Here is a 57,671-nt window from a genome sequence, read left to right as displayed (position 1 = left end):
AGCCGGCCGGCCGTGTCGTAAAGATAGACCGTGGTACGAGAGTGACCCGCGGTATCGACAGGACCGGTCATGCGCACGATACGGCCCTGTGCGTCGCGAACCATGGTGATGCGCGCCGAGGCATCGCCTCCCACGAGCGCAATGCCCGCATCCGATACCAGCCATTGCGTGCCGTCGGTGAAGGCGATCGCCGTAATTTTCCCGGTGGTATCGAGGCTGTAGCGGGTGCCGTCCGGTGCGGTGAGTACATAGCCGGCCGGTTGCCACGGAAGACCGGTGATCTGGTCGTACAGATGCGTGCCCTGACGCTGCAATGTGTCGCCGCCCAGCGCATCGAGCGACCAGCCCTGATCCTGACCGAAGGATGCGCGATACGTGATGGGTGCATTCGCGCTTCCGACCATCGGCGTACCGATGGTGGCGAGGTCGAAGCTGAGGTAACGCATCGGAGCATTGCCGTCACTGAGATTCGCCGGCATCTGCAACCACACACGCGCACCTTCCACCCACGATGCCATGCTACCGGTCGCCGTCATGGCGAGCTGGTCGGTGGACAGGCCCGTGTCGAAGCCGGCCATCGACCAGTTGCCGAAGTCGGCGCCGGTGCCATTGGCTGGAGTACGGGTCACGGTAAACGCATGACCGCCGAGCTGGTACGTCGTGTCGCCCATCGCGGCGACCGTCGGATTTTTCTGTGTCGTATCGACGATAAGACGCGTTTCGATCTGGCTGGTGCGGCCTGCCAGATCCCAGGCGGTAAGGCGCAGGCGATACACGCCGTTGCCGAAAGCGGCCGGGTCCAGCGTACCCAGGGTCAACGACTGGTCGACCGTGGACGCAGCGAGATCGGCACGGGTAAGTACCCGCCACTGGTCACTGTCGGCCGAAGCGATTTCAAGGCGGTAGCCCATGAGCTGCAGTTCGCTCAGCGAGGCGGCCAGGGCGAGCGGCGATGTGACCTCGACCGGTTTACCCGTGGCGGTGCCACCGGAAAGAGTGCCGCTCCATGCGAGCACAGGTGCCGCGATATCGTTCGCGTCCCTGATCCGCAACTGGCTATCGCGCGTTCCGACGAATCCGTCCGCGTCCGTGGCGATTACGCGTACGTCGATCAGGCCGGCCTGTGTGGCGGTCAGGCGCATACGCCCGCTGGAATCGAGTGCAACGGTTTGCCACGTGTCGCTGGCAAGCCCCGTTCCGCGTACCTGGACGACCATGCTGGTGATGGCGCTGAAGCTGCTTGCGCGCACCGTCACCAGAATGGATTGACCGGGAAGCGCGGGTGTTCCCGGCACGCTGTCGACAAGAATGGACGGTGCGTTGGCCGACGCATCGGCGACGACACGCACGGTGAAGGTCTTGCGAACCGTGGCCAGCCCATCGGAAACGATCGTCGTGATGACGAAATCGCCGACCTGGCCGGGGCCGGGCGTCCAGCGAAGATTCTTCGTCTGCGCATCGTAGACGGCGCCATCGGGAAGACCCGAGAAGGCAACGACCAGTCCTTGCGTCTGCGTGACGCCGTCCGCATCGGAAGCGTGAATGCCGCGCAGGGTATCCGTGCCGCCGAGTTCGACCGGAATACTCCAGTCCTGGCCTACCGTAATGGCGTGGCTCGATACCGACAGGGCAGGCGCGCGATTGGTGTCGAAGACACGGACATGCACGGTTTGCGTGGTTGTGAGGCTGCCGTCCGTCGCGGTGAAATTGAAAGCGAAGTCGCGGCTTCCTCCCAATGCGTTGTTGACGGTGTCATACCCCGGCGTCCATTCGAACTCGCCGGTTGCCGCGTTGAAAATGATGCCCGCCGGCGTGTTTTCGTCGTAGATCAGGCTGATATGCAGCGGGTCGCCGTCGACGTCGATCGTACGCAGCGTGAACGATGTCGTGGCACCTTCGTTAACCAGCTGAAGCGGCATCGGAAGGATGACCGGTGCCTGGTTCACGTTGGCGACGTGCAGTTCGAAGGTGCGGGTAAACACGGCGGCGCCATCGCTTCCCGACACGGTGAAGCGATAGATGCCGGGGCTCTTGCCACCGGTGTTGTCGCTTTGCGCGGCAAAGAATCCCGGTGTCCAGTTCAGCGTCGCGTGGCCGCCGCCCGCGGGAACGGACATCTGCATGCCCGAAGGCAGGCCCGTCGCGGTCCAGCTGATGAGGTCGCTGTCCGCATCGCGTGCGAACAGGTCGAGCGACATCGCCGCGCCTTCGTTGGCCGAAAGCACGACGGGGACCGAGGGCGCGACGGAATCGGCGACCACGTTACCGTTCAACTGCACCGCAAGGAGCTGCGGTGCGGTGTTTGTCGCGCGAACGATGATGCGCACGGTATGCCGGGTGACATTGGGTACCGGCGATGCCGGATTCGTGGTGCCCTGATCCTGTGGCGGCAGGCCGCTGTCGGTCACGGTGAACACGATATCGTGCGCGCCAAGATCGTCGGCCGTCGGCGTCCAGGTGAAGATCGCCTGTCCGTATACGCCCGTCGGAACAAGCGTCGCGCCGACCGGCAGACCTGCCGTGCCGAACGTCAACGCGTCCTGGTCGCGATCGCCGACGACGACCGGCAAGCTGATCGGCTGGCCGGCGACGGCGACGATCTGGTCGGGCAACGCGAATGTCGGCGGTTCGGTCAGGCTGCGCGCGGTGACGACGAAACTGACGGACTGAGCCAGTACGCGCGATGGATCCCCATTGCCGTTGTCCTGCGCGGTGAGCGTGATGGTGTAATCGCCCCGGTCGTTGTCGCCGGGCGCGAAATGAATCGTCCCGGTGATGTGTCCGTCCGCGCCAGGCGGATTTTGGGTGTAGGTGGCAAAACGCGGCAGGCCGGAAATGGTCAGCTGAATCGGGTTGCCGTCGATGTCCGTGATATTCACCGGAATGTCGAGCGTGGCACCTTTGTCGACGAATGCGTTGGTGATCGGAGCGATGTAAGGCGCCCGATTCGTATCGGCGACGACGATAGGAATCGTTACCTGGCTGATCGCCGGCGTTCCCGTGCCATCGCCATCGTCCGTGGCGATAACCGTCACATGATAGGTACCGGCCTGGGCATAGCCGGGCGTCCACACGATCTCCAGTGTGTCGCTATCGAAGGTTGCGCCCTCGGGCAGGCCAAGTACCTGATAGGTGACCGTCGGACCGACAGCGTCGCCCTGATCCGTCGCGGGAGCACCGGTGCCCAGTCGCACCTTGGGTGCGAAACCGGGATTGTCCGGATCGAAGGCAAAGACGCTGATGCGAAGATCCTGGCCTTCGAGAACATTCCATGGGCTGCCCACGTTGCTGTCGAATACCGGTGCGCCGTTCGCGTTCAGGACGCTGAAGTTCACCACCCGCGACGCCGTACGCGTCACAGCGGTGCCGTCGAGCGCGGTGAACGTGGCCGTGAGCAGGACATTGACGCTGTACGAACCGTGCTGGTCGAAGCCAGGCGTCCAGCTGAGCCAGCCGGTATCGCTGTTCAGCGTCATGCCACCGGGAATCGATGCCGCGCTGTAGCTCAGCGTGACGGTCGATCCATCGGCGCGCGCCGTGCCGCCCGGTAACGAGCCGGCCAGCTGAAGAGCGTACGCGTCGCCTTCGCGAAGTACCTGCGGCGCAACGGCTCCCAGTACGGGGTTGGGTTGAGCCTGGGTCACGGTGATCGTGAAGGTCTCGCTGACCGTCGACTTTCCATCGCTGACACGTATCGTCACGTTCGAGTAGATGCCTGCCTGCGAGTACGTCGGATTCCACGTAAGCAAGCCGGTCTGCGCGTCGAACTGAGCGCCGGGGGGCAGGTTCGCGACGCTCATCGTCAGGACGTCGCCGTCCGCATCGGCGGCGCGCAGCGGAAGCGAGAGCGTCGTACCTTCGGCAAGTACGATGTCGCTCTGCTGACCCAGTACCGGCGCGCGGTTACCTTGCTGGACGACGACATGAAGCACACGGAGTGCCACGCCGCCACGCCCATCCTGTACACGCACGACCACGACAGTGTCCGCATCGGCGTTCGCGCCGGGAGTCCAGCTGAGCGTCGCGACGGAATGGTAGTGACCGTCGGCATCTACCGTGTAGGCGCCCGTGGCGCTGATGGAAAGACCGGCAGGTGCCTGCACGACTTCCCAATGGAAGGCCGTTCCGTCGTTATCGACGGCTTCGAGCGTGGCACTCCAGGGCTGACCGATCGTCGCCGGCTGGTTGAACGTATCGGGTTTGCTCGTGCTGCCTACCGCCGGAATAGTCGGTGGCAGATTGGCTTGCGGAACCGCGTAAATACCATGGCCGAGATTGAACTTCGCCAGGTCGGCGAGCACGCCGGCGTTACCGAAGAAATTCGCCGGAACCACCGTCACGGTCTGATTGGCAAGGGTGGCACCTACCGCCAGCTTGCCTCCCATCGCCTGCAACGCGCTGGTCAGATCGAGGATCCAGAAACCTGCCTGTGCGCCGGTGCCCTGAACCGCACCATCGATACCGGAGGCGAAATAGGCGCCCGGATCCAGCAAAAGCATCAACGGCCCATGCAGGTCGTCGGTGCCGATGTTGGTGATGCTGACGTCGTAACTGACGGCACCCGTTGTGTGGTCGGCGCGCGTATTGGTAAACGCCAGTTGCACGGTGCTGCTCATATCCAGCAGCGCGGTGAAACCGCTGACCGTGTTCTGCCCGATGGCCAGGTGGCTGGCACTGCGCAGGTTGCCGTTGATGGTCAGCTGGTAGTGGCCCGCCGCGATCCCGCTGACATCGAGATACGCTGTATGCGTGACGGCATCCCAACGAATAGTCTTCGGGGTTATCGCCGTCGCACCCGTCTCGCTGGACAGCAGGGTGAAGTTCGTGGCGTAGAACACGCTGGTCGGGTCCGCGAGCGCCGAAGCCGGATCGCTACCCAGCCACATATCCTGATCGAACCGCACCGCGATCTCGCCAACGGGCAACGGCACCAACGCCCCATCGGGTACGCTCGTCGCCAGTACCTTCGGCGCATGCGCCGGGGCGATTTCGTCGACGTGGTTGGTCTGCGCAACGAGAATACGTCCGTCGCTGGTCGCGACGATCGCTTCGCCCTGCGTACCGCCGCCGGCGACCTGCAGGACGCGGCGGGAGTTCAGTTCGATCATCCACACCGTCGAACCATGCGTGGTGTCGGCGACGCCGGCGACCTGCACGTGCTGCGGCAGGGCGCCGGAAGCGAGCAACAATCCGTCGAGCGGCGTGCCCGCCGCGCCGAAGGCGATGGAACTGACCACACCGGTCAGGCGGTACTCGAGTTCCGCACGGCCAAGCGTGGCGCCGGACATCGGGAAACTGACGATATCCGTGCTGCCCTTGGGATCGGCGGCCGCGATGTCGCTACCGGTCCAGCGGATGCCCCACAGACGTCCATCCGGCCCGAAGGCCAGATCGCCTACGCGCGTATTGCTGAAGTGCTGCCACGCGCGGTTCGGATTGGTTTCGTTCGGATGGAAGACTTCGATGCCGCTGCCGGAGGAGACAAAGATGTCGCCGGTGGACGGCTGGATGGCGAGGGCATGCGTCAACGGCTGGCCGGTCGGGCCCTGCATGCGCCGCACGATGGCGCCGCTGCCGGCATCGACCTGCAGCAGCTCGTTGCCGGTCATGACCCATAGCTGGCCAAGCGCGTCGACGGCCATGTCGAGTACGGGCGAGTCGAGGACGAAGAGCGGCGTCACCGAGTGACCGCCGTCCTTGCCGTAACGGTAAACCTCGTTGCGCTGGGCGCCCGCACTGACGAGGACGCTGTGGTCGGGCAGTTCGACCATCGCCATGGCTCCGATATCGGCGGCGCCGGTAGCGAAGCCGTCGGCGAAGCCGCGCGAAACGAACGGGGCAAGCACGTTGCCCAGATCGCCAGCATTGCTCGTCGATACCTGACCCGGCAGGAGCTGGGCCGCATCGGTGAACAGCGGATTGGCCGGGTAGTTGCGATCCGGTGCCGCCTGCGGAACGGTCGGGCTCTGCTCGACGCCCGGCGTCACGCCAAGGCCATCCAGCACCTGCTGGCGACCGCCATCGTCGGGCAGGACCGCGTTCGTGACATTGGCCGCTTCGCGATTGCCCGCGTTGTCGGTGGCGACGGCGAGGAACTCGTAATGGTGGCCCGCTTCGCCGGTGAAGACGGCTTCGGTCTTGTCCGGGCCGACCTGGCGCTGCCAGATGCGGAAGTCGCCGCCATCGGTCGCGACATACACGGTAACGAAACGGATGCCGCTCGCATCGTCGCTTGCATTCCACTTCACCGAATAGGTCGGTGCGCCGTTGACGTCGTTGCCGAGGCTCGTCGCCGTGACGACGGTATGCGGCACGCTGGCGTCCAGCGTCGTGTTCACGGTCACGCTGTCGATCGGCGGCGCGCCGTCGAAAAAGATGCGTGCGGTCGTCGCGATACGCGAACCGGATACGGCGGTCGCCGATGCGGCAACCGTGAAGCTGACGAAACCACCGGTTTGTGCGCTGCTGCCCGAGAGCAGCGCACGCGTCAGATCCTGCATCACTTCGCCGGTGGCCGGATCGATGGCCTGGATAAGCCATGTCGCGATACGGGATTCGACATCGATGCCCGCACTGACGCGAAGCACGTAGCCCTTGCTGCCGCTGAAGTCGAAATCGGCCTGGAAGTTCGCGCGATCCGCCGGAACGTGGATGCTGATGTCGCCGAGCTTCAGATCGCCGAGGCGTAGCGAACGCGGGTCCAGCGACGGATCGAGCTGCGTCACGATGCGGATCTGGCCCACGCCTTGCTGGGTCGGATTCGCGAACGCGAACGTATACGGCAGCGGGGTCCCGGCCGGTACATAGACACTGCCGTCGCTTGCCGTGCTGCGTCCCTGCGGACCCTGCACGCTGATGGCGGCGTCGGCCGCGCCGCGTTGCTGCGCGATGATCTGCAGATACTGGGCGAGATTGAGGGCCTTGCCCGGCAACGGATTGAACTTTTCGTCGAGCAAGCCCTGTGAACGCAGGTACTCGAGTTCGGAGCGGCCGCCCACAAAAATCTGGAAGTTCTCGAACTGCAGCGTGCGCCCCACGTGCTGGTCGTAATCGGCCGGATTGGCCAGCGCCGGTACCGGCACTTCGACGTAGTCGCCTTCGTCGTCCTCGCGGATTTCGATATGGTCGATCGGTCCCTTCGCGGCTTTCGGATCGCCGCTATAGGCGGCCGTATCGCCATACCACTGCTGCACCTTGGCAAAGAATCCGAGCAGGTCGGCCTGCGTGCGATAGCTGTCGCCGGCGCGCGAAAGCAGGATGCCGGCGGCCAGGGTCGCATTCAGGCTGACGACCTGCGGGTTGGTCGTGATCGGCGGCGCCTGGTTCTCGGGTGTCAGCATGCCCGCGGTTTCCAGCGCGGCCAGCCAGCCGTTGACCCAGGTCGACGCGTCGGCGGCGAGCACGGACAGGTTCACCGGTGCGCTGGCATCGGCGAGGATGGCGGTACGCAAACGCAACGCATACGCCGTCTGTTCGGCGACGAATTGCGCACGCGTCAGCGCGGTCGCGGACGCCACCACGTTCATCTGGAACGATTCGGAAAGAATCTCGAGCTTGCTGATGCGATCTTGCGGATCGGCAGCGAGGAAGCGGGCCGTGAGGCCGGCGGAAATCTTGTCCAGTCCGCTGACGCCGGCATCGAGGATGCCTTGCTTCTTCCAGTCCGGATGCGTCGCATACAAGGCGTCGCGCAAGCCGTCGAAATCGCGGTTGAGCCACGCCGTCAGACCCGGATAGGTCTGCAGGCGGAAGGTCATGCCGACGAAACCATGCGCAGCTACGTCGAAGGCATAACCCGGTGCGAGGTTGTAGCCGTTGGTGTTCAGGGTGCCGTCGAGCGAGGCCCACGGAATATCCGTGCGCGACTGCGTCGAAGGTGTCTGCCCGTAACCCATGGTGTTCGCCGGCGCACCGGCGATGTTGCCGTAAGGCGAACCGCCGACGTTGGCGCCGAACAGTGCATAGGGCAGGTTGAGGCCGTCGAGCAGGTACTGGTTGTAACCCATCTCCACCGCGCCGAAATCGAAACGGACGTAAGGCGTGTTGACGTTGGTAAGACTCTGCAACGACACCGTATAGGTCGCGCTGTCACCCGGTTCGAGATTGCGTGGACCACCGACACCGATGGTCACGTCGTCCTCGATACCGCGCTCCACGAGATAACGATTCGCTTCGGTGATGCTCTGACCGTTCGGATTGATGACCGTGACGTCGTACAGACCGAGCGGGAAGGCGCGGGTGTCGAAGATGGCACGGATATGCGTCGCGTCCAGCACCTGCCAGCGATCGGGTTCGGCTTCGTAGACGCCGGGGCGGGTGAGCTTGACGAGCGCTCCGGGCTGGAAGCTGGAGCCGTAAATGTCCAGCGTGACCCAGCGATGCGCATCGTCGCTGACGCCGCCCGAATCCGGCGTGATCTTCGTGATCGACAACGGCAACAGGTCGGCGCGCAGCGTCGCCGGCACGGCGTGGCCGCCACGGCTGCGTACGAGGATGTAGTAGTCGCCCGCCAGGGTGCTGGCGATTATCGCTTGCTGATCGGCGGATGAGGCATTGCTGTACGAGGCGTCGTACGCATAGGTGGTCGGGATGTCGCCGTAACGGATATACAGCTCGTTGTCGCCGGCTTGCGCGGTGGAATCGAGCAATACGCGCAGCGTCTGGCCCGCCGCGACGCTCACCTTGTAGAGCTGGGTCTGCCCATCCGACAACGTGATCGCCGCGGGACTCGCTACGTCGATGCGCGGTACCTGGGTCTGGATCACGGCAGCCGACGCGGTGAGGTTGTTTGCCTCGCCCGGTGCCATGACCAGGCCGTTCGGGCCGTAGTAAATGGCACCTTCGAAGACTTCGTTGTAGAGATCGGGGCGGACGATGATGCGCCAGGTGCCGTCCTTCAGCGGAGGCAGGTTGGCTGTGAGCGTGCCGGTATAGCTGCCCTGGCCGATAAGATCGCCGACATGCAGCACCTTGCCGAGCAGGATGTCGTCCAGTCCCCAGGTGTTGTCCGCCGAGAGATAGATCGCATCCGTCCACTGACCGTGCGCGGTATTGGCCGAGTCGTTGCTCACCGTATAGGTGATCGTGACCGGCTGGCCAACCTGGGCCAGCGGGGGCACCGCGACCTGGCCAACCTTGAGGTCGGCCGGTGGCGGCGTCTCGACGATGATCGGCTGGACAGCGGCGGTGGCATTGTTCTGGTCGTTGCCGAATTCCAGCACTTTGCCGCTCGGACCCGAGCCGAAGGCACGCGCGGGATCGGTGATGACGAAGACGTAGTACGGACCGTCGAGGTCGCCCGGCGCGGTGACGGTAAAGCGGCCGTCGTAGCTGCCGGAGGCGCTCAGACCGCCGGAATGACTCAGGTAACCGAGGTAACGATCCTGGTTGACGTCGAGGAAGCGGTCGCGCGACAGGTAGATCAGGTCGTTCCATGCGCTCTGGTCGCTGGGCGTCGCACCGCCCGCGTTGTACACGGTGTAGTCGACGACAAAGGACTGTCCGGCCACGACATGATCGGGTGCGGTGACCTTCGATACCGTGAGATCGGGTGGTGTAGCCAGTGTAATCGGCAGGGCGATCGAGGAGACGTTATTGCCTTCGTCGCGGAACTCCAGCACCGAGCCGGGGCCGTCGCCGGCGACGACGTCCAGACCGGCACGGATCGAACTCGGCTCGCTGTAGAGCCAGTCTTTCAGCGTGGAGGTGTCGGCTTTTACGATGACGTGGAAGTTGCCGCTGATCGACTGCGGCAAATGGAACGTTACCGACTGCGTATACGACTCGCCCGGCAGCAGGAAGCGCGGTTTGCCATTGGCATCGGTGAGCGAGATGCCCACGACACGTCCCGGATTGTCGTAAAGCGAGCCTTCCGGCAAGGGTGTATCGGACGCGTCGAGCGACGCATCGTTGGACAGATAGACGCCATCGGACCAGCCCGACACGCGCGTGGCGCGGTCGCCACGGTTGGTGACGACCCAGGTCACGGTGACCAGCTCGCCGGATTGCGGCGCCGGATTGGAAATCGTGATGCCGTCGATCTGCAGATCGGCTTCGCGATAGGTGATGGCGAGGCTGCCGCTACCGATGTTGTTGTTGCCCAGCGTGCCTTCGTAAACCGACTTGCCGTAGTAGAGAACGTCGTTCGCGTTGATCGTGCCGGTAAGCTGTTCGGTCGCGGCGTTCGGTTGTGGCACGGGCGAGCTGAGCGTATCGCCCGGCATGCTGTCCGTAATGACATAGATGTAGTACTTGCCGTCCGTACCCGGCGGCAGTTGCACGTTCGCGGTGACGCTATAGCTCGCGCCGGCGGCAAGGCCCGCGAGGTTGTAATGCGTGAATGCACCGAGCGCCGTCGCTCGCTTGGGTATGAACGTCGGATCGGTACTGATGTAGACCGAGTCCACCCAGCCGACGGTCGAAGGCCATACCGCCTCGCCCTTGTTGGTCACCGTCCAGGTGACGGGGGTGAGCTCTCCCGACCAGTTCTGCGGCTGGGTGACGATCGAGGTCACCTGCAGATCGGCGGGATGGGCCACGACATTCGACGCGATCGCGGTGACGTTGTTGCTTTCGTTGACTTCGCGGACGTTGTTGTACGCATCCGTGCGGACGACGATGTAACCGCCGTTCACCGATGGGGCGAGCTGGAGTGTCTGCGAAACCGTGTACTTCTCGCCGTTGTTCAGCGTACGGCTTTGCGTATAGCTGCCGATCAGCCAGAACTTCGTGGCCTTGGACAGATCGGGGTTGTCCGCGACGTAGACCGAGTCGGTCCAGCCGCCAGTGAACAGATCGCCCTGGTTCTGCACCGTATAGCCGAACGTGATTGTCCCGCCGGCATCGACCGTCGCGGGTGCGGTGACCTGGGTCACGACCAGATCCGGCGGCGTAATGCCGAGGACGCTGATCGCGCGGGCCTTGTAGTTATTGTTGTCGACCTGGTTCGGGTCGTCCGGATTGATATTGGAGGCGAGCGTGTCCTCGAGAATGCTGTCGTACGCATCGCTCCAGACGGTGATGTAGTACTTGCCGCTGAAGGTATCGTCCGGAATCGTGACGCGCAGGGTGCCCAGATAGTCGGCGCCGATGGCCAGATTGCCGGTGTGCACGACCGAGCCGAGCAGCACGTCGCCCTTGTTCGCGCCGGGGCGACGCGGGTCCTTGGCCAGCCATACCGTATCGGTCCAGCTGTTGATATCGGCCGATACGCCGCGGGTCGTCGCGCTGCCGGAGTTGGTGACCTTGTAATCGACCTGGATCGTCGCGCCATGCACCGCCTGATCGGGTGCGGTGACGTTGCTGGTGACCAGATCGGCGAACGGTACCGGGTCCACGTAGAAGTGAGCGGCGCGAACGTTGTTCTGTTCGTTCGGGTATTCGTCGACGACGTTGTCCGCATCGGTGACGACAATCAGGTAGGCGTTGCCGCGGTACTGGATCGGGATATCGATCGTGCCGCTTGCGTTCGTGTAACTGCCGGTCGGAGCCAACGCGCTGCCATTGTCGAAAACGCCGACGAGCACGTCGTCGCCGCTGAGCAGGCCGTCGCGCGACAGATAAACCTTGTCGCGCCAGTGACCGTTGGCGGGCATCGGGCCCTGGTTGACGACGGTGTACTGGATGCCGACCGTGGTGCCGGCGGTGACGTGGTCGGGTACGACGACGTTACCGACCTGCAGATCCGGACGGCTCTGCAAGCTGATCTGCGATGCGTCGCTGGCGATCAGCAGATTGTTCAGGCGCGCGGTGCCGTACTCGTAAACCTGCGCACCGTCGCCGCCGAGATTGGCGTTGGTGATGACTTCGATCCGGTACAGACCTTCGATCTTCGACGGCAGGCGCAGCTGTTCGGTACGCGTATAGCTGATACCCGCGCCGAGCGGACGATCGTAGGTAAAGCTGCCGAGCGTGATCGTCGCACCATCGCCGCTGACGGGCACGAGCTTGACGGTATCGACCCACGGACCGGTAGCCGTGGCCGTGCCGTTATTGATAACGGTCCATGCCACGTCGACGACGGAACCTTCGACCGCCGCGGCCGGCATGCTGACCGTCTGCACCACGAGATCGGGCGAAGGTGCCAGCTGCACGGGCAGGGCGATGCTGTGGCCGGTGTCGTTGTTGTTGTAGACGAACTCGAACGGGCCGCCGGTCTTGACGTTGAGGTAGTAATTGCCCGAGATGCCGTTAGGCATCGTCACGACGATGCTGCGGGTATAGCTGTCGCCGATGGCGAGCTGGCCGATATGGTCCGCGTTGCCGAGCTGGAAAATGGTGCCGGTGCCATCGGGCAGCGAGCTCAGCCAGACCTGGTCGCGCCATTCCGACGTGTCGGTAATGCCGATACCCTGATTGACGACGTTCCACGTCACCGTGAGGGACTGGCCGCTGATCGCGGCGCCTTGCGCGCCCACCGATTGCACGACGAGGTCGGCATACGGTTTCGGCATGATGTCGACGGTGTGGTCGAGCAACGCGGCGTCGTTGGCGGTCGCGCCATTCTGGAACACGGTATGCGCCGCGTCGGTCACGACGAAGAGCTTGTAGCGACCGGTGGTGCCCGGCGGCAGCATCGTGCTGAATTGACCGTTGTAGCTTGCACCCACGGCAAGCGCGCCGTCGTGGCGCACTTCGCCGACGACGATATCGTCGCCATTGCCGAGGATGTCGTCGGTGGAGAGTACGATGCGATCCGTCCAGCCCGTGCTGTCGCCCGCACCCGTACCCTGGTTGGTCACCGTCCAGGTCACCGCCAGGGTGGCCGGGTCGGCGATCAGCGTGGCGGGCGCCTGCACGGCGCTCACCGCAAGGTCGGCATGGGCCGCCATCTGGACCGTCAGCCCGTTGCGGTACGTGTTGTTGTCGCGAGAGCGGTCGTCGATCGCGCGTGCGGCATCGGTCACCACGACGATGTCGTAGTCGCCGCTCGCTTCGAGCGGCAACGCGAACGATGCGGATGCATTGTAGGTCGCACCGGTGGCCAGTCCACCGGCGTGCGCGATCTCGCCGACCTTGACCAGCGTACCGTTATGCGAAAGGAAGACCTGGTCGATCCAGCCGCCGAGGGCGGCGCCGCCGTTGTTGGAGACTGTCCAGCCGACGGTCACCGTCGTGCCGGATAGCACCAGCGTCGGACCCGAAACAGCCGACACCGTCAGGTCGGGGCGTGCGACGACCACCGGAACGGTAGCGGCCGTGTCGTTATCCGATTCGCCGTTGCGTTCGTAGATCGTGTCGTCGGCATCCGTGCGGACGAGCCACGTATACGTGCCTTCCGCGAACCATGCGGGAACCGCGACGTCGATGCTGCGCGCCGCGCTTGCACCGACATCGAGGCCATCGGTGTAGAAACGGCTGCCGACTTCGGTCAGCGTGCCGTCCGCGGCTTTCAGGTACACGCGATCGCGCCATGCGCCGGTCGTCGCGACATTGCCGGTGTTGTGCGCGGTATACGCGACCGAAACGCTGTCGCCGGGACGCAGTGCGGTCGGTCCCGTGACGTCGGTCACGGTGAGGTTCGCCGCCGGAGCAAGCGAAATATGCAGCACCGAAGCGGACGCCTTCGTGTTGTTGCCGACGTGACCGTTCTCCACGACGACGCCGTTGAGATTCGTCAGGACCAGGATGTAGTAATCGCCGACGAGGTCGCGCGGCAGGCTGAGCGTCGCCGTCGCGGTATAGCTGTCGCCTACGGCAAGCACACCGGCATGCACGACCGAACCGGCCAGCACGATGTCGTCGGCCGAGGGAACGCCCGTGCGCGAAAGATATACGCGGTCGTTCCACAGCGAGAGATTGGTTGGCGCATTGCCGCTGTTGGTCACCTGCCAGCTGATCAGGACGTTCTCGCCGCTCTGTGCGACGGTGGGTGCCGTGACCTGGGTGACGCCGAGATCGGCATAGGCCGCCGCGACATCGATGGCATTCGCGCCACTGACGGTATGCGCGCGCGTATCCGGCTGCAGTACTTCGCCGCGTGCATCGCTGCGTACGGCGAGGAAATAGCGTCCGTCGGCCAGCAGCGGAAGCGTGAGTGCCAGCGTCTGGGCGTAGCTCTGTCCTGCCGTGAGTGCGCCGTTGTGGCGGATGCTGCCGATGACGATGTCGTCGCCATTGCCGATGATGCCATCGGTGCTGAGCACGATTTCATCGGTCCACGAATCGCCGGTGGCGGCCTGTCCGCGATTGGTGACTGTCCAGCTGACGTTGACCGTCTGTCCGCCGGTTGCTTTCACGGGCGCCGACACGTCGGCGACGGTGAGGTCCGCATAGGCGGTCGTCGCGGAAACCATGCTGCCGCTTGCCGAATTGTTCGTTTCGGCATCGTTGGTGAGGTTGGCCTCGTACAGCACGCCGACGCCGGCCGTGTTCTGATCGGCCGTGACGGTGACGGCGAGATTGCCGGCACCGCGCAGACCGTCGGGCAGACGGAAGGTGTAGCTGCGCAGACGGTGGCCGCCCGGGCCGATCGGTCCGTTCGGCTGACCGTCCACGAGGGTGGCCGGGTCGTAAGGCAGCGTCGCGTCGACGAGTACCAGACCCGAGTCCGCGCGGGCGACGGTAATGCGATCGTTGAACGCCGCGGCGGTCGGGCTGCTGCCGTCGTTCCAGTCTTCCCAGGTAATGGTGACGATACCGCCGGCCTGCACGGTCGTGCTGACGATCTGCAGGTTGCGCACGGTAAGGTCGGGACCGACGACCGTCGCGAACGAGGCGACGTTATTGGTTTCTGCGGTACCCGCTGCATTCGCTTCGGCGATCTCGTTGAGCGAGTCGGCGATAACCCGGATCGAGAAATTGCCCGCAGCGTCGATCCCGTCGGGCCAGTTGAACGTGGCGTGTCGCGCGCGGTTGCTGCCGGCGGCGAACGCGCCGTCGCCAAGCAGCTCGCGCAGGGTGACCGTGGCCACGACACGGCCGGTCGACGTATTGCGCACTTCGAGCGTTTCGCTGAACGGGGCAACCACGGCGGTACTGCCGCTGTTGGAGGTGACCCAGTCCACCGCGACCTGCTGGCCGGGTACGAAACCGCCCGCAGGCGTCAGGACGAGCTGGCCGACGGTGAGGTCGGCATACGGGGCGAGCGTGACCTGGATATCCAGGTGCGCCGTATTGTTGCTTTCGCCCGTGCCGCTGGGATTGCTTTCTTTCAGCAGGTTGTCGGAGTCGGCGATGATCGTGATCGACAACGTGCCCGTCGCGTCGCTGCCGTCGGGAAGATGGAGTAGCGCATGGCGCACGATGGCGCCGCCGACACCGATGCCGGTGTTGGACGGATCTGTACTGTCGTAGGGCACGACGATGTCGAGGACGATGGCGCCCGTCGCGGTATTGCGCACGATGACGCGATCGTTCCAGCTACCGCCGGTGGCGAGCGTGCCGCGGTTTTCCTCGGTCCACGAAAGATCGACGGTCTGGCCGCTGTGGATGTCGCTCGCGGGGGCGACAGCCACGGTGTTGATCGTCAGATCCGGCGCGGGGTTGGTAATCAGCGTGTCGAGGATGACCGTGGGCGGATCGACGACGTGCACCATGCGGAACGCGACGGGGGTCGACGTAACGCCGTACCCGTCGATGCGTTCGAGCGACAGCGTATACGTGCCGCCCAGGGTGATCTTGCCCAGATCGAAGCCGGCGCCGTCGATGAAATAGTGGTAGACGCCAGCTGCCTGGTCATACACGGAACGCCACGATCCCATGGCTGCGGGCGAGACGACCGTCCTGCCCAACGGATCGCGTAGCGACAGGTATACCTGTGTCGCCTGCGTATCGTTGGCAAGCTGGCCGGGAAGAATGTCGAGGTAGTAGTGCTGGCCCGCTTCCAGCGCATAGGTATACGTCGCGACGGCGTTGGATGTCGCTACCTGCGTCTGGATCGTCGTATCGACGGCGACTGGCGTGGCACTGGCGGCGTCCATGACACGGAAGTTGTAGTTTCCGGACGCGGTCGTGTTGCTGTCCAGAAGCAGCGTGTAATCGCCGGCGGGAACGAACAGCGACGGATTCAGGGAGTAGGAGTAGTAATTGTTGTAATAGCCCAGCGTGTTACCCGATATCAGTACGCTGCCGTTGGGGCCCAGCAGACGCCAGTACACGTTCTTGTCCGCGCTCAGCGTGTCGAACGTCAGCAGCTTTCCTTCGTCCAGGTGCAGCGCGTAGCTGACGCTGCCGCCGTTGGCGGGCAACGTACCGGACACGGATGTATTCAGGGGCAGCGGCGATGTCGTGGTATCGAGGGAGAAGCGGACACTGGCGGTTCCGGATATCCGTCCCTCGCCATCGATGACGAGAACATAGTCGCCCGGCGGCACGGCAAGAGAGCCGCTCATGTTGTACATGTTGCCCGACGCCACGATCTGTCCGTAACGCGAGATCAGCTTCCAGGCAGGCGATCCGTTGGTGTTGCCCGTGCCCGGATCGAATACGATCCGGCCGCTGGCATCCACCGTGACGCGATAGGCGAGCACGCCGGTATTGGTATCGAGCTGTCCCGAAGCGATGACCCCGGAGGCGAGGGCTTGCGCACCCGCCAGGTCGGTGAGCACGAAGCGCAAAGGGTTCGAGGAATAGGTGTTGCTCAGACGCAGCACGTAGCGGCCGTCGGCGTTCAGCCGGATGGCCTGTTTCGTGGCTCCGTTTATATCCTGCGAATAGACCAGCACACCGTGGCTGTCGTAGACGTCCGCGTGGCCGTAGAGCTGACTGTTCAGCGTGGTAAGCCACAACAGCTGACCCGCCTGACCGTCGAAGGCGAAGTTCAGACCGCCGTTCGAGGGAAGCTGGGCGCTGACTGGCGTGCCGATCGCGATGTCGCGACTGACGGAACCGAGGGCGATGGTGTTGTTGAACGACACGTTGCCCGCATTGCCGTATGCGTCGCGTACAAGGAAATAGGTACCCGTACGCGACAACGGCGCGGAGACCTGACCGGGCTGGATGTCCGTCACGCGCGCACCGAATGCGTCGTAAATCGTCCAGGTGGAACCGTCGTATCCCCCCGACAGGGCGAGCGTGCCGCCGGCCAGGCCCTGGACGGTATATGCGGACGCATAACCGTTCGATACGTAGCCGCTGACCGTTCCGCCATCGCCCACGACCTGCGCGGCGCCGAGGTCGAGCAGGCGTAGACCGAGGTAGTTGCCATAGCCGGTCGATACGCGAAGCTCGTAATGGCCCGCGTTTACTTCGAACAGCGCGCCGCCACCCGCATTGGAACTGCTGAACGTGCCACTGGCGACGACCTGGCCATCGCGCAGCAGCGTCCACTGACGCGCCTGTCCGTACATCTGGGTGATGTCGGCGAGTACATGCGTGGATGCATTGACCGAGAAGTACACCGAATCTTCGTAGTACATCCCCGTGTTCGTCCCGAACGGCGTCGGCTCGTGGGCAACGGAGAACGAGACCGTCGCGGGCGTTCCGCTTGACTCGTGAGCTTCGGCACTGAGCAGGTAACGGCCCGGTCCGACGACAAAGCTGTTGTTGTCGGCCATGTCGGAGGAACGGACGAGATGGCCGAAGGTGTCGTAAAGCACCCAGGTTCCGTCGAATCCTTCCTTGCTGCCAAAGTTGCCTGCGTCGAAGTGGAGGGTCGTCTGCCGGTCGGTGGAGAACGTATACAGGCCGGGTTGCGTATCGCCTGCTTCAAGGGTTACCGGTTCGTCCAGCGCGATGGGACGGGCCGCGGCGGCGTCCACGACCCGGATATCGAAGGGCGTCGCATCGCCGTCCGCGAGGAACGACAGCACATATCGGCCAGCCGCGAGGTTGAGCAGCGAGATGTCGTGGCTGCCGGCGGGCCACGTTCCGTAAGTTTGCGTGCCGTCCTCGGAGGACAGCGTCCAGTCCACCTGCCAATTGCTGGCCGGCGCCGTCAGGATGAACTGCGTCGCCTGCGACAGATCGATCCGGTACACGCCCTGCACGCGATCCAGATGCGCGGGATCGGGAACGATGTGTAACGTGCCGCCCACGGTCGCGACGGGCAGCGCGTCGGAGCCGTTGCTTACAAGAGTGACATTGACACTGGCCGGATCGGTGGACCCGTCCGTGCGCGTCCAGACGAGGTAATACGTGCCGTCCGCAGGCAGGGCGGGGAACAATGCGGGGGCATCCGACGCACCATTGGCGATGGCGTTGCCTGCGGCATCGAGCAGCGACCAGCTCGCGGTGACCGCACCCGCGGGCCATGCGGGCAGATACATCCGCTGCCCTTGCAGGCCGTCGATGCGGGCGAACGTCGGCATGACATTCGAGAACGCGAGCGTGCTGGCGACATCGGGTGCGAGCGATGTGGCGCTGGCCATGTCGAAGGCCAGGAACCCGTAGTCGAGACCCCAGTTGTAAATGCCCCTGCCACTGGCGATTTCGATGTCGTAATCGCCGGCACCGAGGGTGAACAGCGCGTACATGATGCTGTCCTGCCCGAAGGTCCAGTGACCGCTGACATCCGCACCATCGATCGACAGAGTCACGTTGTCGCTGATGTGCGTGAAACCGATATAGTACGTACCCGGCCGGTCGACATGCAGCGTGCGCGACAGGACGTCGCCCATCGGTGCGACCGAGCCTTCTTCCACTGTTCCGACCGTCACCGGAGTGGGCTGCACCAGGAAAACGGAGACGTCGTTATAGCCGTGGTTGGTCAGGTCGATATACCAGGTGCCATCGGCGGTGGCCGTAAACCACTTCAATCCGTCGTTCTCGTTCTGGTAGCCGGTCAGATCCGCAAGCATCCCGAAATCGGATCCGTACAGGACATAACGGGCGTTTTCGGCGCGCACGAAGCCGTACCGGTGTCCCGCCTGCACGGTGAGGCTGTACAGCCCGACAGGGCCGGACACCGTTCCGTTGGCCGTCGCCGGCGTCGCACTGCCCTGCGTGGCCAGCGTGAAATCGAACGTGTTGACGGTAGCGAGCGAGTTGGCGAAGACCAGACGGTAGTCGCCGGCGGGCAGACGCATATAGAACGACGACTGGGTCAGCGACGTGTCGCCATCCAGCACGATGCCGTTCGCATCCTGTAGCGACCAGGACACCTGGTACAGGTAGGCGGTCGTCTGCATCGATACGAACGACGCACCGTCGAGATGGAACGTATAGGTCTGCGCGGCATCGGCGGGAAGGGATACCGATGTCGCGGTATCGACCGGAAGAACGATCGCCGCGGGTACTGTGGTGCCGCGGGGGACGTTCGTCTGCGAGAACGACAGGGTCACCGGACTATTGGTGCCCGGGACGCGCAGGAAATACGTGCCCGGATAGTCGAGCGTGAAGCTGACGGTCGAATTGTTGTTGCCGTACGCAACGCTCGATCCGAACGCGTTGTAGATTTCCCAGTTGGCGTAACCCGTTCCGGTCAGCGCGCCGACGATCGTGACGGTATCGCCGATGTTTCCGTCGATGCGGATGTAGTGCGTATCGAGTGAACCATCGATCGATACGGAGGCATCGTGGCCGCTGGCCAGCAGCGGGGCGTTGTCGACGTCGACGATGCGAATAACCGATGTAACGGACTGCGGGGATGTCGAGGATTCCGTCGAGCGCACGGCGAAGAAGTTTTCGCCACCGCCGCCATGCGAGCTGCTGTCGAACTCGATCCGGTAGTCGCCCTTGTCCAGAAGCTGGGGAAGCGGCTGGTTGCCGCTACGCGTCCAGTCGAGCCAGGTCTGTCCGGAGGCATCGACAATGCGGTAGTAAGACTGGAGGTCGTAGCCCGAAGGCAGTACGACGGCAATGTGTCGCGAGGAGTCCAGCGAGAACGAGAACGACTGCAGGTGACCGTTGTCGTCGCTGAGTACGACCTGGCCGCTCGCGCCGAGGGCCAGCGGCTGCACGACGACCGGTACGGCGACCGCGCCGACCGAATAGGCGATGGCGTCGCTGCGATCGCCGATGCGGCGCACGATCAGCCGGTACCCATCGCCGTCCAGGCGACGTACGCCAGAGATCCCGCCGATACCGTTATCGACGATGGTGCTGCCGTGCACGATCAGCCAGCCGATATTGGCGGCATCCGCATCGTCGACAATCAGGGACACTGAGGACAGCGGCGCGCCCGCGGGCAATTCGTAAACGGCGGTGTCTTGTCCGGCGGCCAGCGACGTGGCGACAGGCTGCGGAGCGGGGACGATGCCGGCATCGAGGTTCGTCAGTTCGAAGCGATACGCTTCGCCCGGTTCGTTCGTCGTGATCCGCAGGGTGTAATCGCCTGCGGAGAGGACGGTGGGGGAGCCGCTGTGCGCGACTTCGTTGCCCCATGCGTCGATGACAGCGAACTGAGCGCTATCCGTGTCGTTCCACGCGAACAGGGTGCCGCCCGCGGGCAGACTGAGTGCATACGTGACAACACCCGGCACGTCGGGCGTGACGCCCTGGACGATATCGCCAAGGGCGACGGCCGCTGGCGCATACGCGCCCACAGTGAGGCTGTAACCGGCGTTGTCGTTGTCGGTGCCACCCAGCACGAGGACGGAATAACTGCCCGGTGCGATGGGGCCGAGATCGAAGGTGCCGCTTCCGAACCCCTGGGCAACGATGCTCGCATTGGCGTCGACCAGCATCCAGCGCATGTCCGCGCCGGTCGCGGTGAAGGCGATGCGGGTGTTCTGGCCCACCGGTACGTCCACGCGCCATAGCGCGGCGGCGGAAGGAACGGTCAGCGTGTCGGTGATGCCGCCGGCGTTCAGCGCCGGTGCCACGGTGTAGGAAAGTAGCTGGATGGCGGCGACGGTATCGTCGCTCGTCGCTTGCAGGGACAGCTCGTAGTCGCCTGCCGCCAGCCACCGCAGATCGCCCGTCACGGCATCGATCGTCGTCCAGCTGCCTGCCGCTCCGCGCAGGGTCAGCTTCGCGCGCAGGGCGCCCGACGTACCGATATCGCCGAGATGAATATACGAGCCGGTGGAAAGGCTGAAGGCATGGACGGCGATATCGCCCGCATGGGCGAGATGGTCGTTCAGCACGGCCGGCAACGGCAGCGGCAATGGCGCGGTCTGCCCGAATGTCAGCGTGCCCCGTACGGCGGCGGAAAGATCGCCGGTGCGCTCGACGAGCAACGTGTATGCGCCGTTGTCCAGCACCGCGGTATCGACAAGCGTACCGCTGACGCCGGATACGACAAGGCGCCCCTGTGCGTCGTACAGGCTCCAGCTTGCGTTATTGCCCAGCGACAGGCCGAGGTGAAGCGCGCGCGGCGAGGAAAGATCGAGGCGATAGATACCCGAATCGAGGCCAGCCGCCACTGTGACGGCGTTGTCGCCGTCGGCCGTCAAGGTCGCTGCCGCACTATCGAGCGTTTGCCATGCGAAGTGCGCGCCGTCCACGAGGGCTTCGACGGTGAAGTCATAGTCTCCCGCGGCAAGTACGAGACTCGCCGCGGTGGGGTCCGCGTCGTTCCAGCCATAGGCCGCGCCGCCCGCCGAGATGCGCCAGTGCACGCCCTGCGACCCGAGGTCGCGCAACAGTTTGCCCAGCGGAATGGTCTGTCCGTAACCGACGATGAGCCGGTACGTGGTTGCGTCGCCGGCATGCGCGAGATCGCCCGAGAATGCGTTGCCAAGCGATACGGCGGAAAGATCGACGCCGACCGGTATGGCCGTTTCGGTGGACGTCAGCGAATATGTGGCTCCCGCCGTGCCGTGCACCACGACGACCCGGTCGGTGCCCGTGCTTACGGCATGCGCGAGAACGGCGCGATCGAAGGGGCCGTGACCCGAGAACACCACGCGTCCCGCCCCGTCGTAGACAGTCACGTCGACATTGCCGGCCGTCGCGAGCACAAGGTCGGCGAGTGCGGCCGTCGCCGCTACGCGCCAGACCGCGGTGCCGCCGTCGGCAAGGACGCCATTCGTCGCACTGCCGGCGACGAGAAGGGGCAGGGTAGCGACATCGGTCAATGCAACACTGTAAGCACCGGGTGTGCCGGTGCCGTCGCCACCGATTTCCAGCGTGTATACGCCCGCGCCAAGAGATACGGGCAACGCCGTTGCGAGGTTACCCGTCGCGATGACAGTGCCGCTGTCCGAGCGCAGGGTCCATGACGCCGTCTGCCGGCTGTCGCCGCCGATCAGGATGCGCGTCGGCGTATCCAGCGCGAGTCGCCAGGTGTCGGGAATCGACGTGTCGACGGTCGTGCCGGAAAGCGTCGTACCGATCGTCGCGTCGCCGTGCAAGGCATGCACCTGTGTCAGCGCGATCGCCGATGCGATGGCGCTGCCGTTGTCGTCGATGCCGTTTACGAGGACATACCAGGTGCCGCTCGACGGTATCGCCAGAGCCAGGTGCGAGCCCGGCGACAACGATTGCCAGCCATTGATACCGTTGCCATTGGCATCGAGTAGCAGGACGTTGAAGCGTCCTGCGTTCGCCGCGTTGGCGAGCTGCACGTAATCGCGCGTGCCGGCATCGACGCGATAGACGCCGGCGGCGGTGGACGGTAGCGAAATGTTCAGAGGTGCTGCCGCGTCGAGTGCGGGAACGCTTCCCAGGAGCATCAGATTGAAGTCGACGTTGCCCGTGGTGAGTCCGTTGGGCAGGATCGTCAGCCGGTAGGTGCCCGCGACTGGCAGCGCCATGTAGCTGCCGAAATAGTCGTACAGGCTTCCGGAGGACTGCACGCGTCCCGTCGGACCGTCGAGGGTCCATGTGATGTCGTCGCGGGTGACGAGGGCGTCGAGCAACGCGTGATCGGGATGGTCGACTGTGAATTCGAAGACCAGGCTCTGGCCGACGACACCGATCGTGGCGTGTACCGGTGTGCCGGGTACCAGCGGTTGTACGGCCCCGGTGCTGAGCGCGTACAGGTTCAGGTCGGTCGTTACGGGAGCGGTGGCGCTGGCCGAAACGCGTACGACCAGTGCGTAGTGGCCCGCACGAAGATGCATCGTCTGCGCCGACGAATAGCCCGATCCGGACCACACGCGATTGCCGTAATCGTCGAAAAGATCCCACTGCGTGTCGGTGCGCGTGGTCGTCATCGCGCTGCGGTAGTCGGCTTCGCTCAGGTTCAGGCTATAGACCGTTCTCTGGCCGGCACTTGCCGTCGTTTCGACGGCGGTGCCGGGGGTCATGGGTAGCTGACTGGCCGGCGTACCGATGCCGAACGAGAATGCACCTGTCGTCAGATCGTTGCCTTCCACCGTGAGTACGTACGTACCGGCCGGCAAACGCAGGAGGATGGAAACGTCGTCGAAGTCGCGCGACGTGAATTCCGTACCGCGCGGTCCGGACAAGCTCCAGTGCAGCGACGTCGCATGGCTGCCCGGGTTGAACGTCAGCAGCGTGGTGGCGTCCAGCGTGAAGCCATAAGCGATCGTCTGCCCCGGCGTGGCGATGGACCCCACGATGGGCATGTCCAGCGTCGCAGGCGCCGTGACGACATCGCGACGACCGATCGTGAAGGGGAGTGCGACGGAAACATTCGGGTTGTTGTTGCGCGGAGTCAGCTGCAGGAGATAGTCGCCGCTCAGTGTCAGCGGGATATTCAGGCTGTCCGAGAAGTAATAACCGCTTGCGGCGATGCGTCCGTCGGGACCGAGCAGGTTCCAGGAGCCTATCGATGTGTCGGCTGCTCCTCCCTTGAAGTAAAGCCGGTCGCCGGCCTCGCCATGCAGGTGATAGGACCGGATCTGGTCGCCACTGCCCGTGGAGTTGACCAGCGAGCCGGGCTGGATATCGGGCACGCCATTGGCGTCGAGGATGCGGAACCGGAAGGCGGTCGCCGTGTCCTGAACGTTGCGCAGGTCGAGCGTATAGTCGCCCGCCGCGAGCCAGATCGGCGATGCGTCGTAGCGCGTGCTGTTCCAGCCGCTGATCGAATTGTTACCCGCCGACAGCAGCCACTGCACGTTGTCGCTGGGCAGTCCGCCGAGCGCGTCGAAGGTGATCCACCCCGCGCTGGCCATGCTGAATGTATAAGTCGCCGCGGTGTTGCGCGCGGCAAGCGTGCCGGTCACTACATCGTCGAGTACCAGCGGATTCGACGGATGATCGACCTGCGCCAGCGTGAAAGTGTCGCGGCCGTTCGTATTGGAGTACGAGGGGCCGCCGACGAGCAATGTATAGGTACCGCCCGCCGTGATGTCGAACAATGTCCCGAGAACCGCCCGGTCGCTGCGCCCGGCGACGACGCGGCCATAGGCATCGATCAGCTGGTAGGACGGCGAGTTGCCGGTGCTGCTTCCATTGAGGGCAAGCGTCGTTCCCGCGACGGCATCGACGCGGTAGGCCACCGCTGCCGTACCGGGCGAACGCGTCGTGGTGGTCGGCTGTCCGAGCGCCAGTGCCGGCGCGGCCGATGTGTCGATCATCTGGAAGGCATAAGCGCCGTTGCCGGAATACCACGACGGGTAAAGCGCACCCTGCACGGTCAGTGCGTAGTCGCCCGCGCGCAGGAAAAGCGTGCGGTCGCCGCCGTAGATCTGGACCTGGCTGGCTTCCGTCCCGTACGGTCCGGCCAGCGACCAGATCGCATTCGTCTGGCTCTGCGCGTCGAACGCGTATACGCCGTCGGCGGGGACGGTGAAGCGAAAGACCTGTGTCGCGTCCCAGGTAGCCAATGTACCCGCGACGACATTGCCGAAGGCCAGCGGCTGACCGCCGGGCAGCGCGACGGGAGGCGTATTGCCTATGAAGTTCAACTGCATATGCAGCGATGCCGCCGCGGCAAGCGCGCCCTGACCTTCGACCAGCAATGTGTAGTCGCCGTCCGAGGCGAGGGTAAATGCCGATTCCGTGCCGTCGAGACGGCTCGCCGTCACGACGTCGCGACCGTAGGCATCGACGATGCGCCAGTTCAACGGTCCTCCGGTAACGGCGGATGCCACGAGCTGCAATTTATCGCCGGCATGCGCGGAGAAACGATAGGCGCGATTGTCGCTGCCGTCGGTCATGGCGACGTCGACGCCCGTTCCCGCAGTCAGCGTCTGAGCGGCTGCCAGGTTGTTCATGGCGAAGACATAGGAACCCGTCTTGCCGCTGTCGCTATCGATGGTGAGTGTGTAATCGCCCGGCGGCAGTGCCGCGACCGTTTTGTCGAGCGATCCGTTGCCGAGGTAGCGGCGGGTGAAGCCGCTGCCGTAACTGCCGGTCAGCGTCCAGGCGATGCCCGTGCTGGCCTGCATCGCATCGAAAGCCAGCGTCGTCGCCGAGGCCAGGTGGAAGCGATAGACCGACTGCTGTCCGGGCAGCGTCACCGCGCCGGCGATACGCGCGGGGAAGTCGGGCGACGCCGGATCGAGCACGGTCACGATATCGGGCACGGCCTGGAACGCGAAGCCGTAGTTCGTCTGCGCGGACCCTGTGTTCACGGCGAGCGTAAAACGACCCGAAGCGGTCGCCGTGAAGCGCGTGTTGGCGGTATAGGAATTGCCCGAGATGCCCTGATGGCCATACGGATCGAGCAGGCGCCAGCTGATGTAGCCGGACGATGAGGACCATCCGCTCAGGTCATAGGACTGTCCCTGGACGAGGTCCAAGCTGTAAAGACGCATGCCATCGGCGACGCCCAGCGAGTTGGCGACGGCGGTCCCATCGGACAATAGCGTGGCGGACGCGACGCTGCGCAGCGTGAAGCCGCTGGCACCCTGGGTTGCGGTGTAGTCGGTAACGGTAAGCGTGTAATCGCCCGAAACGAGCTGGAGCGCATCCCGATTGGCCGCATATCCGCTGTAGTCGTTCGTGACCACCTTGCCATTAGGACCGGTCAGCGACCAGTAATAGGCGGTGCCGCCGACGTTATCGAAAATAACGGATTGCGCCTGGTCCACGTGGAAGTGGTAGCGCAATTCCTGTCCGTCGACCGGCGTCGTCAGGCTCACTGCCTGATCGAACGAAATGTTGGTGTCGACATCCGCGATGGTGCGCAGGTTGAAGGAGAAATCCACCGCGGCGGTGTTGTTCTGCGTACCCTCCATCAACAGCAGGTACTGGCCGCTATATGCCGTCGTGAAACCCTGGGCCGACGACGACAGGGTTTGGGACGAGTTCACCTGACGCCCATAGGGATCGACGAGGCGCCAGTTGATCTGCTTGTACTGGCCGGTGCTCGCGAGCGTGCCGTCGCCAAGCGAAAACTTCTGCCCGGCCGTTGCGTCGAAACGGTAAACGGCGGTGTCGTTGCCCTTCGTCAGCGTGCCGGCGGTCGGCTGTCCGATGGTCAGGTCGGCCGCTGCCTGTGCGTCGACGATGCGCAGCGCATAGCTGCCGGTCGCATCGTTGGTTCCGTTGACACTTAAGGTATAGGTGCCGGCCCGGAGGTCGAACGCGGGGAACTGGTAACTGGCATCCGTCGCGGCGAAGTTCGAGCTGCCGAGCTGGCCGCCCGGGCCTGTCAGCGTCCAGCTGATATCGCTTCGATTCGTCAGGCTGTCGAAAACGACGCGACGATCGTCCTGTACGGTGAACTGGTAGTGGTTTTCCTGGCCGGGATTGGTCAACGATCCGTTGATCGATATGGCGGCCGGATTCACGTCGCCGGAAAGCAGTACGCGTGGTTCGATGGTTTCGAAGCGGATGGCGGGACCGGGCGCCGTATCGTGCTCGGCGACTGTGTTCGCGACTTCCTTGCTGGACGGACGGCTCGACGTTTCCATGACTGATCCCTTCGATGTGCGTCGGTGCGATGGCACGCGTACGGCACGTTGTTTAACGACGGATAGATAAAACCGGTTGCGACGCCTTTACGGCGCCGTGGATGCGAATGTGGCTTTACACTTCACGCCGGACGGAAGGTCCAGCGCGCTATTAGGCAGATCGAGCAATACGACAAAGGTGCCGCTGGCCGCGTCGATCACCCGATCGATACTCGCGACGTGTGCGGTGTACGACTTGTCCTGCTGAATTTCCGGAACGACACGCACGACGCCGCCGGCCTTCGGTTCGCCGAAGGCGCGCATGGGCATTACGACGCGGACGCGAAGCGGATCGAGCTTCGCGAGTTTCAGAATGGCGTGCTTCGTCGCGCCGGGTTCGACGACTTCGCCGGGCCAGATCATCTGGTCGACGACGACCCCGTCGAAGGGGCTACGAATCGTGCGCAGGGCGAGCTGGCTGTTCTGCTGCGAGTATTCCAGACGCGCGATTTCGCGATTTTCCTTCGCTGTCTGTAGCTCGGCTTTGGCGAGTTTCAGTTCTGCTTCGGCATCGTCGCGATCCTGCGGCGACATCAGTTTCTCGGCAGCCATATCGCGCCGGCGATCGTACTTGCGACCGGAAAACTCGATCTTGCTCTCGGCAACCTGGGTGGGACCGGCCAGCTGCGACTTGTAGCGGGCGAGGTCGGCCGCCGCCTGTTCGGCGTGGGACTCCAGCGTGGCCAGTACCTGGTTACGCGTTACCCGGTCGCCCCGTTTCACCGCCACGCGATCGAGCAACCCGGCGACGGGGGTTCCTACCTCGACGGTCTGTGCCGGTTCGATGAGGCAATCGTAAGAAGGGGGGGAAGGAGGTGGGGCGGCCGTCGCCTGTGCGCAGTAAAAAACGAACGCGCAAACGCCCGCGCGTGTCGCCGCTTTCCGATGCGAACGATACCCTGGCCTCGCCTGTGGCGAGACATTCGTACGAAGCTTCAATCCCTTGCTCCCTGCCAGATCACCGTAGCGGTGCGGGTGCACCACCCCCTGTTTGCGGTGTTCTGGCCGCGAAATCTATCGGAGGCCCACGAGCCGGGCAAGGCATACTTGCGAACGTAAGAAGTTACGTAATGGAAGCTTGCGACACTCGTAAAAAGCTTCGTTATAGAAACAAGAGGTTGCGCTCGAATGCTCGACGAAGATGGCTATGTCTTCACGTTTCGGGAGGGAGCGAAAGTGGGGCAGCCGTGTAGTCCTTCCCCTACAAGCCATCGCGAGTGTCTGGGGGTTCTACGGACGGACCGTAAGTAAAACTGCGGAGGAAGAGGATTCGACCCCGTGAGATAACGAAGCCACCCCTCGCAGGAAGGCCTCGTCATGCTTCGTCGACTCGTGCTTCTGATTGCCACGTTCGCTGCCTTCGCACTATGGCCAGGGCCCGGCAGGGTATCGGCGTCGCCACAAGCTGCCTCGGGGAGTGTGAGCCTCGCCGACGCAGAAGCCATCGCCAAGGATGCATACATCTATGCGTATCCGATGCTCGAGAACTACAACACTATGTACAAGCAGGTCGCGGACAAGACCGCACCCGAGTACGTCGGAGGGTTTGGCAAGTTCCGGCACTATTCGCAGCTCTATACGCCCGACAACCACGACGTGGTCACGCCCAACAACGACACGCCGTATTCGTGGGCGTGGCTGGACCTGCGCGCCGAGCCATGGGTCGTGACCGTGCCCAGGGTTCCCGACAGCCGGTACTACGTGCAGCAATGGGTCGACCTGTTCACGTACAACTTTGCGTACATCGGCTCGCGAGCGACCGGCAACGGGGCAGGGAGCTATCTCATCGCCGGACCGGGATGGCATGGGGCGAAGCCGCCCGGCATCGCGGCGGTCTTTCCTTCGGAAACGTCCCTCGTCATGACGTTGACGCGTACCGCGCTGGACGGACCGGACGATATCGCCAACGTGCAGCGCATCCAGTCCGGTATGAAGCTGGAGCCGTTGAGCGGCTTTCTCCATCGCCGGGCACCGGAGCCCGCGCCGGACGTCGCATTCCCGCCGTACGATGCCGCGCGAGTTCACTCCCATGACTTCATTGCGTATCTGAACTTCCTGCTCCAGTTCACGCAACCACCCCAGAAATCGGAAACGGCGCTGTTCCAGCGGTTTGCGAAAATCGGCATCGTGCCCGGTGCCGATTTCAATGCTTCCAGAATCGATCCGGCGTTGCTCGCAGCCATCGATCGCGGCATCGAGGATGCCAAGGCGGCCATGGCATCGACAGCAAAGGCCACGCTTTCATCGAACGGTCTGTTCGGTGCCCGGAGCATTCTCGGCAACAACTATATGACGCGGGCGATCGCCGCCGAAAAAGGCCTGTACGGTAACTCGATCGAGGAAGCCTGGTACGGTGGTTACCTCGGCGATGGCAGGAAGCCTTCGAAGATTCACTTCGGGAAAGCCCAGTTGCCGCCGGCGAAGTTCTTCTGGTCGGTTACGTTGTACACGCTGCCAGAGCGGTTCCTTTACGCGAATTCACTGAAACGCTATTCCATCGGCGACCGTACGCCGGGCGTCAAGTACGATGCGGATGGCGGGCTCACGCTTTATGTCGGCCACGATTCGCCGGGCAAGGACAAGGAAAGCAACTGGCTTCCCGCGCCATCAGGTCCGTATAGCGCAGTAGGACGCGTTTACGGTCCGGGTAAGGCTGCCATCGACGGAAAATGGTCGCTACCGCCGCTGGAAGCAGCCAACGGCCGGTAGCGTTGCCCCGGCTTCTAACTGTCCGTCAGGATACCCACGAACTGTGCAGCGATGACGATCGTGCTGAAATGCGCCAGCATGTATTCGCGCGCCGCGCTGCCCATGGGCAATCGAAACGATGGCTCGCATGTCTTCAGGATGGCGTCGCGCCATGCATCGACGTCGCCAGGCGGCAGCAGCAGACCGGTAACGCCCGGAAGCAGCGTCTCGGGAAGGCCGCCGATATTGCTGCACAGTACCGGGATGCCCGCGGCCTGCGCCTCGATGGACCCCCGGCCGAAGGTTTCCGGCGTCAGTGACGGAAACGCCAGCATCGACATCGCGCTGTAGTAGGGGGCGATGTCGTGGATCCAGCCGGGAAAATGATGGCGGTTCGCCGTGGGAAGCGCGGCGACACGATCGCGTAACGCCTTCAGGTCCGGACCGTCGCCAAGCCACAGGCAATGCAGTCGCGGCTCTCGCTCCATGGCTTTCGTAGCCGCTTCGAGCAGGACGAATAGTCCTTTGCCGGCGAACATACGGCCGGAGTAGCCCAGCACGATCGCTTCGTCGTCGATACCCAGTGTGCGCAGAATAGTGCTGCGCTGCTGGCGATCGGGCCGGTATCGCGTCGTGTTCACCGGGTTGTAGAGGATATGCACCCGCTCCGCCGGTATGCCTCGATCGAGGTAGGCCTGGCGGGCATAGTTAGAGACGGCAAAGAACCGATGCGCCAGTCGCGGCAGCATATACGCCGACAGCCGCTTCATGGGAGGTATGCGGTGCCGGAACAGCGCGACCGGTATCCCGAGCAGTCGCCCGATGACGATCAGCGGCCAGTATTCCTTTCCGAAATTGCCGACGAGGTAGTCGGGCTTCGAACGCTTCGTCACCGCGAATACCCTCGCGTATCCACGCAGGTCGTAAGCATTGCGAAACATCGCGTTGTCCACCTGGACGTGCGATCCGGCCAGTTCCTGCGCGATCAACCCGCCCGGGCACGCCATGACTCCTACCTGATGCCCCGCTTCTTCCATCGCCTGGGCAAGGGTGACGAAGTGCGTAGAGGCCCCGGTGTTTTCCTGATTCGTGCCGACGAAAAGAAATTTCACGCGCGCCGATCCTCATAGCCTGTCAGTACGCGCATGGCGAACTGCGGCAAGAAGTGGTGTCGCGCTATCTGCACCCGTGGCAGCTGCCACAGGTCCATGTCGGGTGTGGCGCGGCCGCGGCGTGTCGTGGTCGCCGCTACGTATCCGGCCTGTCTGACGACATCGGCGACACGATTGTCCAGATTGCCGTATGGATAGCAGAACTGGGTGACCGCCACGCCGATACGATCTTCGAGATCGGCTTTGCAGCCGTCGATTTCGTTGTGCAACTGGTTGTCGTTGAAGCCGGTCAATCGTGGGTGGGTTCGCGTGTGTGCGCCGATCTCCATGCCGCCTTCGTTCCAGCGACGCAATTCTTCCACCGTCATGGTGGGTTTGCGAATACCCAGGCGTTCCGCGTCCCACTCGTTATATCGCCCGATACTCTGGCTTACCACGTAGACAGTTGCACTGAAGGCATACCGGGAGAGGATCGGGAGCGCGGCTTCCAGGTTGTCGGCATAGCCGTCGTCCAGCGTGATGACGACGATCCGACCCTGACGTTCTCCACGCAGGTAAGGCATGGCCGCGGACATGGATAACCCGGTGTAACCGAGGCGATGCAGCAACCACATCTGGCGGGCGAACGTGCCAGGGTCCACGTATAAGCTGCGGAAAACCTGCAAGTCGCGCGGCGCGCGCGCGATGTTGTGGTACATGAGGACAGGCACGTGTGCCGTGCCTCTGGATGTCGCTTGATTCATGGCCCAGCTCCTTAAGCCCGCACCCGTCACTACGCCTCTCGGCGATATGAGATTGGACGGTCTGGCTGAGTTTAGGCTTAACCATCGTCGCCGAGAACGCGTCGCCTGGACGGTCGATCTCCAGGGGGTATCGTGCAGAATGCTTTCTCGATGCGGCTTATCCTGTGGGTCCGATCGGAGAGCAGGCATTGGCTTTTTCTATCCGACACGCACCCCTTACCGGAGACACCCTTGAATAAGTCCGACTATATTCGCGAGCTCTCCTTGCAGCCGCATCGCGAAGGCGGATATTTCGCACGAACGTTTCAGCACCCGATGCGGATCGCGACCGATCGGCCGGCCATGGAGGGAATGAGAAGTCTCGGCACATGCATCTATTACATGTTGACCGACGACAGCCCAAGGGGATACCTCCATAAAAACATGTCCCCGATCATTCACTTCTTCAATGCGGGATCGCCCATCCACTACTGGCTGATCGACGAAGCGGGAAATACGACGAAACATGTGCTCGGCCCCGACCTTTCCGCTGGCGAAACGTTGCAGCTGATCGTTCCGGGTGGCTTCTGGAAAGCCGCGGAACTTCGTTCTGGCGCCAGTTATGGATTGCTCAGCGAAGTTGTCATGCCGGGCTTCGAATATGAGGACTCCGATCTTGCATCGAGAGAAGAATTCCTCGCGCTATTCCCGCACCAGGCCGACCTGGCGAAGCGATTTTGCCGGTGACGATGCAGGGGCACCCGGCGAGCGTATCAGGTGGATGAGCGAGCGCTTGCCGCTGCTTGTTGGCCTGCTTGCTTCGTTCGCATGCTCCGGTTTTTCTCGCGCAGAAAAGCGAATGCCATGGCATCGACTCCCACTTCATGCGCATGTGTAAAGTATGCCGCGTCAATCCGTTGGCCGTCGATGTTGTCATTGCCAGACCATTCGAAGACCGCCCAGGATAAGGGATTGTCTGCCAGTAGCAGGTGGTCCCAGGGGTAAGCGCGATGATGCGTCGGGTGCTTGCCATGCCGGGCTAGCAACAGCGCCGCCCGCTCCACCTTGTTGAGGCATCGCTGCTCCTGGCGGTTCTTGAAGTCGGCGTACGCTTCGGCGTCTTCTCGGGCGGTGTCCGGAGAGATGAAATACGCCCGGTCGCGCCGTGGCGGATAGGCGATGGGACCACCGCATTTGCGCCCGATTCCCGAGCACTCGACCACAATCCACTTGATCTGCGGCCTGAACAAGTCATGGTCGAACTCGAGTGCAGCGAACATGTTGAATTTCTCTGATGATCGTTCAATCGTTCGTGGAATACGTCGCCGTACATTACGTTTCCGAAGCTAGACTCCCGACATGTCGACCGGAATATCACTTGCGTTGTAGGAGATTTTTGGGCGTTTTGGCATACCAAATGCTTTCGACTCAAGGTCAGGGGCTATGGCGGGTGGTGGTCATATTCCCTGAATGCCCTCAATCGTTTTGGCGTCGGGAACATCGTTCTTATGGACAAAAAATGGAAGCCCGAGCTGGGTTTCAGAAGCGTATGGATATTCCTGATCGAGGATGTTGGCGAATAGGCCTTCGGGGCCGGCTTCCTCCTGACTAGGCCGCCGTCTCCAAAGTGGACCGGTGTGCGATCGCCCGCTGGTTCGAAAGAAAGACGTTGTCGCGCTCCGGCGCCGCTCCACTGGCGAGCATGGCGATCCATTCGTCGGTCGACATAACAGCCGCAAACGCGGAGTGCATGACGACGGTGGTGGCGCGATGGATTTCCTCGGCGGTCGCCGCGCCCGCCCGATTGCGATAGGGCAGGGAACCCGCGGCATCCGGAAGGAACTCCACGTCTAAGCCTTCATGCATGGCCTGACGCATCGTCGAATCGTTGCAGTTGTGGGTCATATATCCGACGACAGTAAGGGTGTCGATGGCGTTCGCCTTGATCCATGCATGAAAGTCTGTCCCGGCGAAGACACTGGGCAGCGTCTTTTCGATCAGGTGGGCACGCGGGCGTGTTGCAACGACGGGATGCAGTTCGACGCCATGCGTCCCCCTGGCGAAAATCGGAGCGCCCTCCGGGGAAACATGCTGTACGACGACGATCGGGATGCCGTTCTCGTCCGCGGCATCCATCGCGCGACGGATATTGTCGAGGGACGAATTTACGTCGGGATACTCGATGCGGAAGTTGCCGGTGACGTACTCGTTCTGGACGTCGATGACAATGAGTGCGCGATGAATATTATTGTAATACATGGAGTTACCTGCGATTCTTCATGAAGATTGTTGTGCCCGGCAGTAGACAGATTAATGAGAGGGGCGCAGGCTGACGATTGGCAAAAATGACATTCTTCATGGCAAAAACGACACTATCCGGATCGGCGGCGAATCCGTCGGCCGAGATCGGGCTGCTGATATATCCCGGCGCGCAACTGGCGGCCGTGCTTGGCCTGACCGACCTGTTCGACGTGGCTAACCGGATGATGCTGACGCACAGGCCGCGGGACGTTGCGCCGTTTCGGGTAAGCCACTGGCAGTTGTCCGCGCGCGGCACACGGGTAGAACGGGTTTTCGAAAGCCAGCCGGGAAACCACGGGCAACCGGACTTCCTCATCCTGCCGCCAAGCCTCGGCGCCGCGTCTTCTCCGGAGGCGACAGAACACCTCGCCCTTTGGCTGAAAGAGCAGCATTCGACCGGTACGGTCCTGGCGTCCGTATGCGCAGGCGCTTTCCTGTTGGCGGAAACGGGCTTGCTTGCCGGACGCAGCGTAACCACCCACTGGTCCCAGACGGAGAATCTCGCGGCACGCTTTCCCAAACTGCGGGTCGAGGGCGAAAAGCTGGTGATCGACGATGGCGACATCATCACCGCCGGTGGTCTGATGGCATGGACCGATCTGGGGCTGCGATTGATTGATCGTCTGCTGGGGTCAACGGTGATGGTCGAAACGGCGCGCTTTCTGTTGATCGATCCGCCCGGACGCGAGCAGCGTTACTACAGTACGTTCTCGCCACGGCTGCAGCACGGCGACAAAGCCATACTGAGAGTGCAGCACTGGTTGCAGGCACGGGCTGCACAAGACATTACACTGGCCGCGATGGCCACTGAGGCGCAACTGCTGGACCGGACGTTCCAGCGCCGCTTCTTCAAAGCCACCGGCTTGCGACCGCTGGAATACTGCCAGCATCTGCGCGTCGGCAAAGCGCGCGAGTTGCTGGAACTCGGTCACCGGAGCATGGAGCAGATAGCATGGGATGTCGGCTACCAGGACCCCGGCGCGTTTCGCAAGGTATTCCACAAGGTCATGGGACTATCGCCAGCCGACTACCGGCATCGTTTCAACGTCGCACCACTGGCGGATCGTAGCGTCCGCTCGTCTGAATCCAGAGGGACTCCCGCTTGATGCTGCAAATATCCGATCTTGTTTTCTTCGTGCTGGCTATTCTTGTGCTGGGCACCCTCGTAACGATCATTGTTGCGCTACTCGGCATCAAATCGTCCATTCGCCGCAGTAAGAGCTGGCGTATCTGGCTGGCTTGCCTCGCAGGGATAACGGTGCTCCAGGTGTCGCTGCTTATGAACCACCGAGAGGTCGAGCAGTCCTACCGCGACCTCCAGGTCAGGCTCTATACGTCGCATCTCGGGTCGCCTGCCACATTCGAGGGGATATCCTTTCCCGCCGGCTCCACCGTCATCCGCGATTACGACGATCCGCACCCGGTCATGGGCGGAACGGTGCCCGCGGGTACGACGCTGTTCGGACTGAAGATCGGTGGCGACTTCTCGGTCGGGCGCACCGGTGACGATGGACAGACGCCGTATCTTGCGCAGGGTACGCTCGTCGCGCCGGCCACTATTCATAAGGTACCCTGCGATAAGGGCGGTTTCAGTCACTCGTTCGATACGTCGAGTGTGAATGAGGTCGTTACCTGCACGCTTTCCACGGAGGGCACGGTCGATGGCATCCCGATACCGTCCGGTAGCGAAGTCGTCATCACGTTCAATACGTATAACGGCCAGATAGACGCCTTCGGCGACGTCAAGCGTGCATGGAGAGCGTCGGGCGTGGACTGTGCCGAGGGGCATTTTACCTACTTCGGTGTTTTCGAATGCCCGCTCGCGCGGGACCAGGTGTTCGACGGATACCCTGTCGTTGCCGGCAAGAAGGCTTCGTTCAAAGTCGACGGCAAAGGATCGGCCGTTGTTTACGAGGGCGCGTTGTCGCGCGATTTCGATGTGGCGGACGTACGCATTCCTGCGGGTTCGGCGTTTAAATCGTCGTACAACGGTCAGTACATCGGCGCGGAGACGTTGCGTACTCACGCGATGGACGATTCCCAGTACGTCCAGTTCGACTTGCCCGCCGCCACAAGTCTCACTATTTCAGGAGTCTCTCTGCAAGGAGACTCCGTGGGCATTTATGTCTACAACCATTCGATCAAGGTACACATCGTGGCCCGTGCGACCGATCCGAACGCAGATGCCGACACGACAATACGCGACGGAACCTTCGACCTGGCGAAGAAGACCTGGAACTGGGAAGAGGAGAAATGACTTAGCCCTCAGTTCCGGACCATGAGAGCGAAATGCGACAGCCCGGTGTGGCGTCCGAAATCTCGATGGTCATGTCGTGCAGGCGCGCGATCACGGCGACGAGGCTCAGGCCGAGTCCGTTGCCGGGCGTGCTGCGGCTGGGTTCGCTGCGATGGAAGCGGTTGAGTACGGCTTTACGCTCGCCGGGCGGAATGCCGGGGCCGCTGTCGACGACGCTAAGCTGGCGATGCGCGGCATCGAGGCGTACCTGGATGGTTCCGCCGGGTGGCGTGAATTTTATGGCGTTGTCGACCAGATTGCTGACGGCATCGAATAACAGACTGGCGTCGCCAGCGACCGCAACGGACGCGGCATCGTCGATGAATTGCAGGGACAGCCGTTTCTCTTCGGCCAATGGCTGATAGAACTCGACGACATCCGTCAGCACGGTGGACAACGACACCCGGGTGAATCCCGCGCGTCGCGCGCCGGCCTCGATTTCCGAAATGCGCAGCAGGGCGTTGAAGGTATGCAGAAGGCTACCGACCTCGTCGATCGCATCGGCGATCGACAGGCGGAACTCGTCGACGGTGGACGCGCGACGCAAGGCGCGTTCCAGACCGCCTAACAGCCGGGTCAACGGGGTACGCAGATCGTGGGCGATGCTGTCGCAGACGCCTTTGACCTCATGCACCAGTCGCTCGAGGTCGTCGAGCATGCCGTTCACTTCATGCGTGAGCCGGCTGAGATCGCCGCCTCCGCGTTGAACCGGCAGGCGCTCCGTAAGATCCCCGGTGACGATGCGCCGGATGGCGAGCGTGATCGCATCGATGCGGCGCATCGACGACATCCCCACCGCGACGGCTCCCGCCAGACCGAAGATCAACGTCAGCAGGCCCGCGCCGAACATCGCGCGGACCATGAGTTCTTCGAACTCGTACGGTTCGTGCACATTCTGTGCGACAACCAGCCAGTGACCATCCGGAAGATGCGTGGAATAGCCGCGGAACGGAACGCGGGCGCCGGCATACATCATGTGGAAATTCACCGGCCTGTCTGTCTGCCGCATCTCCACAGGTAGCGAGGGCAGGTTGCCGGCCAGCCAGTGGCCCGTGGCATCGAACTCGCCGAACGGCCGGCGCATCCCCGGATCGCCACGCATATGCTCGCGCAGCCTGAGCAGGCGATCGTCGGTGGACAGCGAGCTGAAGTTGGTCGATTCGCGACGCAGCCAGCCCTCCTGCTCGCGCACCATATAGCCCACGGTCTGCCAGTACACGAAGGCGAACAGCAACGACGAGCACGTGCCGAATAGCAACAGGAACATCAGCGCGAGCCGGAAGCCCGTCGTGCGTCGCAGTTCAGTCAGCCGCATAAAGGATGTACCCCGAGCCGCGTACGGTCTGGATCAGCGAGGGACGATTGTCCGTATCGATCTTCTGGCGCAACTTGCTGATATGCACATCGATCACGTTGGTGCGCTCTTCGGACCGATAACCCCACACCTCTTCGAACAGCATCGTGCGGGTGACCACCTGGCCGGCGTGCCGCATCAGGAAGGTCAGCAGATCGTATTCGCGGGGCAGCAGGCTGATGGTTTCGCCTTCGCGACGCACGCCACGGGTCAGCAGGTCGACTTCCAGCGGCCCGGCACGCAGCGATGTCTGCTGCCCCGGTACGTGGCGACGGCGGAGCAGGGCATCGAGCCTTGCCGTGAGTTCCACCGCTTCGAACGGTTTGGTCAGGTAATCGTCGCCACCGGCACGCAGGCCCCGCACGCGTTCGTCCAGTGCGGATAGCGCGCTGAGAATCAGCACCGGCATCTGCGCACCCGTGGCCCGCAACGTTGCCAGAACGCCCAATCCATCCGGCGTGCCGGGCAACATGCGATCGAGGACCATGGCGTCGAAACCGCCAGCCATGGACATCAGCAAACCCTGCCGCCCGTCCGCGGCATGGTCGACGCTGAAGCCGTGATCGACCAGTGCGTCGACGATTTCCATCGCGGTCTGCGCGTCGTCTTCGACCACTAGAATGCGCGACATCGGTTTCTCCAAGGTGCGATGGGATGCTGCGGCGACCCGTTCATTCGATATCCGCCTTTCCGGGGGAGTAGTGTCGCAGGACAATCCGTAGCCGGCTTTGGCCGGAAGATTAATTCGCGTTAAGAATCGCCGTACAAGTTACGCCACACAAGGCTTCCAGCGCATGCGACTGCTGATCATCGAGGACGACGAACGCGCGGCGGGTTATCTGGCTCGTGGATTGAGCGAAAGCGGCCATGTGGTGGACGTGGCTGGCGACGGCGCGCTGGGTCTGGCGATGGCGCGCGAAGGCATCTATGACGTATTGATCGTCGACCGGCTCCTGCCCGCCATGGATGGGCTGGAACTGGTGCGCACGCTGCGCCGCGACGATCCCCGCATCGGCGTGCTGATGCTGAGCGCCATGGCCGGGACGGCCGACCGCGTGGCGGGTATGCACGCCGGGTGCGACGACTACCTGGTCAAGCCCTATGCCTTCGTCGAAGTACTGGCACGCATCGAGGCTCTGGCACGGCGCGGCGACCGGTCCCGCGAGGGGCATGTACTTCAGGTGGGCGATTTGCAGCTCGATGTGCTTGCCCGTCAGCTGCGTCGCGGCGATCGTCTCATCGCCCTGCAACCCAGGGAGTATCTGCTGCTGGAATATCTGATGCGCCATGCGGACCGGGTCGTGACGCGAACCATGCTGCTGGAAGCGGTATGGGATTACGACTTCGACCCGCAGGGTTCCGTGGTGGACATGCATGTTTACCGCCTGCGCCGGAAGATCGAGCAGGATGCGTCGCCGCTGCTGCACACGTTGCCGGGCGTGGGCTACGTGCTATCGACGACGCCCCCCGTCACCTGAGTTTTTACCGCCTTAACTGTTTTTAATGTAACGGCGAAAGGGAGTGCAGGCGCGGACCGGCATGCTCCGGTTGTGCCCGTATGGCTCCCTATGGACTGCCGTCATGTCGTCTCTGCCCGTATCGAATCCTGTCCGCCCGCGTCGCTCGCGACGCTTTATCGTGGCCGGCTCGGTCATCGTCCTCATCGCGATTGCGCTGGCGTTCGTTTATGCGTCGCGCTCGCAGGGTGCGGAGCCACCCGGACCGAAGGTCGCGGCGGTGCCCGTCAGCGTCGGTCAGGCCGAACAGCGCGATATGCCGGTATGGGTCAGTGCCATCGGTACGGTGCAGCCATTGAATGTGGTGACCGTGAAAACGCGCGTGGATGGCCAGCTCGATAAGGTCGCTTTCACAGAGGGGCAGATGGTCAAGGCGGGCGACCTGCTCGCACAGATCGATCCGCGTCCGTTCCAGGCCGCGGTGGATCAGGCCCAGGCCAATCTGCACAAGGACGACGCGCAGCGCGCCAATGCCGAACTCGACCTGCAGCGCTACGCCAAACTGTCCAGTCTGCAAGTCGTCCCGGCACAGCAACTGGATGCGCAAAAGGCGCAGGCGCAGTCCCTGCTTGCGTCGGTAGCGTCGGATCGCGGCGCTGTCGACGGCGCGCGTCTGCAGCTTGGCTTCACCCGCATCGCGGCACCGATCGGGGGACGCGTCGGACAGCGTCTGGTCGATCAGGGTAGCCAGGTCCATGCCACGGATACGACCGGACTGGTCACGATCACGCAGATCCAGCCGATCACGGTGACCTTCCAGGTACCGCAGGACGTGCTTCCGGACGTGATGGACGCACAGGCGGCAGGCCAGGCCCGGGTTTCCGTGAGCACGCGCGACGGCAGTCGGCACCTGGCCGATGGCGCGCTCGTGTTCGTCGACAGCCAGGTCGATGCGGGTACGGGGCAAATCATGCTGAAGGCGCAGTTCGTCAATGAAGACCGCTCGCTGTGGCCGGGCGAGTTCGTCGCCGCACGCTTGCTGCTCCGCGTGCAGCCGCATGCGGTTGTCGTTCCCTCGCGAGCCGTGCAGCGCGATCAGAACGGTGCATACGTCTATGTCGTGGACGCGCAGCATGCCGCGCAGTCGCGTCCGGTACGACTGGGTGTCGCCAATGGCGATCTGCAGGTCGTGGAGGAGGGCATTCGCGTCGGCGATACGGTGGTGCTCGATGGCCAGTCGCTGCTGACGCCGGGTGCGAAGGTGAGCATCGTGCCTTCCAGCGCGGTGGCGACGGGTGCTTCCACATGAGCTTTTCCGATACCTTCATTCGCCGCCGCGTCGGCAGCAGCCTGCTTGCCATCGGCCTGATCCTGGTGGGACTGGTGGCCTACCGGATGCTGCCGGTAGCGCCGTTGCCGCAAGTGGACTTTCCCACCATCAGCGTCAGTGCGAGTTTGCCCGGCGCCAGTGCGGACACCATGGCATCGTCCGTGGCGACGCCGCTGGAACGCTCGCTGGCGAATGTGCCGAGCGTGACCCAGATGACGTCGTCCAGCTCGCTGGGCACGACCCAGGTGGTGCTCCAGTTCGACCTGTCGCGCAATATCGACGGTGCGGCGCAGGACGTGCAGACCGCCATCAGCGCCGCCGGTGGCCTGCTTCCGAAGAGCCTCCCGAACCCGCCGACGTATCACAAGGTGAATCCGGCGGACTTCACCATCATGTCGATCGCGCTCACCTCGGACACGCTGCCGACGACCGAGCTGGATCGCTACATGGAGGACTTCATCGCGCCGCAGGTCTCGCAGATGCCCGGCGTCGGTCTGGTCGATTTCCACGGACAGCAGCGTCCCTCGGTGCGCATCCAGCTCGATCCGGACAAAGTGGCCGGACTGGGCCTGAGCATGGACGAAGTGCGCAACGTCGTCGGCACGCAGACGGTCAATGCGCCCAAAGGCACATTGAACGGCAGGAGCCAGACCATCGTGCTGGACAGCACCGACCAGATCGTCAATCCGGACGCGTACGCTCAACTCGTGGTCGCTTACCGCAACGGCGCCGCGATCCGGATAGCCGATATCGGCAAGGTCGTGCAGGGCGCCGAGGACGTGCACGAAGCGGCATGGCTGCAAGGCAAGCGCGCCATCATCATGGATGTGCACAAGCAGCCCGGCTACAACGTGGTCGACACGATCCAGAACATCAAGGACCGGTTGCCGGGACTCACCGCATCCATTCCGCCGTCGGTCAAGGTGCAGATCGTCGGCGATCGCACCCAGACCATCCAGGCGTCGGTGTCCGACGTGCAGATCACTATGATGATCACCATCGCCTTGGTGATCGGTGTGATCGCCTGTTTCCTGCGCAATCTCTGGGCGACGGTCATTCCCAGCCTGACCATTCCACTGTCGCTGATCGCGACCTTCGGCGTGATGTATCTGTTGGGGTACAGCCTGGACAATCTGTCGCTGATGGGACTGACCATCGCCGTGGGCTTCGTGGTGGACGATGCCATCGTGGTCATCGAGAACGTGGTTCGTCACATGGAGATGGGCAAGGGCCGCGTGCAGGCGGCTATCGACGGTACGCGCGAAGTGGGTTTCACCATCGTATCGATGACTATTTCGTTGATCGCGGTCTTCATTCCCATCCTGCTGATGGGCGGCATCGTTGGCCGGCTGTTCCGCGAATTCGCGGTGACGGTCAGCGCGGCGATCGTCGTGTCCGGCATCGTTTCGCTTACCGTGACGCCGATGCTGTGCGCGTGGCTGATCCGTCCGCATCACGACCAGGTGCACGGCCGCGTGTATCTGTGGCTGGAAAATTTCTTCGAATCGATGACGCGCTTCTATGCGCGCACGCTGGATATCGCGCTCAATCACCGGCGCATCGTGCTCGGTATCGCGGTACTCACGTTTGCCGCGACCATCGGCTTGTACACCGTTATCCCCAAGGGTTTCTTCCCGCAGGAAGACGCCGGCCTGATCATGGCGACCGCACAGGCCTCGTCCAGCATCTCTTACGACGCCATGTCCGGACGTATCCAGACGCTGGGCAATATCGTGATGGCCGACCCCGACGTGGACAACGCGTACTACTGGATCGGTTCGAACCCGACCCTGAGTCAGGGTCGCATGATGATCAACCTCAAGCCGTTCGGGCAGCGCGTCGCCAGCGCCGACACCGTCATGGCACGCCTGAAGAAAGCGACCCAGAACGTCGAAGGCGTGAAACTGCAGATGCAGGTGCGCCAGGATATCCAGGTCGGCGGCCGGGCCAGCGCCGCGCAGTACCAGTACACCATGCAGAGCGCCAACGTCACCGAACTGGATCGTTGGGCGGGCGAACTCACCAAGAAAATGAACGCACTCCCGCAACTCCGGGATATCAGTTCCGACCGCCAGCCCTCGGCGATGACCGCGACGCTGAACATCCATCGCGACACGGCGGCGCGACTTGGCGTGAGCGTACAGGCCATCGACGACGTGCTTTACGACGCCTTCGGCCAGCGCCAGATAGCCACGCTTTTTACGCAGACCAACCAGTACCACGTGATCGAAGAAGTCGACCCGAGCCTGCAGTTATCCACCGACGCGCTGGCCCATCTGTATGTGCGCTCCACGCTCACCCAGCAACTGGTGCCGCTGAGCATGCTGGCCACGATCGAGCACGGCGTATCGCCCGTCACGGTGAACCATCAGGGTCTGTTCCCCGCGATCACGTTGTCGTTCAATCTCGCGCCGGGTGCGTCGTTGGGCGAAGCGGTGATCGCTATCCATGCGGCCGAGCAGAGCATGGGCATGCCAGCCACCGTGACCGGCTCGTTCCAGGGCACGGCGCAGGCATTCCAGAGTTCGCTGAGCAGCCAGCCCTGGCTGATCCTCGCCGCACTGGTCACGGTCTACATCGTGCTGGGCGTGCTGTATGAGAGCGCCATCCATCCGCTGACCATCATCTCGACGCTACCGTCGGCCGGCATGGGCGCGCTGGTCGCGTTGATGCTGTGCGGCCAGGATCTCTCGGTCATGGGCATGATCGGCATCATCCTATTGATCGGCATCGTGAAGAAGAACGCGATCATGATGATCGACTTCGCGCTGGTCGCGGAGCGCGAAGGCATGGATGCCATGAATGCTATCCGGCAAGGTTGTGCGCTGCGTTTCAGGCCGATCATGATGACGACGCTGGCAGCCTTGCTTGGCGCGCTGCCGCTCGCGCTGGGTCACGGTGCCGGCGCCGAACTGCGCGTGCCGCTGGGTATCTCCATCGTCGGCGGTCTGATCGTTTCCCAGCTGCTGACGCTATACACCACACCGGTTGTCTATCTCTGGTTCGATCAGTGGTCGCGACGCTTCGGTAAGCATTCGGATAGCGATGCCGTCGACGCTGGGCATGCGCTTCCCGCCGGCGCTACGAAGTGAACAGTTCGGCGGGAAGGCATTTTTTCTCTTGCTGAAAACCATGCTATAAGCCAATCACAATTGCTTTGTGATCAACAATGAAAACGACACTCGACGAGCTGCAAGCCTTCATCGCTGTCGTGGATACCGGCTCGATTACCGCGGCTGGGGAGCGGCTCGATCAGACGGTATCCGGGGTCAGTCGTACCCTGGGACGCCTGGAGGAAAAACTTCAGACCACGTTGCTCCGGCGTACGACCCGTCGTATCGAACTGACCGAAGAAGGCGGCGCCTTCCTGCAGCATGCCCGCGCCATCGTCGAATCCGTGGAGCTGGCCGAGGAACAGATGTCGGCCCGGCGTCAGAAGCCCGCTGGCCGGCTGCGCGTGGATGCGGCGACGCCTTTCATGCTGCACGTGGTGATTCCGCTGGTTGGGGGCTTTCGCGAGCGCTATCCGGAGGTCGAGCTCGAATTCAACAGCAACGAAGGCATCACGGACCTGATCGAACGTCGCACCGATGTCGCTATCCGCATCGGACGGCTCAAGGATTCCACGTTGCATGCACGACCGCTCGGCAGCAGCCGCACGCGGGTGCTGGCCAGTCCGGCCTATCTGGAAAAACACGGGAAGCCCCGGCGAGTGGATGATCTGGCCCAGCACACGCTGCTTGGGTTCAACCAGCCCGAAACGCTGAACGACTGGCCGTTGCGGGAGCGCACCGGCGATCAGTTGCATGTTCACCCGGCCGTTTGGTCGTCGAGTGGCGAGACCTTGCGACAGTTGGCTCTGGAGGGCCAGGGAATCGTCTGCCTGTCCGACTTCATGACTCAAGTGGACCGGAAGGAGGGGCGGCTGGTGCAGTTGTTCGCTCGCGAGACGCTGGACATCCGGCAGCCGATCAACGCGGTCTACTACCGCAATACGGCGCTGTCGGCACGAATCGCATCGTTTCTGGATTACATGGCCGAATCGTTGGGCGATCGACCGTTTCAGGATTGAACGCAGGGCGGGCAGGTATCGGCAACCCTGCTTGCGATCAGTGGCGTTCTTCGGAAAGCGATTGAAACAACCCGCTCAGATGAGCCGAAACGATCCGGGCCGCGACACCGGGATCGCCTTCGCGATTGTCGATCGCTGCATTGCTGGCACCATACGGCGCGTACTTTCGCTGGTCCGTTACGGAAAAGAGACCTAGCGTACGCGTACCGCTGGCTGCGGCCAGATGCATGACTCCGCAGTCGGCGCTTAGGAATACGTCGGCGGCGGCGATGACCGCAGCCATCTTGCGCAGGTCGCGGGAATAGAACGTTGCGTGCTTCGAGTTCAGTTGCGACACCGCATGAGCGGCAACCACTTCGACAATGCGTACATTGGAATGATGGTCGGTGAGCTCCTGGATAAACTGCGCCCACCATGTTTCCGCATAGCATTTACGGCCAGTCGCATTGGCGAAAATCGCTACGGTCAAGGTATCGCTCGAAACGCTCGTGTCGCCCAGTATCTTTGCCAGAAGATCTCGTCCCTTCCGTCGCTCGTCGTCGGTCAGGCGGATATCCATGACAGGCCACGCACCGGATGCATCGCCCGCGTAAGCGTGTCGCAGAAGATGGACCGGACGCTGGGCAAGGTGCAATGGCCGCAGTGCTTCCTCGGAAGCGTGATCGGTGGTGCCAATCTTGTAGCGTGCTTTCACGAAGGCCAGCAGAAGACGTCCGGACTGCGATCCGCCACCCGCATCGATGGCGACGTCGTATACGGTTCTCCGGATACCGAACAGTTGCGCGACGGTCATAGGCAGGTGATGCACTATCCGCTGATGAAAACTGACGATGCGACGCACGGTCGGATAGGTGGAAAATACGGCGTGGGCCGCGGGTCCGGCGGCGACGATATCCACTTCGGCACCGGGATACAGGCGTTCGAGTTCGGAAATCAGGGGGCCCACAAGAAGCATGTTGCCCAGGCGATGGTTCGGTCGCAGGACAAGGATTCGATGAATGCCTGTCGTCGGGAGTGTTCCCTGCTGACATACCGCTGTGCCCCGACCCAGAATCCAGTCGACGACACGCCGCGTCGCATGTCGCCTGCGTTCCTGCAAGCGACCGTGACGGGAAACATGTGCCGTACCCACCGGGGCCGGAAGTTGTTCGATTTTCGGTATGGACGGCACGGAATATCGCTCGAGCGAAAAAGCCAGCTTGAGCATACTTACTTACAGGACTCTTACGGGATTTCTTGCGCGTGAAACCGCTGGAAAACATGAACTAAGCGGTACAGTTGAGAACGAGTCGGATCGGTAAGTTCTTGCTGCTCCGGTTAGGATTCCGTTGGCAATTTATACGTCCATGCAATAGGATTTTTTCGTACATCACGAGGCAAACTTCGCCAAAGCAGCAGGAGCTATCCTGCTGCGACCGAGCTGGCGTTATTTATTCGTCGGCATCGTGACCAGGATTGCATCGGCTCGATCGACGCAGCCGGCGCCGCATCAGCAGCTGGAATGCGGCGGGAATGACGAGCATGGATAGCAGGGGCGCGGTGAGCATGCCGCCCACCATCGGTGCAGCGATGCGTTGCATGACTTCGGAGCCTGCGCCGTGGCCCAGAAGGATCGGAAACAGACCCGCGAGAATCACCGCGACAGTCATCGCTTTGGGACGCACGCGTTGGACGGCACCTTCGCGGATCGCTTCATCCAGTTCGACGGGACCGGCATGCGGATCGAGCGTGAGCTGCCTGTCCCACGCATGGCGAAGATAGAACAGCATGACGACGCCGAATTCGGCGGCAACACCGCCGAGTGCGATGAAGCCGATCACCGTCGCTACCGAGATCGCGTGACCGAGTGTCCAGATCAGCCAGAGTCCGCCGACCAGTGCCAGCGGCACGCTTGCCATGATCAACGCCGCCTCGCTCATGCGCCGGAAGACGGCATAGATAAGCAGGAAAATAATCGCCAGCGCGGTCGGGATTACCCAGGTCAACCGGCTCATTGCACGCGCCAGATATTCGAACTGGCCGGACCATGCCACCGTCGTACCGGGAGGCAACGCAACCTGCCGCGCGACCGTATGCTGCAAGTCGGTAACGACGGCACCGAGATCGCGGCCCGCCGTATCGACATAGACATACGTGGTCAGACGACCATTCTCGCTTTTCAGCATCGGCGGACCTGCGGTCACCTGGATATCGGCGATCTGCCCCAGCGTGAGCTGAGCGCCGTTAGCCGCCACGATGGGCAGCTGCGTCAGCGCGGCGATCGAATCGCGTTCCGCTCGCGGATAGCGCAGCACGATCGGATAGCGCTCCCGTCCTTCGACGGTCTGACCGATGGGATCGCCACCGACCACGGTCGCAATCAGGGACTGCACTTCCTGTTGGGTCAGGCCATAACGTGCGGCATCGTCGCGCCTGATACGCACATCGACGTAGCGACCGCTGGCGGCACGCTCGGCGATGGCCGAACTTACGCCCGGTACCCGGCGCGCGACCGCTTCGATCTCGTCGGCCACCGTTTGCAGCGTCTTCGCATCGGAACCGAGCACCTTGATACCAATCGGGCTCTTGATCCCGGTCGCGAGCATGTCGATGCGATTGCGGATCGGTGGAACGAACAGGTTCGTCAGCCCCGGCACGTGCACCGCGTTGTTCAACTCGACCTTGAGTTTGTCCATCGTCATGCCGGGGCGCCATTGGCTCTTCGGTTTGAAGGTGATCGTGGTCTCGAACATCTCCAGCGGTGCCGGGTCGGTCGCTGTTTCGGCACGCCCCGCCTTGCCGAACACGTGGTCGACTTCGGGTACTGTCTTGATCATGCGATCGGTGAGCTGCAGAAGTTGCGATGCCTTGCCGGCGGACAGGCCCGGCAACGCCGTCGGCATGTACAGCAGCGTGCCTTCGTCCATCGGCGGCATGAATTCGCTGCCGACCCGGCTCAATGGCCATAGCGTACTGGCCAGCAAGAGGCCCGCGAGTGCCAGCGTGATTTTCGGATGGCGCAGGACGGTATCGAGTATCGGCCGGTACAGCGCGATCTAACCGCGATTGAGCGAATTGTCGTTCTCGTCGCGGATACGTCCGCGCACCAGATAACCCATCAGCACGGGCACCAGCGTCACGGCAAGGCCGGCGGCCGCCGCCATCGCATAGGTTTTGGTGAATGCGAGCGGTTTGAACAGCCGTCCCTCCTGCGCTTCCAGGGCGAACACCGGAACGAACGACAACGCGATGATAAGCAGGCTCACGAACAGTGCCGGTCCGACCTCGGCGGCCGCGTCCGCAATCAACGTCCAGCGCGCGGTTCCCTGAGGCTCGGCACCGTCGTGGCGTTCGCGCCAATGTTCCAGATGCTTATGCGCGTTCTCGATCATCACGACCGCCGCATCGACCATCGCGCCGATGGCAATGGCGATACCGCCAAGCGACATCAGGTTTGCCGAGACGCCTTGCATGTGCATCACGATGAAAGCGGTCAGCACGCCGAGCGGCAACGTAATGACAGCGACCAGCGCCGAGCGCAAATGACCGAGGAACAGAACGCATACGAGGGCAACGACGAGAAACTCCTCCAGCAACTTGCCCCAGAGATTCTCCACCGCCGCATCGATCAGTTGCGAACGATCGTAAGTCGGTACGATTTCGACACCCGCAGGCAAGCTGCGTTTGAGTTCGTCCAGCCGGATTTTCACGGCATCGATAGCCGCCCGGGCATTTTTTCCGGAGCGCAACACAATGACGCCGCCCGCCACTTCGCCCTGGCCGTCCAGTTCCGCGATACCCCGGCGGAACGAGGGGCCGCGACGGACCGTCGCGACGTCGCGCAGCAGCACAGGCACGCCATCCTTATTCGCAACGACCGGCACGCTCTCGAAGTCTTGTTGTGTGCGCAGATAGCCTTCGCTGCGCACCATGAACTCCGCCTCGCCCTGCTCGATGACCGACCCGCCATTGGCGCCGTTGGCTGTGCGGACGGCCTCGACCAGCCGATCCACGGTTATCGCCCGGGCAGCCAGTTGCCGCGGATCGGGCACGATCTGCCACGCACGTTCCATCCCGCCGAGGCTGGCGACTTCGGCCACGTCCGGTACGGTCTTGAGCTGATAGCGCAGGAACCAGTCCTGCAGGCTGCGTAGCTGACCGAGATCGTGTTGTCCGGTGCGATCGACCAACGCGTACTCGTAAATCCAGCCCAGCCCCGTCGCGTCGGGACCCAGCGATGGATTGACGCCGGACGGCAGGCGGTCGCGTACCTGGCTCAGATACTCCAGTACGCGCGAACGAGCCCAGTACAGATCCGTATGTTCGTCGAACAAGACATAGACGTAGGAATCCCCGAAGAACGAGTAGCCGCGCACGGTGGTCGCTCCGGGTACCGACAGCATCGTGGTGGCCAGCGGATAGGTGACCTGGTCCTCCACGATCTGCGGCGACTGACCGGCCCAGCTCGTGCGAATGATTACCTGCGTGTCCGAGAGATCCGGCAATGCGTCGACGGGAGTATGCAGGGCCGAGTACACGCCGATGGCGGCGAGTGCGAGCGCGGCAAGCAGCACGAAGACACGATGCGCGATCGCGGTACGGATCAGGGCACCGATCATCGTCCCTCTCCCATTGGCATACCGGACATCGGAGCGCTCTGCGTACGTACCGGTAACCTGGCATCGCTATCCAGACGATCCAGCGCGCCGGACAGGCTCGCTTCCGAATCGATCAGGAATTGTCCGGAGACGACGATTTTCTCGTCGCCATGCAATCCCTCCAGTACCTCGGTGTAACCGCCGGCGGTGTGCCCGGTGCGTACCGCGACCGGGCGGAAATGTCCCTCGTTTTCGGCGACGATCACGCGCGTGCGGCCACCCGTGGCGATCAGCGCTTCGTCGGGTACCACCGGAACGGCGGTTCCCTGACCCGGTGTGAGCTGCACGTGGGCGAACATGCCGGGACTCAGCACACCCTCGGGATTCTCCAGCACGATCCGGGCGCGCTGCGTACGTGTCGCCATGTCGATATCCGGCAACAGTGTTTCGACCTTGCCTTCGAACACGCGCCCCGGCAGTGCATCGACACGCACCTTCACTGGCGTGTTCGCGTGTATGGTGCCAGCCTCGGACTGTGGCAGGGCGGCCTCGATCCATACGGTGTCGATGCCGTTAATGGTCATCAACGTCTGTCCGGCATTCACGCGCTGGCCCTCCCGGACCTCGAGCGACGTGACCACGCCACGCCGGGGCGCGTGCACGGTAATCGCGCTACCGCTTCGACGCGCCGGGCCGCTATCCGCCGGGGACAGCCCCAGTACCTGAAGACGTTGCCGTGCGGCGCCGCGCAGCGCTTTGGCATCCGCCGACCGCACATCCCGAAGCGCTTCCGTTTCGGCCATCGCGCTGCTCCACTGCGGCGCGAGAAGGTCGACCAGAGGCGTGCCTTCCGTCACCGTCGTATAGGGAGCGCGTACGTCGAGCTTCGTGACGACCGCATCGACGCGCGCGCTTACGGTGATGGCCTGACGCAGGTCCCACGTGATGCTGCCCGGTGCCTGCACGTCGCCATCGAGCACACGGTGTTCGACCGAAGCGGTGCGTATGCCGAGGTTTTGTACCGTCGCGGGATCGATCCGCACGACATCTTTCGCGTCCCCGGCGCTGTCGTATCGGGGGACCATTTCCATTCCCATCGGCGAGAGGCCGGGGTGGTCGAAATGCTGGTCCGGCACCATCGGGTCGTACCAGTACCGCGGCGTCGCCTTCGACGGAGATGACGACGCGGCCGCGGTGACGGGGGCGTGTCGCCGACCGGTCCAGTACGCGAGTGTCGCCGTAAGCAGCAGTACGAGCGCGACGAGCGCGATTTGCAGGGTCCGCTTCATGGCGTGTCTCCTTCAGGCATCAGATAGGCCAGCGCGGCCCAGGCGCGACCGAAATCGGCCTGCATGCGGGCGTAGTCGGTGTGATGGGCGATCTCGTCGCGGCGAGCTTCCAGCAGAGGCTGGATGTCGCCGCCGCCGCGATAGGCCGCGAGGGCGAGGGTGACGCGATCCTCGGCCAGCGGCAGCAATTCGTCGCGATGCCGGCGCACTTGTTGGCCGAGCGATATCCATTGCGCCCAGGCCGCTCGAATGACTGCGGTCTGTTGACTGCGCGCATCGGTGCGTTCCGCGCGAACGGCGTCGAGATCGGCCGCGCGGGCGGAAATGCCCCGGTCCTGTCGGTTGCGGGTAAACAGCGGCAGGCTCACGCCCACCTGCAACGACACCATGTCCGAGAGGCCACGCACGCGCGATCCGTAATTCACGCCTACGTTCCATGCGGGACGCTTGTCGGCGCGAGCGGCGTCGAGTGCCGCCTCGGCCACCTGTTCGCGGGCCGGCCAGCCCAACAGATTGCCCTGACGATCGAGGGTGGCCAGCAAGGTCGGTTCGTCATAGGGCAGCATGAAGAAATCCGGCGTATCCGCCAGCGGCTGGTCGACAGGAGAGCCCAGCCAGCGCGCCAGGTCCGCCCGCGCCTGTGCTTCGCGCGCTGTGGTTTCGTCGATGCGGTTTTCAAGATCGAGCGCACTCATGCGCGCGGCGAGTACATCCGCGGCGCTGCCGGTGCCTCCGCGCAGTCGCGCTTTCGCTACATCGACATCTTGCGTCCATGCATTGCGTAAGGACTGCAACATTTGCCTCTCGCGGTGCGCGCCCCAAGCGGCAATCCATGCATCGGCGACCTGTTGCCGGATCGACAAGGCAGTGGCCGACTCCGCCGACACGGCCAGAGCCGCCTGGGCATATCCCATCGTCCGCTCGGCCCGACGCTTGCTGCGAGATGGCAGCGCCTGACTGATGCCAACGGTGCGCATGGTCATGCTGTCGCCGCCGGCCGTCAACGCACCCGGGCCCTGGATGGCCAGGTTGTCGATGCCGAAGGTTAGTTGGGGATCGGGCAACGCACCCGCGCGAACGGCTTCCTGACGTGCCGATTCCGATTGCGCGCGTCGCGCGTCCAGCATCGGTGCGTGCTCGATGGCCTGCCGCGTGGCGGCAGCCAGTGTCAGCGTTGCGGGATCGCCTGCCCACGTGGGCAATGCGAATAGATAGATGGCCGCACAAGACAGCCAACGTACACGTCGCGCCGAAAAGGCACGAACGCAGTCGATAGGGGAAAGCATGTTGAACTCCGATCGCGGACGAACACAGCCGTGCACGCACGGCCAATGAATCCAGGGCGATCGGGGGCTAAATCAACAGGGAGCAGAACCGCAGCGCAGGCGGTGGATCGGGACGATGCATCGCAGGATCCGGCAACGAAATCCGCTCGGGCAGATGCACGATCGTGCCTGCCAGTGCGGGAGATGCCGGAGGCAGCAGCAGCGGTGGGACCATCGGGAGCCGCGCGTCCGGCGTTGCCGACACATGGTCGGCGCAATGCTCGGTACAACGCGGGTCCGGACTGTGGTGCGCGGAAGATGCTTTCGCCGTGGGGCTCATCTCCATCGCCGCGCAATCGCCTGTCATGGCAGTATCGGCAGGCGCCGTAGGCAGGGTGCAGACATAAGCGGCCATCGCCAGTTGCTGGAACAACAGGCAAAACATCGCCATCCCCACCCAGAGGATCCGGCGACGACGGCTGAGGCGATAACGTGTGCGCATGGCGGTGCCATCTTAGCGCAGCTGGAGGCGGGTCCTGTCAAGTGGGCGGTATGGCCCGGCAAAGACCGCCGACCGTTTCTGTACAGGACCGTTGGTAATATCAGTTGGCTTGGACGGACGAGCGACCCCGTCCGTGTCGATTTGGGCGTTTCCCGTTCGTCGTCTCATCTGGGAGCCGCGCCTGGCTCCGTTGCCGTCAACCCGATCGCAGAGAGGAATGCCATGAAAATCAATCCCGTCGTCTGGTTCGAGATCTATGTGCAGGACATGGAACGTGCCCGGAAATTCTATGAGTCGGTTCTGGACGTCAAGCTGGAGAAGCTCAATGTGCCCGACCCGCAGATGTGGGCGTTTCCGAGGAGCACCGAAAACACGGGCGCTGGCGGTGCCCTGGTCAAAATGAACGAAGTGCCGTCGGGTGGAAACAGCACGCTGGTCTATTTCAGCTGCACCGATTGTGCCGTCGAGGCAGCTCGTACCGTCCCCGCGGGTGGGCGGGTCATGCGTGAGAAGTTCTCGATCGGCGAGTACGGTTTCATCTCGCTGGTTTTCGATACGGAAGGGAATCCGTTCGGACTGCATTCCATACAATAGGATGACGTCGGATGTCCGGCGAGCGTGTCTCTCGCCGGACATCCGCCATCGCTACGTGTCGTGCCGATTCCACCACCCGCCACCCAGCGCCTGAAAAAGGGCGGCCGTGTCCGTGAATCGGGCCGCCCTGGCCTGTATCAGGGCGATGTTCGTTTGTTGCCATGCAAGTTCGGTGGAGAGCATGGTGCTCTGGCTGATATCGCCCAGATCCAGCTGTCGCCTCGCGATATCCAGACTGCGAGCCGCGGCGCGTTCCGCGCGTTCCGCCGCCACCAGCGCCTCCGCGTCCGAGCGGATCGCATGTAGTACATCGGCGACGTTCTGCACTGCCGCTATCACCGTGCCGCGATACTGCGCCGCCGCCTGGCGATAGCCGGCTTCCGCCGCGCGCTGCTTGTGCTTCAGCGCACCGCCGTCGTACAGCGGTTGCGTAAGGTTCGCACCGAGACTCCAGAAACCGGTGCCGGCAGTGAACAGCGAGCTGGCCTTTTCCGCGGCACTGCCCAGCGTCGCATCGATCTGCACATTCGGCAGCCGGTCGGCTATCGCCGCGCCGATGGCCGCACTCGCGGCATGCAACTGCTCATCCGCCGCGCGCACGTCCGGACGTTGCTCGACCAGTCGGGCGGGCAGGCTGAGCGGCAGTTCGACAGGAAGCTTCAGATCGTCCAGTGCGAACCGTGCATCGATGGTGTCGTCGGGCATGCGTCCGGTGAGGGCGGCCAGCAGGTCGCGCTGCTGGCCGAGTTGTTTCTGCAACGGCGGCAACGCGGCGCGACTCTGCTCCAGAACGGCCACCTGTGCGGCCACCGCCGTTTCGGCGGCATCCCCGAGCGCCTGCTGACGGCGCAGCGTGTCGAGAATGTTCCTCTGCGCATCGACGATCCGTCCCGTCGCATCGATCTGCGCGCGCAGCGATGCTTCCTCGATGGCGGCATTGACCAGGTTACTCGTCAGCGTGAGGTAGGTGGCCTCCAGTTCGAAGCGCTGCGTGTTGGCCTGCGCTACCGACGATTCGACCTGACGCCGGGTACCGCCCCAGATATCGGGGGCATAGGACACGCTTACCTGTGCCGTGGTCAGGCTGTAAAGACTGGCGTTGGACGCGGCGGGGCTCGCCAGAGCCGTCGCGATATCCTGCCGTGTGGGATTGATGCCCGCGCCGACGGACGGAAAATACGCCCCGCGCTGCGCATAGGCGTTTTCCCACGCGACCTGAAGCGCGGCTTTCGCCGCCTCCACATCGGCGTTATGCGCGAGCGCATCGTCGATCAACGCATTCAGGGACGGCGAGCGGAAGAGCGTCCACCATTGACCCGGGATGTCCATCGATTTCACCAGGTGTTGTGCCTCGCCGCCATGCACGGGCGCCGATACCGTCGTTTCCGGCTGCGGTGTCGACGCGTACTCCTGTGCATGGGGAGCATCCGGTCGACGATAATCGGGACCGACGGCACAACCCGCCAGCGCGATGCCTGCGCACAGGGATAGCAGCAGACGCATATCCGACGCGTACGTCGATTTCGCGATTCCGGTCTGCATGATCAGATCTCCTTCGCCGGTGGCGATGAGCGTCGACGACGCTCGACATAACGTTCGAGTGCGTCATAGAACGTGGGAAGAATGAAGAGCGTGAGCAACGTGGCGATCACCAGACCGCCGACCACGACCGTGGCCAGGCCGCGCTGCACGTCCGTGCCGACGCCGGTAGCCAACGCCGCGGGCAACATGCCCACGCTAGCCACGGTGGCGGTCATCAAGACCGGACGGAAGCGCTCGGAGGCACCCAGCAGCACGGCATCGCGCACGCCGTGCCCGTCCCGGCGCATGCGGTTGAAGTTGGCCACCATGATGATGCCGTTTTGCACCGCCACGCCAAACAGCGCAATGAAGCCCACCGCCGTGGCGATATTCAGTGTCTCGTCTTTGACATGTAGCGAAATCAATCCGCCCAGTGTCGCCAGCGGCACGATGCCCAGCACCAGCATGGCCTGGCGCAGATTGCCGAACTCCGCGAACAGCAGCACGGCCATCACCGCCAGCACGAGTCCCATGACCAGAATCAGGCGTGCTTCGGCACGCTGCTGGTTCTCGAACTGACCCGCCCACTCCAGCCGGTACTTCTGCTTGTCGAAGTGCACGGTCTTACCGATCTTTTCCTGCGCATCGGCCAGATACTCGGAAAGAGCGCGATCGCGGTTGTCGATGCGGATGGTCAACTGACGATGTCCCTGCTCATGCGCGATGGTGCTTTCGCCGGTCTGCAACGTAATCCGGGTAAGCATCGCCAGTGGCACTTTCGCACCGGAAGGCGCGGTAACCACCAGCTGACCGAGCACCTCGGGGTTCGCCGCCACCTGGTGCGGCACATGGGCGGTGACGTTATAGACGCGATCCTGCACATACGCCTGGGTGATCGGTGCGCCGCCGACGCCCGTTTCGATCAGCGTATTGATGTCGGCGACATTGATGCCGTAACGCGCTGCCGCGTCGCGATCCACCTTCACCGTCAGCTGCGGAATCGGCGGTTCCTGAAAGATCGACGCATCGGCCGTACCGCGAACGTTATGCAATACATCCACGATCTCGCCGCCGATACGCCGCAGCTCGCCGAAGTCGTCGCCGTAGATGCGCAGTACCAATGGGCTGTGTGCTCCGCCGACCATGTCGTTCTCGCCATCGATGATGGGCTGGCTGATGCCGACGGAGATGCCGGGCAGCTGTTTCAGCCGATCGTTGAGACGGCGCACGAAATCGGCCTTGCTCTCGCCCGACGGCCAGGAATCGTATGGTTTAAGACCGACACCGGATTCGATATGCGACGGCGTCCACGGGTCGCTGCCCGTGTCGTTGCGACCGAGCTGGGTGACGACGTAGCTCACCTCCCGAAACTCGCCGACCACGCGCCGGTACTCGCTGGCCATCTCGCTCGCTTTCTCCAGCGACAACCCGCTCGGCAGCTGCACCTGCACCCATAGCGTACCTTCGTCCAGGTCGGGCAGAAATTCGCGACCGATGCTCATGCCCAGCGACACCACGGCCACCAGCGCGAGACCTGCCGTGGCATAGGCGATGCGCGGGTGCCGGAGCAGCCGCTCCAGCAGGTTGCGATATCCGTTTTGCAGGCGTTCGAGCGGCTTGTTGTGGAACATTTTGCGTGGCTTGCGCAGCGCAAGATAGGCCAGCGCGGGTACCAGCGCGAGCGCGCACAGCAGTGCACCCAACAAGGCATAGCCCACGGTATGCGCCATCGGCGAGAACAGTTTGCCTTCGGCACGTTCGAAGGCCAGCAGTGGTGCATAGGCCGTTACGATGATCAGGGTCGCGAAGAAAATCGGCCGTGCTACCTGTTTGGTCGCGGCGAGAACATCGGTCTCGTGCAGCCATGCATCCGGTCGCGCTTCGCGTTTGCGAAGGATCGCTTCCGTGACCACGATGGCGCCATCCACGATGACGCCGAAGTCGAGCGCGCCAAGCGAAAACAGATTGGCCGGCATCTTGGTGAAGTGCATGACGATGAATACGGTCACCAGCGCGAAGGGAATGGTCACCGCTGCGACCATCGCGCTGCGCGGGCTTCCCAGGAACAGGATCAGCACGATGCATACCAGCACCACACCCTCGAGCACGGTGTGAGATACCTTGCTCACCGTAGCCTGCACCAGTTCGTCGCGATCGATGAACGGCACGATGCGCACATCCTGCAAGGCAAGTTCGACGTTCAGTGCGTCGACCCGCGCGTGGATGCCCTTGAGTACCTCGGAGGGGTTCTCGTACTTAAGCAGGTTGACAATGCCCTCGATGGTGTCCGGATTGCCGTCCTTGCCCAGAATGCCTTCGCGGATCTGGTGGCCGTAGCGAAGCTTGCCCAGATCGCGGACGCGAACCGGATTGCCGTCATGCTGGGTCACAACGATGCTGCCCATGTCCTCGAGCGAGCGCATGAGGCCCTCGCCACGAATGACATAGGACTGCTCGCCACGCGTTACGCGGCCGCCTCCGGCATTGGTGTTGTTGGCACTGATGGCGGCGATGACATCGTTCATGCCCACGCCGTACTGAAGCAGTTTCTGCGGCTCTACCTCGAGCTGGAACTCCTTGGTGAAACCGCCGAAGTTGTCGACATTGGCCACGCCGGACACTTGCTGCAACGCTGGGATAATCTTCCAGCGCTGGAGCTCCGACAGCTCCATCAGGTTCTTGGTATCCGACTCCAGCGTATAGCGATAGATCTCGCCGGCCGGTCCCGATACGGGGTCCAGCGATGGCGTTACGCCGGCTGGAAGCGTGACACCGGACAGACGTTCGGTAACCCGCTGACGCGACCAGTAGTCTTCCGCGCCATCGCGGAACACCAGGGTGATCAACGAGAGTCCGAACGTGCTGCTCGAACGCATCGAGACCAGCCCCGGCGTACCGGCAAGCGCACGCTCCAGCGGCGTGGTGATCTGCTGCTCGATTTCTTCCGCGGCCAGTCCGGGGACCTGCGTGGTGACCTGTGCGGTGACGTCGCTCAGTTCCGGGTAGGCTTCGATCGCCATTTGGGTCCAGGCGTAATAGCCAAAGGCCATCACCAACAGCGTTATCACGAAGACGAGGGTGCGCTTGCGCAGGCACCATTCGATGGCTTTCTCAATCATTGATCAGCACTCCGCCGGCCACGACGATGCGATCCCCCGGATTGAGGCCCGCGACGACACGCGCTTCGTCGCCTTCGTCGCGACCCAGTTCGACGGACCGGCGCACAAAGGCCCACGGCGACACTTCGACGAAGACGGACACGCTTTCGTTATTCATCAGCAGCGCGGACTGCGGAACCAGCAGCGATTTCGCCTGGGGAACCCGGAAGGTGGCGGTGGCGAACATGTTCGGCTTCAGCGCGTCATCGTCGTTCGGCACGGCGATACGCGCCTTGATCCGCCGCGTATCGGCATCGAGCACCGCGCTCACGGACTGCACTGTGCCGTGAAAATCCCGTCCCGGCCACGCCGGCAATGTCACGTCGGCCTGCTGTTCCGGCGCGATCTGGGTCGCTTCGTTCTCCGCGACATTCGCGGTTACCCACACATGGCGCAAGTTGGTCACCGTCATCAGGACCGCGTTCGGATCGTTGGCAAACGCGCCCACGGCCGTCGACAACGAGGTGACGCTGCCATCCGTCGGCGAGACGATCGTCATGCGGCGGGCCCCGTCTTTACCCGCACCGATATCGCCGAGCGAAGCAAGGCGCACTTCGCTGCGGTTGTATTCGGCCTGTGCCTGCACGTAAGCGCTGCGGGCCGCCTCGAGATCTTTCTGCGCGGCGCCTCCGGCGTCCTTCACGCCCTCGGCGCGTTCCATCGTCTTCCTGGCCAGAGCGAGAACATCGCCGGCTTTCTGCTTGTCGGAAGTCGCCTGCGCATAGTCGCCCGACGCGATCACGGCCAGAACCTGACCCCGAACGACGCGATCGCCCAGACCGGCCTTCAATGCCACGACA

Annotated in this window: 24 protein-coding genes and 1 pseudogene (2 of these 25 only partly in view); 9 read left to right on the top strand and 16 right to left on the bottom strand. The window is 63.2% G+C overall.

Features of this window, described 5'->3' with window-relative positions; genetic code table 11:
• Window positions 1-26,594: the 5' portion of an Ig-like domain-containing protein gene (locus tag AC3IR3_RS11100; protein ID WP_489192089.1), read on the bottom strand. It extends 9,643 nt beyond the left edge of the window; the window shows 26,594 of its 36,237 coding nt (coding positions 1-26,594); its start codon is at window positions 26,592-26,594; its stop codon lies beyond the left edge, outside the window.
• A gap of 87 nt (window positions 26,595-26,681) precedes the next feature.
• Window positions 26,682-27,362: an efflux RND transporter periplasmic adaptor subunit gene (locus AC3IR3_RS11095; protein ID WP_489225021.1), complete on the bottom strand. Its 681-nt coding sequence runs from the start codon at window positions 27,360-27,362 to the stop codon at window positions 26,682-26,684.
• A 588-nt stretch (window positions 27,363-27,950) separates the two neighbouring features.
• Here AC3IR3_RS11095 and AC3IR3_RS11090 point away from each other — a divergent pair.
• Complete coding sequence (locus AC3IR3_RS11090) at window positions 27,951-29,342, top strand: DUF1254 domain-containing protein (RefSeq protein WP_489192088.1); 1,392 nt, start codon at window positions 27,951-27,953, stop codon at window positions 29,340-29,342.
• A 14-nt stretch (window positions 29,343-29,356) separates the two neighbouring features.
• Here the strand turns inward: AC3IR3_RS11090 and AC3IR3_RS11085 are convergent, their stop codons facing one another.
• The gene (locus tag AC3IR3_RS11085; RefSeq protein ID WP_489192087.1) at window positions 29,357-30,433 is read right to left on the bottom strand and encodes a glycosyltransferase family 4 protein; all 1,077 of its coding nucleotides are present in this window, start codon (window positions 30,431-30,433) and stop codon (window positions 29,357-29,359) included.
• Window positions 30,430-31,176 carry a polysaccharide deacetylase family protein gene (locus AC3IR3_RS11080; RefSeq protein ID WP_489192086.1) on the bottom strand — a complete coding sequence of 249 codons (747 nt, stop codon included), beginning with the start codon at window positions 31,174-31,176 and terminating at the stop codon, window positions 30,430-30,432. Before AC3IR3_RS11080 ends, AC3IR3_RS11085 begins: the two co-directional genes overlap by 4 nt.
• Window positions 31,177-31,308: 132 nt before the next feature.
• Between AC3IR3_RS11080 and AC3IR3_RS11075 the strand changes: the two genes are divergently transcribed.
• Window positions 31,309-31,902 (top strand): cupin domain-containing protein, encoded by a 594-nt coding sequence (locus AC3IR3_RS11075; protein WP_489192084.1) that lies wholly within the window; start codon window positions 31,309-31,311, stop codon window positions 31,900-31,902.
• Window positions 31,903-31,928: 26 nt separating this feature from the next.
• Here AC3IR3_RS11075 and AC3IR3_RS11070 read toward each other — a convergent pair whose 3' ends face one another.
• Together AC3IR3_RS11070 and AC3IR3_RS11065 are read right to left on the bottom strand one after the other, a co-directional pair.
• On the bottom strand, window positions 31,929-32,435 hold the full coding sequence (locus tag AC3IR3_RS11070; RefSeq protein ID WP_489192083.1) for a hypothetical protein: 507 nt from the start codon (window positions 32,433-32,435) through the stop codon (window positions 31,929-31,931).
• 328 nt (window positions 32,436-32,763) lie between these two features.
• The gene (locus AC3IR3_RS11065; protein ID WP_489192081.1) at window positions 32,764-33,414 is read right to left on the bottom strand and encodes a cysteine hydrolase family protein; all 651 of its coding nucleotides are present in this window, start codon (window positions 33,412-33,414) and stop codon (window positions 32,764-32,766) included.
• 98 nt (window positions 33,415-33,512) lie between these two features.
• Between AC3IR3_RS11065 and AC3IR3_RS11060 the strand changes: the two genes are divergently transcribed.
• Complete coding sequence (locus AC3IR3_RS11060) at window positions 33,513-34,562, top strand: GlxA family transcriptional regulator (protein ID WP_489192079.1); 1,050 nt, start codon at window positions 33,513-33,515, stop codon at window positions 34,560-34,562.
• Complete coding sequence (locus AC3IR3_RS11055) at window positions 34,562-35,713, top strand: hypothetical protein (RefSeq protein WP_489192077.1); 1,152 nt, start codon at window positions 34,562-34,564, stop codon at window positions 35,711-35,713. The genes AC3IR3_RS11060 and AC3IR3_RS11055 overlap by 1 nt, the downstream gene beginning before the upstream one ends.
• Before the next feature lies 1 nt (window position 35,714).
• Here AC3IR3_RS11055 and AC3IR3_RS11050 read toward each other — a convergent pair whose 3' ends face one another.
• Entirely contained in the window at window positions 35,715-37,067 is a 1,353-nt protein-coding gene (locus AC3IR3_RS11050; protein WP_489192075.1) for a sensor histidine kinase, read from the bottom strand.
• The gene (locus AC3IR3_RS11045) at window positions 37,054-37,737 is read right to left on the bottom strand and encodes a response regulator transcription factor (protein WP_489192073.1); all 684 of its coding nucleotides are present in this window, start codon (window positions 37,735-37,737) and stop codon (window positions 37,054-37,056) included. The genes AC3IR3_RS11050 and AC3IR3_RS11045 overlap by 14 nt, the downstream gene beginning before the upstream one ends.
• 163 nt (window positions 37,738-37,900) lie before the next feature.
• On the opposite strand from AC3IR3_RS11045, the gene AC3IR3_RS11040 reads away from it, so the two are divergent.
• The 4 genes from AC3IR3_RS11040 to AC3IR3_RS11025 all read left to right on the top strand — a co-directional run bounded on the left by AC3IR3_RS11040 (window position 37,901) and on the right by AC3IR3_RS11025 (window position 43,965).
• Window positions 37,901-38,584 carry a response regulator transcription factor gene (locus AC3IR3_RS11040; RefSeq protein WP_489192071.1) on the top strand — a complete coding sequence of 228 codons (684 nt, stop codon included), beginning with the start codon at window positions 37,901-37,903 and terminating at the stop codon, window positions 38,582-38,584.
• Between the two features lie 103 nt (window positions 38,585-38,687).
• Entirely contained in the window at window positions 38,688-39,872 is a 1,185-nt protein-coding gene (locus tag AC3IR3_RS11035; RefSeq protein WP_489192070.1) for an efflux RND transporter periplasmic adaptor subunit, read from the top strand.
• Complete coding sequence (locus tag AC3IR3_RS11030; RefSeq protein ID WP_489192069.1) at window positions 39,869-42,985, top strand: efflux RND transporter permease subunit; 3,117 nt, start codon at window positions 39,869-39,871, stop codon at window positions 42,983-42,985. Before AC3IR3_RS11035 ends, AC3IR3_RS11030 begins: the two co-directional genes overlap by 4 nt.
• A gap of 77 nt (window positions 42,986-43,062) precedes the next feature.
• Window positions 43,063-43,965: a LysR substrate-binding domain-containing protein gene (locus AC3IR3_RS11025; protein ID WP_489192068.1), complete on the top strand. Its 903-nt coding sequence runs from the start codon at window positions 43,063-43,065 to the stop codon at window positions 43,963-43,965.
• A gap of 37 nt (window positions 43,966-44,002) precedes the next feature.
• Here the strand turns inward: AC3IR3_RS11025 and AC3IR3_RS11020 are convergent, their stop codons facing one another.
• From AC3IR3_RS11020 to AC3IR3_RS11000, 5 genes and pseudogenes are all read right to left on the bottom strand, one after another.
• The gene (locus AC3IR3_RS11020) at window positions 44,003-45,172 is read right to left on the bottom strand and encodes a glycosyltransferase family 9 protein (RefSeq protein ID WP_489192066.1); all 1,170 of its coding nucleotides are present in this window, start codon (window positions 45,170-45,172) and stop codon (window positions 44,003-44,005) included.
• Window positions 45,173-45,395: 223 nt separating this feature from the next.
• Window positions 45,396-48,563 (bottom strand): annotated as a pseudogene (locus AC3IR3_RS11015) (efflux RND transporter permease subunit).
• A complete protein-coding gene (locus AC3IR3_RS11010) occupies window positions 48,560-49,831 on the bottom strand; it encodes an efflux RND transporter periplasmic adaptor subunit (protein WP_489192064.1) in 1,272 nt (423 codons plus the stop codon). Before AC3IR3_RS11010 ends, AC3IR3_RS11015 begins: the two are co-directional and overlap by 4 nt.
• Window positions 49,828-51,117, bottom strand: coding sequence for a TolC family protein (locus AC3IR3_RS11005; protein ID WP_489192062.1), 1,290 nt, complete (start codon window positions 51,115-51,117; stop codon window positions 49,828-49,830). Before AC3IR3_RS11005 ends, AC3IR3_RS11010 begins: the two co-directional genes overlap by 4 nt.
• A gap of 67 nt (window positions 51,118-51,184) precedes the next feature.
• Window positions 51,185-51,598 carry a hypothetical protein gene (locus AC3IR3_RS11000; RefSeq protein WP_489192060.1) on the bottom strand — a complete coding sequence of 138 codons (414 nt, stop codon included), beginning with the start codon at window positions 51,596-51,598 and terminating at the stop codon, window positions 51,185-51,187.
• Between the two features lie 222 nt (window positions 51,599-51,820).
• On the opposite strand from AC3IR3_RS11000, the gene AC3IR3_RS10995 reads away from it, so the two are divergent.
• Window positions 51,821-52,192 (top strand): VOC family protein, encoded by a 372-nt coding sequence (locus AC3IR3_RS10995; protein ID WP_489192058.1) that lies wholly within the window; start codon window positions 51,821-51,823, stop codon window positions 52,190-52,192.
• A 51-nt stretch (window positions 52,193-52,243) separates the two neighbouring features.
• Here the strand turns inward: AC3IR3_RS10995 and AC3IR3_RS10990 are convergent, their stop codons facing one another.
• The 3 genes in view from AC3IR3_RS10990 to AC3IR3_RS10980 are tightly spaced (at most 2 nt apart) and all read right to left on the bottom strand, a layout consistent with a single transcriptional unit that may run on beyond the window.
• On the bottom strand, window positions 52,244-53,734 hold the full coding sequence (locus AC3IR3_RS10990) for an efflux transporter outer membrane subunit (RefSeq protein ID WP_489192056.1): 1,491 nt from the start codon (window positions 53,732-53,734) through the stop codon (window positions 52,244-52,246).
• Window positions 53,735-53,736: 2 nt separating this feature from the next.
• A complete protein-coding gene (locus tag AC3IR3_RS10985; RefSeq protein ID WP_489192054.1) occupies window positions 53,737-56,832 on the bottom strand; it encodes an efflux RND transporter permease subunit in 3,096 nt (1,031 codons plus the stop codon).
• Window positions 56,825-57,671: the 3' portion of an efflux RND transporter periplasmic adaptor subunit gene (locus AC3IR3_RS10980; protein WP_489192052.1), read on the bottom strand. 284 nt of this gene lie beyond the right edge of the window; 847 of the gene's 1,131 nt are visible here — the last part of the coding sequence; the start codon falls outside the window, past its right edge; its stop codon occupies window positions 56,825-56,827. The genes AC3IR3_RS10985 and AC3IR3_RS10980 overlap by 8 nt, the downstream gene beginning before the upstream one ends.

The organism is Luteibacter sp. GL_149 (assembly GCF_057834065.1).
The sequence above is the reverse complement of the archived record's forward strand: the minus strand, read 5'-3'. Positions and strand labels throughout refer to the sequence as shown.

Bases quoted from the DNA above. Each gene is read 5' to 3' on its own strand.
- AC3IR3_RS11090 (WP_489192088.1), top strand. From the start codon at position 27,951: ATGCTTCGTCGACTCGTGCTTCTGATTGCCACGTTCGCTGCCTTCGCA.
- AC3IR3_RS11080 (WP_489192086.1), bottom strand. From the start codon at position 31,176: ATGAATCAAGCGACATCCAGAGGCACGGCACACGTGCCTGTCCTCATG.
- AC3IR3_RS11070 (WP_489192083.1), bottom strand. From the start codon at position 32,435: ATGTTCGCTGCACTCGAGTTCGACCATGACTTGTTCAGGCCGCAGATC.
- AC3IR3_RS11065 (WP_489192081.1), bottom strand. From the start codon at position 33,414: ATGTATTACAATAATATTCATCGCGCACTCATTGTCATCGACGTCCAG.
- AC3IR3_RS11060 (WP_489192079.1), top strand. From the start codon at position 33,513: ATGGCAAAAACGACACTATCCGGATCGGCGGCGAATCCGTCGGCCGAG.
- AC3IR3_RS11055 (WP_489192077.1), top strand. From the start codon at position 34,562: ATGCTGCAAATATCCGATCTTGTTTTCTTCGTGCTGGCTATTCTTGTG.
- AC3IR3_RS11050 (WP_489192075.1), bottom strand. From the start codon at position 37,067: ATGCGGCTGACTGAACTGCGACGCACGACGGGCTTCCGGCTCGCGCTG.
- AC3IR3_RS11045 (WP_489192073.1), bottom strand. From the start codon at position 37,737: ATGTCGCGCATTCTAGTGGTCGAAGACGACGCGCAGACCGCGATGGAA.
- AC3IR3_RS11040 (WP_489192071.1), top strand. From the start codon at position 37,901: ATGCGACTGCTGATCATCGAGGACGACGAACGCGCGGCGGGTTATCTG.
- AC3IR3_RS11035 (WP_489192070.1), top strand. From the start codon at position 38,688: ATGTCGTCTCTGCCCGTATCGAATCCTGTCCGCCCGCGTCGCTCGCGA.
- AC3IR3_RS11030 (WP_489192069.1), top strand. From the start codon at position 39,869: ATGAGCTTTTCCGATACCTTCATTCGCCGCCGCGTCGGCAGCAGCCTG.
- AC3IR3_RS11025 (WP_489192068.1), top strand. From the start codon at position 43,063: ATGAAAACGACACTCGACGAGCTGCAAGCCTTCATCGCTGTCGTGGAT.
- AC3IR3_RS11020 (WP_489192066.1), bottom strand. From the start codon at position 45,172: ATGCTCAAGCTGGCTTTTTCGCTCGAGCGATATTCCGTGCCGTCCATA.
- AC3IR3_RS11010 (WP_489192064.1), bottom strand. From the start codon at position 49,831: ATGAAGCGGACCCTGCAAATCGCGCTCGTCGCGCTCGTACTGCTGCTT.
- AC3IR3_RS11005 (WP_489192062.1), bottom strand. From the start codon at position 51,117: ATGCTTTCCCCTATCGACTGCGTTCGTGCCTTTTCGGCGCGACGTGTA.
- AC3IR3_RS11000 (WP_489192060.1), bottom strand. From the start codon at position 51,598: ATGCGCACACGTTATCGCCTCAGCCGTCGTCGCCGGATCCTCTGGGTG.
- AC3IR3_RS10995 (WP_489192058.1), top strand. From the start codon at position 51,821: ATGAAAATCAATCCCGTCGTCTGGTTCGAGATCTATGTGCAGGACATG.
- AC3IR3_RS10990 (WP_489192056.1), bottom strand. From the start codon at position 53,734: ATGCAGACCGGAATCGCGAAATCGACGTACGCGTCGGATATGCGTCTG.
- AC3IR3_RS10985 (WP_489192054.1), bottom strand. From the start codon at position 56,832: ATGATTGAGAAAGCCATCGAATGGTGCCTGCGCAAGCGCACCCTCGTC.